Source organism: Bartonella sp. EBT8, from assembly GCF_055796165.1.
The window spans coordinates 173,015-230,685 of the sequence record NZ_JBTTDJ010000002.1 but is presented as its reverse complement, the minus strand read 5'-3'; the positions used below and the strand labels follow the sequence as shown (position 1 = coordinate 230,685).

General features: G+C 37.9%; 48 protein-coding genes and 2 pseudogenes (2 of these 50 running past the window's edge). 10 read left to right on the top strand and 40 right to left on the bottom strand.

Annotation, left to right across the window (positions count from 1 at the left end):
* The 5 genes from clpP to AC0QT4_RS02840 form a co-directional block, all read right to left on the bottom strand.
* Positions 1-615 carry the 5' portion of an ATP-dependent Clp endopeptidase proteolytic subunit ClpP gene (gene clpP, locus AC0QT4_RS02860; RefSeq protein WP_473200215.1) on the bottom strand. Its footprint begins 9 nt before the window's first position, so only the first 615 of its 624 coding nucleotides appear in the window; the start codon lies at positions 613-615; its stop codon lies beyond the left edge, outside the window.
* A gap of 144 nt (positions 616-759) precedes the next feature.
* The gene (locus AC0QT4_RS02855; RefSeq protein WP_473200214.1) at positions 760-1,566 is read right to left on the bottom strand and encodes a glycosyltransferase family 32 protein; all 807 of its coding nucleotides are present in this window, start codon (positions 1,564-1,566) and stop codon (positions 760-762) included.
* A gap of 10 nt (positions 1,567-1,576) precedes the next feature.
* Positions 1,577-2,953 carry a Trk system potassium transporter TrkA gene (gene trkA, locus AC0QT4_RS02850; RefSeq protein ID WP_473200213.1) on the bottom strand — a complete coding sequence of 459 codons (1,377 nt, stop codon included), beginning with the start codon at positions 2,951-2,953 and terminating at the stop codon, positions 1,577-1,579.
* 4 nt (positions 2,954-2,957) lie between these two features.
* A complete protein-coding gene (ntrX, locus tag AC0QT4_RS02845) occupies positions 2,958-4,316 on the bottom strand; it encodes a nitrogen assimilation response regulator NtrX (RefSeq protein ID WP_473200212.1) in 1,359 nt (452 codons plus the stop codon).
* A 1-nt stretch (position 4,317) separates the two neighbouring features.
* Positions 4,318-6,582 (bottom strand): sensor histidine kinase NtrY-like, encoded by a 2,265-nt coding sequence (locus tag AC0QT4_RS02840; RefSeq protein ID WP_473200237.1) that lies wholly within the window; start codon positions 6,580-6,582, stop codon positions 4,318-4,320.
* 176 nt (positions 6,583-6,758) lie between these two features.
* Between AC0QT4_RS02840 and rirA the strand changes: the two genes are divergently transcribed.
* Genes rirA through AC0QT4_RS02825 form a run of 3 tightly spaced genes read left to right on the top strand, consistent with a single transcriptional unit; the run spans position 6,759 to position 8,906 of the window.
* Positions 6,759-7,205 (top strand): iron-responsive transcriptional regulator RirA, encoded by a 447-nt coding sequence (gene rirA, locus AC0QT4_RS02835; protein ID WP_473200211.1) that lies wholly within the window; start codon positions 6,759-6,761, stop codon positions 7,203-7,205.
* Positions 7,180-8,421 (top strand): bifunctional 2-C-methyl-D-erythritol 4-phosphate cytidylyltransferase/2-C-methyl-D-erythritol 2,4-cyclodiphosphate synthase, encoded by a 1,242-nt coding sequence (locus AC0QT4_RS02830; protein WP_473200210.1) that lies wholly within the window; start codon positions 7,180-7,182, stop codon positions 8,419-8,421. Before rirA ends, AC0QT4_RS02830 begins: the two co-directional genes overlap by 26 nt.
* Entirely contained in the window at positions 8,418-8,906 is a 489-nt protein-coding gene (locus AC0QT4_RS02825) for a CinA family protein (protein WP_473200209.1), read from the top strand. Before AC0QT4_RS02830 ends, AC0QT4_RS02825 begins: the two co-directional genes overlap by 4 nt.
* An 88-nt stretch (positions 8,907-8,994) precedes the next feature.
* Here the strand turns inward: AC0QT4_RS02825 and AC0QT4_RS02820 are convergent, their stop codons facing one another.
* The 15 genes and pseudogenes from AC0QT4_RS02820 to tpiA all read right to left on the bottom strand — a co-directional run bounded on the left by AC0QT4_RS02820 (position 8,995) and on the right by tpiA (position 23,128).
* Positions 8,995-9,456, bottom strand: coding sequence for a type II toxin-antitoxin system RatA family toxin (locus tag AC0QT4_RS02820; protein WP_473200208.1), 462 nt, complete (start codon positions 9,454-9,456; stop codon positions 8,995-8,997).
* 2 nt (positions 9,457-9,458) lie between these two features.
* The gene (gene lipA, locus AC0QT4_RS02815) at positions 9,459-10,421 is read right to left on the bottom strand and encodes a lipoyl synthase (RefSeq protein ID WP_473200207.1); all 963 of its coding nucleotides are present in this window, start codon (positions 10,419-10,421) and stop codon (positions 9,459-9,461) included.
* Positions 10,422-10,493: 72 nt separating this feature from the next.
* Positions 10,494-11,954 (bottom strand): dihydrolipoyl dehydrogenase, encoded by a 1,461-nt coding sequence (gene lpdA, locus AC0QT4_RS02810; RefSeq protein ID WP_473200206.1) that lies wholly within the window; start codon positions 11,952-11,954, stop codon positions 10,494-10,496.
* A gap of 216 nt (positions 11,955-12,170) precedes the next feature.
* Entirely contained in the window at positions 12,171-13,499 is a 1,329-nt protein-coding gene (locus AC0QT4_RS02805) for a pyruvate dehydrogenase complex dihydrolipoamide acetyltransferase (RefSeq protein WP_473200205.1), read from the bottom strand.
* 14 nt (positions 13,500-13,513) lie between these two features.
* On the bottom strand, positions 13,514-14,887 hold the full coding sequence (locus AC0QT4_RS02800) for a pyruvate dehydrogenase complex E1 component subunit beta (protein ID WP_473200204.1): 1,374 nt from the start codon (positions 14,885-14,887) through the stop codon (positions 13,514-13,516).
* A 16-nt stretch (positions 14,888-14,903) separates the two neighbouring features.
* On the bottom strand, positions 14,904-15,944 hold the full coding sequence (pdhA, locus tag AC0QT4_RS02795; RefSeq protein ID WP_473200203.1) for a pyruvate dehydrogenase (acetyl-transferring) E1 component subunit alpha: 1,041 nt from the start codon (positions 15,942-15,944) through the stop codon (positions 14,904-14,906).
* Between the two features lie 128 nt (positions 15,945-16,072).
* Complete coding sequence (locus tag AC0QT4_RS02790; RefSeq protein ID WP_473200202.1) at positions 16,073-16,402, bottom strand: FtsB family cell division protein; 330 nt, start codon at positions 16,400-16,402, stop codon at positions 16,073-16,075.
* 174 nt (positions 16,403-16,576) lie between these two features.
* Positions 16,577-16,984: a TM2 domain-containing protein gene (locus AC0QT4_RS02785; RefSeq protein ID WP_473200201.1), complete on the bottom strand. Its 408-nt coding sequence runs from the start codon at positions 16,982-16,984 to the stop codon at positions 16,577-16,579.
* 46 nt (positions 16,985-17,030) lie between these two features.
* Positions 17,031-17,132, bottom strand: a pseudogene (locus AC0QT4_RS02780) (FtsB family cell division protein); the annotation flags it as partial.
* Positions 17,133-17,360: 228 nt separating this feature from the next.
* Positions 17,361-17,768 (bottom strand): NINE protein, encoded by a 408-nt coding sequence (locus tag AC0QT4_RS02775; protein ID WP_473200200.1) that lies wholly within the window; start codon positions 17,766-17,768, stop codon positions 17,361-17,363.
* A 90-nt stretch (positions 17,769-17,858) separates the two neighbouring features.
* Entirely contained in the window at positions 17,859-19,127 is a 1,269-nt protein-coding gene (gene eno / locus AC0QT4_RS02770) for a phosphopyruvate hydratase (protein WP_473200199.1), read from the bottom strand.
* Between the two features lie 68 nt (positions 19,128-19,195).
* On the bottom strand, positions 19,196-20,032 hold the full coding sequence (kdsA, locus tag AC0QT4_RS02765) for a 3-deoxy-8-phosphooctulonate synthase (protein ID WP_473200198.1): 837 nt from the start codon (positions 20,030-20,032) through the stop codon (positions 19,196-19,198).
* 36 nt (positions 20,033-20,068) lie between these two features.
* On the bottom strand, positions 20,069-21,697 hold the full coding sequence (locus tag AC0QT4_RS02760) for a CTP synthase (RefSeq protein WP_473200197.1): 1,629 nt from the start codon (positions 21,695-21,697) through the stop codon (positions 20,069-20,071).
* Between the two features lie 129 nt (positions 21,698-21,826).
* Entirely contained in the window at positions 21,827-22,282 is a 456-nt protein-coding gene (gene secG, locus AC0QT4_RS02755; protein WP_473200196.1) for a preprotein translocase subunit SecG, read from the bottom strand.
* Between the two features lie 81 nt (positions 22,283-22,363).
* Complete coding sequence (gene tpiA / locus AC0QT4_RS02750) at positions 22,364-23,128, bottom strand: triose-phosphate isomerase (protein WP_473200195.1); 765 nt, start codon at positions 23,126-23,128, stop codon at positions 22,364-22,366.
* 154 nt (positions 23,129-23,282) lie between these two features.
* Between tpiA and AC0QT4_RS02745 the strand changes: the two genes are divergently transcribed.
* The gene (locus AC0QT4_RS02745; RefSeq protein WP_473200194.1) at positions 23,283-25,169 is read left to right on the top strand and encodes a peptidyl-prolyl cis-trans isomerase; all 1,887 of its coding nucleotides are present in this window, start codon (positions 23,283-23,285) and stop codon (positions 25,167-25,169) included.
* Between the two features lie 665 nt (positions 25,170-25,834).
* Here AC0QT4_RS02745 and AC0QT4_RS02740 read toward each other — a convergent pair.
* The 10 genes and pseudogenes from AC0QT4_RS02740 to AC0QT4_RS02695 form a co-directional block, all read right to left on the bottom strand.
* The gene (locus AC0QT4_RS02740) at positions 25,835-26,695 is read right to left on the bottom strand and encodes a phytoene/squalene synthase family protein (protein WP_473200193.1); all 861 of its coding nucleotides are present in this window, start codon (positions 26,693-26,695) and stop codon (positions 25,835-25,837) included.
* A 932-nt stretch (positions 26,696-27,627) separates the two neighbouring features.
* Positions 27,628-27,962 (bottom strand): annotated as a pseudogene (locus tag AC0QT4_RS02735) (ShlB/FhaC/HecB family hemolysin secretion/activation protein).
* Positions 27,963-28,384: 422 nt separating this feature from the next.
* Entirely contained in the window at positions 28,385-28,879 is a 495-nt protein-coding gene (locus AC0QT4_RS02730; RefSeq protein WP_473200192.1) for a F0F1 ATP synthase subunit B, read from the bottom strand.
* Positions 28,880-28,890: 11 nt separating this feature from the next.
* A complete protein-coding gene (locus AC0QT4_RS02725) occupies positions 28,891-29,457 on the bottom strand; it encodes a F0F1 ATP synthase subunit B (protein ID WP_473200191.1) in 567 nt (188 codons plus the stop codon).
* Positions 29,458-29,587: 130 nt separating this feature from the next.
* Positions 29,588-29,818, bottom strand: a complete 231-nt coding sequence (locus AC0QT4_RS02720) for a F0F1 ATP synthase subunit C (RefSeq protein WP_006589457.1) — start codon at positions 29,816-29,818, stop codon at positions 29,588-29,590.
* Between the two features lie 60 nt (positions 29,819-29,878).
* Positions 29,879-30,637 carry a F0F1 ATP synthase subunit A gene (locus AC0QT4_RS02715; protein WP_473200190.1) on the bottom strand — a complete coding sequence of 253 codons (759 nt, stop codon included), beginning with the start codon at positions 30,635-30,637 and terminating at the stop codon, positions 29,879-29,881.
* A gap of 7 nt (positions 30,638-30,644) precedes the next feature.
* Entirely contained in the window at positions 30,645-31,070 is a 426-nt protein-coding gene (locus AC0QT4_RS02710) for an AtpZ/AtpI family protein (protein ID WP_473200189.1), read from the bottom strand.
* A gap of 991 nt (positions 31,071-32,061) precedes the next feature.
* Positions 32,062-33,492 (bottom strand): ribosome biogenesis GTPase Der, encoded by a 1,431-nt coding sequence (gene der, locus AC0QT4_RS02705; protein ID WP_473200188.1) that lies wholly within the window; start codon positions 33,490-33,492, stop codon positions 32,062-32,064.
* A 4-nt stretch (positions 33,493-33,496) separates the two neighbouring features.
* Entirely contained in the window at positions 33,497-34,168 is a 672-nt protein-coding gene (locus AC0QT4_RS02700; RefSeq protein WP_473200187.1) for a DUF2659 family protein, read from the bottom strand.
* A gap of 611 nt (positions 34,169-34,779) precedes the next feature.
* A complete protein-coding gene (locus AC0QT4_RS02695; RefSeq protein WP_473200186.1) occupies positions 34,780-36,552 on the bottom strand; it encodes an SLC13 family permease in 1,773 nt (590 codons plus the stop codon).
* A gap of 379 nt (positions 36,553-36,931) precedes the next feature.
* Here AC0QT4_RS02695 and AC0QT4_RS02690 point away from each other — a divergent pair, with 379 nt between their 5' ends.
* Positions 36,932-38,623 carry a hypothetical protein gene (locus AC0QT4_RS02690; RefSeq protein WP_473200236.1) on the top strand — a complete coding sequence of 564 codons (1,692 nt, stop codon included), beginning with the start codon at positions 36,932-36,934 and terminating at the stop codon, positions 38,621-38,623.
* 156 nt (positions 38,624-38,779) lie between these two features.
* A complete protein-coding gene (nhaA, locus tag AC0QT4_RS02685) occupies positions 38,780-40,138 on the top strand; it encodes a Na+/H+ antiporter NhaA (RefSeq protein ID WP_473200185.1) in 1,359 nt (452 codons plus the stop codon).
* A gap of 894 nt (positions 40,139-41,032) precedes the next feature.
* Here the strand turns inward: nhaA and AC0QT4_RS02680 are convergent.
* Positions 41,033-42,289 (bottom strand): aspartate kinase, encoded by a 1,257-nt coding sequence (locus tag AC0QT4_RS02680; RefSeq protein WP_473200184.1) that lies wholly within the window; start codon positions 42,287-42,289, stop codon positions 41,033-41,035.
* 196 nt (positions 42,290-42,485) lie between these two features.
* On the opposite strand from AC0QT4_RS02680, the gene ubiG reads away from it, so the two are divergent.
* Positions 42,486-43,229 carry a bifunctional 2-polyprenyl-6-hydroxyphenol methylase/3-demethylubiquinol 3-O-methyltransferase UbiG gene (ubiG, locus tag AC0QT4_RS02675; protein ID WP_473200183.1) on the top strand — a complete coding sequence of 248 codons (744 nt, stop codon included), beginning with the start codon at positions 42,486-42,488 and terminating at the stop codon, positions 43,227-43,229.
* An 11-nt stretch (positions 43,230-43,240) separates the two neighbouring features.
* Here ubiG and grxC read toward each other — a convergent pair whose 3' ends face one another.
* Positions 43,241-43,504, bottom strand: coding sequence for a glutaredoxin 3 (grxC, locus tag AC0QT4_RS02670; RefSeq protein WP_473200182.1), 264 nt, complete (start codon positions 43,502-43,504; stop codon positions 43,241-43,243).
* Positions 43,505-43,548: 44 nt separating this feature from the next.
* Entirely contained in the window at positions 43,549-44,334 is a 786-nt protein-coding gene (locus AC0QT4_RS02665; RefSeq protein ID WP_473200181.1) for a ComF family protein, read from the bottom strand.
* Between the two features lie 184 nt (positions 44,335-44,518).
* On the opposite strand from AC0QT4_RS02665, the gene AC0QT4_RS02660 reads away from it, so the two are divergent.
* Positions 44,519-45,403, top strand: a complete 885-nt coding sequence (locus tag AC0QT4_RS02660; RefSeq protein ID WP_473200235.1) for a methyltransferase domain-containing protein — start codon at positions 44,519-44,521, stop codon at positions 45,401-45,403.
* A gap of 14 nt (positions 45,404-45,417) precedes the next feature.
* On the opposite strand, the gene AC0QT4_RS02655 is transcribed toward AC0QT4_RS02660, so the two are convergent.
* The 3 genes from AC0QT4_RS02655 to AC0QT4_RS02645 all read right to left on the bottom strand — a co-directional run bounded on the left by AC0QT4_RS02655 (position 45,418) and on the right by AC0QT4_RS02645 (position 50,627).
* Complete coding sequence (locus AC0QT4_RS02655; RefSeq protein ID WP_473200180.1) at positions 45,418-46,773, bottom strand: L-cystine transporter; 1,356 nt, start codon at positions 46,771-46,773, stop codon at positions 45,418-45,420.
* A 1,670-nt stretch (positions 46,774-48,443) separates the two neighbouring features.
* Positions 48,444-49,817, bottom strand: coding sequence for a glutamate--cysteine ligase (locus AC0QT4_RS02650; protein WP_473200179.1), 1,374 nt, complete (start codon positions 49,815-49,817; stop codon positions 48,444-48,446).
* Positions 49,818-49,883: 66 nt separating this feature from the next.
* On the bottom strand, positions 49,884-50,627 hold the full coding sequence (locus AC0QT4_RS02645; protein WP_473200178.1) for a 16S rRNA (uracil(1498)-N(3))-methyltransferase: 744 nt from the start codon (positions 50,625-50,627) through the stop codon (positions 49,884-49,886).
* 226 nt (positions 50,628-50,853) lie between these two features.
* On the opposite strand from AC0QT4_RS02645, the gene AC0QT4_RS02640 reads away from it, so the two are divergent.
* Positions 50,854-50,997, top strand: a complete 144-nt coding sequence (locus tag AC0QT4_RS02640) for a hypothetical protein (protein WP_473200177.1) — start codon at positions 50,854-50,856, stop codon at positions 50,995-50,997.
* Between the two features lie 93 nt (positions 50,998-51,090).
* Here the strand turns inward: AC0QT4_RS02640 and AC0QT4_RS02635 are convergent, their stop codons facing one another.
* A complete protein-coding gene (locus AC0QT4_RS02635) occupies positions 51,091-52,971 on the bottom strand; it encodes an AsmA family protein (RefSeq protein ID WP_473200176.1) in 1,881 nt (626 codons plus the stop codon).
* A 323-nt stretch (positions 52,972-53,294) separates the two neighbouring features.
* On the opposite strand from AC0QT4_RS02635, the gene folD reads away from it, so the two are divergent.
* A complete protein-coding gene (folD, locus tag AC0QT4_RS02630; protein ID WP_473200175.1) occupies positions 53,295-54,194 on the top strand; it encodes a bifunctional methylenetetrahydrofolate dehydrogenase/methenyltetrahydrofolate cyclohydrolase FolD in 900 nt (299 codons plus the stop codon).
* A 40-nt stretch (positions 54,195-54,234) separates the two neighbouring features.
* On the opposite strand, the gene edd is transcribed toward folD, so the two are convergent.
* From edd to zwf, 3 genes are all read right to left on the bottom strand, one after another.
* Positions 54,235-56,058, bottom strand: coding sequence for a phosphogluconate dehydratase (edd, locus tag AC0QT4_RS02625; protein ID WP_473200174.1), 1,824 nt, complete (start codon positions 56,056-56,058; stop codon positions 54,235-54,237).
* Between the two features lie 66 nt (positions 56,059-56,124).
* Positions 56,125-56,862 (bottom strand): 6-phosphogluconolactonase, encoded by a 738-nt coding sequence (pgl, locus tag AC0QT4_RS02620; RefSeq protein ID WP_473200173.1) that lies wholly within the window; start codon positions 56,860-56,862, stop codon positions 56,125-56,127.
* A gap of 10 nt (positions 56,863-56,872) precedes the next feature.
* Positions 56,873-57,671, bottom strand: partial view of a glucose-6-phosphate dehydrogenase gene (gene zwf, locus AC0QT4_RS02615; protein ID WP_473200172.1) — the 3' portion only. Its footprint extends 677 nt past the window's final position; 799 of the gene's 1,476 nt are visible here — the last part of the coding sequence; the start codon falls outside the window, past its right edge — the gene reads right to left on this strand; it ends in the stop codon at positions 56,873-56,875.

The following is a 57,671-nucleotide window of genomic DNA, read 5'->3' as shown; positions in this document are numbered from 1 at the left end:
TTCAGTTTCTTCTCGATATTGTATAACATCATCAACTAAGCCAAATTGCTTGGCTTCTTCCGCTGTCATAAAATGATCACGATCAAGCGTTCTTTCAATAATCTCATAGTCTTGACCTGTATGTTGAACGTAAATTTCATTGAGACGCCGTTTCATCTTTATAATATCTTGTGCATGGCGTTCAATATCTGAAGCCTGACCTTGAAAACCTCCAGATGGCTGATGCACCATAATACGTGCATTGGGCAATGTAAAACGATGCCCCTTCGCTCCAGCCGTTAGAAGTAATGACCCCATAGATGCAGCCTGCCCCATGCAAAGCGTAGAAACAGGGGGGCGAATAAACTGCATCGTATCATAAATCGCCATACCAGATGTCACAACACCGCCAGGCGAATTAATATAAAGGCTAATTTCTTTCTTAGGATTTTCCGCTTCCAAAAAAAGCAATTGTGCACAAACAAGCATCGCCATACCATCTTCAACGGGACCATTAATAAAAATAATCCGCTCTTTTAAAAGACGGGAAAAAATATCATAGGCCCGCTCACCACGATTAGTCTGTTCAATAACCATAGGAACAAGGCTTAATGCTGTTTTCATTGGATCACTCATCTTTTTACTTTCTGTTCATATAACAATCGCTCTTTACGCATTCAATGCTTCCTTCCATAAGCCAACACTCCTCCCTGACGCAAGCTACAATAACGCTCTTTAAGTAAAATTAAAATCCAATTAGTTAAAATAGAAATAATAACCCTACATAAATAAATTATGTGCATCAGGAATGCGAGACACTGCCCAATGGTAGAAGCTTCCTTCCTGAGGTCTCTGAGTGGTCTTTGCCTTTCTATGAATATGAAATCCTATTAAACGCGGATCCGCAAGCAGCTTAACGCCAAAAGCTGGATCAAAGATGCGTTCAGTTTTTCTCCCCGTCCAATAATAAAAAGTTTCCTTTTCTTTTGCTTCATGAAAAAACCCATATCGTTTGGCTAATCGCGAAATACCATCATTACCAAATATCGTAACTCCAAGACTTCTCGGTAAAATCGGCATTTTTTTCCTTTTTAACCAGAATGGTTTCCAAACACGACGCTTAAATCCAAGCCAATCAGGAATCATTTCTGTGCCTGCCCAATAATCTTCAAACACCTTTATAATAGGGTTGTTGGGTGGAAAATAAAGTGCAGAAACTCCCACTCTTAACGTATTTTCTCTTGCAAGCCAAACCTTATTTGTATCTGGGTGAAACTGTTTAACCAGATAAACGTCTGTATCTAACCAAACACCTTGCTGATATTTCATCAGCATAATACGAAAAAAATCTGAAAACTGAACAATTGTACATCCTAGTTTTTCTTGAGAAAAGTTGGGGTCGAGGCGATAAATAGCTGAATGTGGTAAAATTGATTCGGCTTCATGCAATTCAACACCAACGGGTAAATTTTCTACTTTATCATAGCTAAAAAGTTTAACCCGTTGACCAGTTTTAACCATTGAGGACAAACAAAGCCTATCAACTAATCTTAATGGCCCCTTATACCAAAAAGTGCAAATATCCATAAGCAATATCTCAAAAATATTCTAAACTGACACGAAAGAGCTGCTCAACATCACGCACATACTCAGAAAGGGCAAAAATTACTATCCGATCACCAGATAAAATACGCGTATCTGCTGAAAGCTGTATGATTGTTTTATTGCGATAAATTGCACCAATTCTCAAACCATCTGATAAACCTAGCTCTGACAATGATTTCCCAACCAATGAAGATGTTTGCATCACTTCAGCCTCAATAATTTCTGCCTGCCCATTAAAAACAGAATGAACAGCACGAATACGTCCACGACGCATTTGTTGCAAAATTCTCGATATCGTAACACTATGTGGATTAAGATATGCATCTACTCCAACGGCACGGCTAAACTCTTGATAAGCAACATTGTTGATCAATACCATATTGGCTTTGCATCCCAATCTTTTAGCAATAATAGCACTTAAGAGATTGACTTGATCCTGATTGGTCAATGTAATCATTAAATCAGCTTGATTAATTCCAGCATCTTGGAGGATCACTGGATCTAACACGTTACCATATAAAACAGTCGTTTTTTCGAGTTGATCAGCAATTGTTAACGCTCTTTCTCTCTGCGATTCTATAATCTTCAATTTTAATTTATGAAGGCGCTTTTCAATAGCCTGAGCGACATAAAGACCAATGTGACCACCTCCTGCAATAATCATGCGATGCGCATCTTGTTCTTTATGACCGAAAAGCCCAACTGCCCGACGCATCTGATCACGAGCAACAACAAGATAGGTCACATCACCAACGCGTAACTGCGTCTGTGAATGTGCCACTAATAATTCTGAGCCACGTTTAATAGCGGTAACTGTCGTACAAAGATCGGGAAAAAGCTCTGTTAATTGACGCAAAGGTGTATTAATAACCGGACAATCTTCCATACATTCCAAAGCTAACGCCACAACATCATCATTACAAAAATAAAGAACATCTATTGCACCAGGTAAAGCAATACGACGCAGAACCATTTCCCCAACTTCAACTTCTGGCGAAATAACCACATCAATGGGAATATTCTCTCTAGAAAAAAGTGTTTTATAGCGTGGTTCTAAATAAGATTGTGAACGAATACGTGCTATTTTTGTTGGAACATTAAATAATGAATGTGCTACTTGGCAAGCAACCATATTGACTTCATCAAATAAAGTGACCGCAATCAACATATCAGCTTTATCTGCATCGGCAGCTAAGAGAACTTCAGGACGTGAACCATGACCAACAAAACCTCTCACATCCAATGTATCACGAATTTTTTCAATCAATCTTGTTTCAATATCAATGACAGTGACATCATGATTTTCAGCAGCAAGACGCTCTGCTATCCCATAACCAACCTGTCCTGCTCCACAAATAATAACACGCATGATCTTAAGAAACTCCAAGTGCTTTAAGCTTACGGTGCAAAGCTGAACGCTCCATACCTATAAATTCGGCTGTCCGTGATATATTTCCGCCCAAGCGCCCAATTTGTGCCTCTAAATACCTCTTTTCAAATAATTCCCGTGCTTCACGCAATGGTAAATCCATTATACTCTCCTCTGTATCCATTTGAATGCGCGGCAAAGAATCACTCACTTCGCTAGGAAGAAACTCTGCTGTTATTGGACCATCGCCATCACGCACAAGAATGAGAAGGCGCTCAATATTATTGCGTAATTGCCGGACATTACCCGGCCAAGCATGTGTCTGTAAAATAGCGATAACATCATCACTGATTTCACGAGGTTTAATACCAACCTGCTGCGATATTGTTTTAACAAAATGCCGCACGAGTTCTGGAATATCTTCACGACGTGCAGATAAGGGTGGAACAGTAATCGGAACAACCGAAAGGCGATGAAAAAGATCTTCTCTAAAGCGCCCATCAGAAATGAGATTTTCAAGATTTTGTGCGGTTGAGGAAATGATACGCACATCAACCTTAACACGTTTTGTCCCACCTACCCTTTCAAAGGTCTGCCCCGTCAATACTCGAAGAATTTTACCTTGAGTCTCCCGTGGCATATCAGCAATTTCATCAAGATATAATATTCCACCATGGGCTTCTTCTAAGGCACCGATCTTACGCTCTCCCCCCTCCATTTCGCTGCCAAACAATTCTATTTCCATTCTTTCCGGAGTAATCGTTGCGGCATTTATTGTAACAAATGGTCCATTTGAGCGCGTGGAAAGAGCATGAATAGCACGTGCAACCATCTCTTTTCCCGCTCCTGACGGACCCGTAATCATGACGCGACTATTGGTTGGTGCCACTTTTTCTATGATTTGCTGTAAATGTTTTATCGCCGTCGATTTTCCTAGCAACTCCAATGTTTCACTCGAGCGTTTTCGCAATTCTAAAAGCTCACGTTTTAAATTTGAGTTTTCAAGTGTCCGTTCAGCAACCAAGACAAGCCGATCAGCTTTAAAAGGTTTTTCAATAAAATCATAAGCCCCTCGTTTTATAGCAGAAACAGCCGTCTCAATATTACCATGACCAGAAATCATAACGACTGGAAGAGCGGGATAACGCGTTTTAATTTCATCAAGGAGAGCCAAACCATCAAGACGGCTTCCTTGTAACCAAATATCTAAAAAAATAAGCTTTGGAATACGCTCACTAATTTGTGCTAAAGCTTCGTCAGAGTTACAAGCAACACGTGTTTCATAACCTTCATCATCTAAAATACCAGCAACAATCTCACGAATATCTGCTTCATCATCAACAATTAAGATATCTGATACCATTCTATTCCCCTATCTTACGCCTTGTCACTTGTGTAACATTTTCCTGCTTAACCCCATCTGCTGGAAATATCAAACGGATCATCGCACCTTTCCCTTCATAAAAACCCTTCGGCGCATCATGCAACTCCATGGAACCGCCATGATCTTCTATAACTTTACGCACGATCGCTAATCCGAGCCCTGTTCCTTTTTCTCGCGTTGTTATATAAGGTTCTAATATTTTTTGTCTTTGCTCTTTAGGAAGTCCCTTACCGTTATCAATAACATCCACAACCACGCATCCTTCTTGACTATAAGAACGTACAAGAATATGACCATGGACACTTTCCTCTCGCATGACCGAATCTATAGATTCGCTTGCATTTTTGATAACATTGCAAAAAGCTTGCACGATGAGACGATTATCAAATGCACCCATAAGAGGTACACTTCCTAAATCTTGCTCAAAATGAATATCATGTCGCGTAACTTCTATCAAAAAACATGCTTCACGCAACAATCCGCGTATATCTAAAACATTCATTTGTGGTTTGGGCATACGGGCAAAAGAAGAAAATTCATCAACCATACGCCCAATATCTCCAACCTGTCGAATAATCGTATCAACACATCGCTCAAAAACCTCCCGATCCTGTGTGATAACGTTATTATAACGTTTGCGAATACGTTCAGCTGACAATTGAATAGGTGTAAGCGGATTTTTGATTTCGTGGGCTATACGGCGTGCAATATCTGCCCATGCCGATGTCCGTTGCGCCGCAACAAGATCTGTAATATCATCAATCGTTAGAACCCAAGACTGCCCCTGTCCATCATCTTCTTCCATTGTAATTTGTACATTACAAACGCGTTCTTGCCCTGCCACGCTTAGAGTGACCTGTTCACGATGGTTCTTACGATCTAATGAACGCGCAAACTGAAAAACCTGCCAAATTTCATCACTTAACGATAAAAGGCTGTGCCCAATAACTTGTTTAGAGCGAAGACTAAACATTGTTTCCATAGAACGATTTATAATTGTAATATCACCATTATCATCAATGCCCGCCACTCCTGCTGTTACACCAGATAAAACAGCTTCAGAAAAGCGCCGTCTCTCATCAATTTGATCGCGAACGGCAATCAGCTCATTGCGTCGACTTTTTAGTTCACTGACCATATAATTAAAAGTTTTTGATAATTGTCCAATATCCCCATCTTTCGCGCGTACAGGCACAAAAACTTCCATATTCCCTAAAGCTACATCATCAGCAGCACTAATGAGACGGCGAATAGGACGTACCAAACGATCAGCAACAGCAATACCAGCCCAAATAGCCGATAAGAATAAACTAAAAAAAAGACAGAGATAAAGCATACCAAATGCTATCTGTGTTAGCAGACGATTTTCATTTAAATCGCGATAACGATCTGTATTAACTTCTGTCAAACGCAAAGCAGAGAGAACTTCTTTATCAACATCACGCACCAAATATAAAAATGTGTTTGGAATATTAGTAAATTTTAAAACAATGCCAAAATAATCATGAACCCCCGGTTGAAAAGAAAAAGGCCTCGCACTGGTCGCCCGCTCAATGAGATGAGAAGGAGGTATCGGTAGCTTATCTTCATCACCAAGATCGCTTGATATAAAAACAGTTCCGCTAGAACTTAGCAAAAATGCACCACGTAAATTGCGCCCTATAGCATGACGCGTCAATTGCATTCTATACTCAGCGGGATTGCGCTCTAAAAGCCTTTTATTATCAAGTGCAAATGCCATAGCGTAAGATAAATTTTTCAAATTTTGTAGCATTTCATCTGCATAAGCATTCGCTAAATCGATAGAAGAACCTACTATTTGCCGTGTTGTTGTATCAAACCATCGATCAAGTCCTAAATTTAGGGCAGGCCCTGATACAAGAGCGACAGCAACAGCCGGCATTGTTGCGACAAGTGCAAACAATGAAATAAGGCGCACATGAAGACGAGAACCCGCACGCCTTGAACGCCACGCACGAATGATGGGGATCATCTCATAAAAAACAATGATCACAAGTCCTAAAACCCAAACACTATTAACCCCTATAAGTATAAGAGTTACAGCTCTACTAGGAACAACAGGAGTCAATCCAATAAGAATGATAAATGAAACAGATGCTGTTAGCAAAGCCAACACAATAATTGTAATCCCTAAAAAGATATACATCTTACTTAAGCGATACAACTCATCGCTAGAGGTATTTTGATCTATATCTTGGAGCTTCGTTATAGATGTTGTCTTCATCATGAGCTTACATACCCTTATCCCATTGTTTCATATAACCTCTTGCGACAAAAGTTGACAATACCAATACCACATTTAAAATAGAGCCAATCTAACAAATAAAGAAAGAACTTCTACATTTGACAAATTATCTTTAAAATAAAACGTCTACGGTGATAGTTTATAAAGGAGATGAGATGCGGTTAACCAAACAGACAAATTATGCACTTCGAATGCTCATGTACTGTGCAGATAATCAAGGATCTCTCAGTCGCATTCCAGAAATAGCCAAGGCATATGCCGTATCCGAGCTTTTTTTATTTAAAATTCTTCAACCACTTGTTGAAGCAGGCTTTATACAAACAGTCCGTGGACGCAATGGAGGCGTTAAATTGGCTAAACCCGCAACCGAAATTTCGGTAGCCGATGTTGTGAAAGTAACAGAAGATAACTTTTATATGGCAGAATGTTTCGATGTTGCTGAATCGAACTGTCCATTAATAGATTTTTGTGGTTTAAATGCCGCCCTTCAAAAAGCATTAAATGCTTTTTTTGATGTTTTATCAGTGATATCTCTTGCTGATCTAAAACGGAAAAACTTTCAAAATCAATTGAAATTTGACGGTCATAAAACAATCAACTAAGCAATATAAAAGGAGAGAAAATATTTCTATTGCAGCGATAATATTAGCCGCTGGACGCGGTGAAAGAGCAGGATCTCCACAAAAAACTCCCAAACAATACCGACTTCTAGGAAAAGAACCGGTTATTTATCATACTGTGCGCTGTTTTGTACAGCATCCAGCCATTACAACGATTGTTCTTGTTATTCATCCAGAAGACCATCAAATTTGTGAACAAGCTATTGCTGATTTTAAAGAACATCTTATTATCGTTGAAGGAGGGAATACACGTCAAATATCCACCTTAAATGGACTGCATGCACTTAAAAATTTTAAGCCTCAATATGTGCATATTCACGATGGTGCACGTCCCTTTATCGAAAATCAATTCCTCGAGAAAATTCATACCACCATCAACCAAAAAGAAGGTGTTCTTCCTGTCCTTGCTGTCTCTGACACCCTTAAACGTGTAAATGACGCACATTATGTTTTAGAAACAATTGCCCGCACCCATCTCTATAGTGCGCAAACTCCACAGTGCTTTCCCTTTGAAAACATCTTAGCTGCTCATGAAAAAGCAAGGCAAGCTTGTAAACAAGAATTTACTGATGATTCTGCAATTGCCGAATGGTTTGGAATTCCTATGCGCACAATTCCTGGGGATCCTAACAACATAAAAATTACATGGCACGAAGATTTTAAGACTGCACATTTATATCTCCAGAAAAAAATGCAAATGTTTCCTGATATCCGTACTGGCAATGGTTATGATGTTCACTCTTTCGAAGAAGGATCTTCTCTTACATTATGCGGCGTAAAAATCCCTTTTCATAAAAAATTAAATGGACACTCTGATGCTGATGTCGCTTTTCATGCATTAACAGATGCCCTGCTCGCTACACAAGGAGCAGGAGATATAGGCACGCATTTTCCTCCCTCTGATCCTCAATGGAAAAATGCATCTTCAGAAATTTTTCTCCGTTATGCTCTTGATATTGTTAAACAAGCAGGAGGACGTATTGCCAATGTTGATATTACACTGATCGCCGAAGCCCCGAAAATTAGCCCCTATCGTCATAAAATGGTAGAAAATCTTATGGATGTGCTCACAATTTCAACCGATCGGATTTCTATCAAAGCAACAACAAACGAAAAGCTCGGATTTATTGGTCGTGGGGAAGGCATTGCGGCTTTTGCAACAGCTAACGTTCTTTATCCAGGAGAAATTCCAAAATGACAGATTCTTGTGAAAAACAAGCACATAACGTGCTGACAGCTTGTCGCCAAAAAAGCTTACTCTTAACAACTGTCGAGTCTTGTACAGGAGGCCTCATTGCTGCTAATCTCACTAATATTGCAGGATCATCAGATGTTCTCGATTGTGGATTCGTTGTTTATTCAAATGAAGCTAAAACGCGTCTTATTGGCGTATGTGCTGAGCTTATAAAAACGCACGGTGCTGTTTCAAAAGAAGTTGCTCTTGCAATGGCTGAGGGCGGATTAAAATACTCACACGCCGGAATTGCAGTTTCTGTAACAGGAATTGCTGGACCAGGAGGAGCAAGTCTCAATAAACCTGTAGGACTTGTACATTTTGCAGTTGCTTACAAAAATCATAGAACTCTGCACAAAGAAATGCATTTTGGTAACCTTGATCGCAACACTATCCGCGATGCAGCCGTTAAAAATGCTTTGAAAATGGTCTTGCAATCTCTCCAATGAAGTCTAAAATTCAATTCTCAAATTTTATGCTACCACAAGGACAACCGGTGAAATTCGATACATATCGTGTAAATATCAACTGAATAAATTATGTTGCCGGATGTCCATAAATTTGATGTGCGCGCATTTCAAAAGCATCGGTAAACTTACGAACTGCAATGTCAAACATTGATCCCATCACTAATCCAAGCATTTTGCTTTTAAATTCATAATTAATAAAAAACTCTACCTTACATGCATTAATATTTTCAATATCTTGAAAATCCCAACGATTTTCAAGATATCTGAATGGACCATCAATATATTTGACCTCTATAAGATTTTCCTTTGGCTGAAGAAATACCTGAGTGGTAAAAATTTCTCGGATAAGCTTATAACCAATGATCATATCAGCAAGAATTAATGTTTTTCCCTCATATTCCTTACGAGAACGTACTATTAACCCTTCACACATTGGTAAAAACTCAGGATAATGCTCAATATCTGAAACAAGATCAAACATTTCACGGGCACTATGGGCAATCTGCCGATGTGTTGTAAAAGTCGGCATAATTATCTCTGTAAGGTAAATTTCTCAGCACGTGCTTTTTGTAAAATCGCGAAATCATCGCCAGCATGATGAGATGAACGCGTCAAAGGATTGGAAGCCATATGTAAAAAACCTTTCACTTTACCAATTTTGGCAAAAGACTCAAATTCTTCAGGAGGCACAAAACGAATAACTGGATGATGCTTGCGCGTAGGCTGCAAATATTGCCCTATTGTCATAAAGTCAACATCAGCAGAACGCAAATCATCCATTAATTGAAGAATTTCATTTCGCTCTTCTCCAAGACCAACCATAATTCCTGATTTTGTAAAGATCGTTGGATCAAGTTCTTTAACGCGTTGCAAAAGCCGAACTGAATGAAAATAACGTGCTCCTGGACGAACTTTTAAATATTTAGAAGGAACGGTTTCTAAATTATGATTAAAAACATCAGGCTTAGCAGCAACAACAACTTCTAAAGCGCCATCCTTATGGCGAAAATCAGGTGTAAGAACTTCAATTGTCGTCTTGGGAGTTTTTCGACGAATCGCATCAATAACTTTTGCAAAATGCTCAGCACCACCATCAGCAAGATCATCACGATCAACTGATGTAATGACAACATGTTTTAGAGCCATCTGTGCTACAGCATCCGCCACACGTTCTGGCTCATTATCATCAACAGCAAGCGGAATACCTGTCGCAACATTGCAAAATGCACAAGCCCGCGTACATATTTCGCCTAAAATCATAAAGCTGGCATGCCGCTGGCTCCAGCATTCGCCAACATTGGGACAACCGGCTTCTTCACATACGGTCACTAATTTATGAGTGCGCACAATACCATGCGTTTCTTTATAGACCTGTGATGTCGGTGCTTTTACCCGAATCCAATCTGGTTTTTTTTGAATGCTTGTATCCGGACGGTGTGCTTTTTCAGGATGACGCAAACGTCTATTCGTAACTCTATCAACAACCGTAACCATTTAAGCCTTTGCCCTATCAATATAGAATGACAATGAAAAATTAAATATAAAATCTTTCATACAATCTAGCCATCAAGCATTTAAAACTTGACCATAAGCATCCAATACACTTTCTTTCATCATTTCCGATAATGTCGGGTGTGGAAAGACAGTATGCATCAATTCTTGCTCGGTTGTTTCAAGATTCATGGCAATAACAAAACCTTGAATCAATTCTGTTACCTCTGCTCCTACCATATGTGCACCAAGAAGCTGCCCCGTTTTTTTATCAAAAATAGTTTTCACTAATCCTTGGTCTTCACCCAAAGCAATCGCTTTGCCATTCGCTGAAAAGGTATAACGACCAACACGGATATCATAACCTGCTTCTTTTGCAGCAGCTTCTGAAAGCCCTACAGATGCAACTTGCGGTGTACAATATGTACATCCTGGAATTTTCCTCTTATCAAGCGGATGAACATTTTCCAAGCCTGCAAGATGTTCAATGCATATCACGCCCTCTTCTTCTGCTTTATGTGCCAACATAGGAGGACCAGCAACATCACCAATAGCATAGATACCCTCGACACCTGTCCAACTCCATTCGTCGGTTACAATACACCCGCGATCCGTTTTTATACCCAATGCTTCTAATCCTAGATTCTCAATATTACCTTGAATTCCAACAGCTGAAATCATCCGATCAGCTGTAATTATTTCTGTCTTACCCTTCACATCAATATGTGCTGTAACAAAATCAGAAGCTTTTTCAACTTTGGTTACTTTTGCCTGTGTGAGAATGCGTATACCTTTTTTTTCTAACTGTTTACGAGCAAAGGTTGAAATTTCAATATCTTCAGCAGGCATGATATAAGGCATCATTTCAACAACAGTAACCTTAGCTCCCATATCATGATAGAAAGAGGCAAATTCAATACCAATTGCTCCAGACCCCATTATCAAAAGTGACTTCGGCATTGCCTGTGGAATCATCGCTTCAAAATAAGTCCAAATGAGCTTTCCGTCTGGCTCAATACCCAGAAGAGAGCGAGGACGTGCACCAGTTGCAATAATAACGTGCTTTGCTTGATAAATCCCCTCTCCTAATGTCCCTTTAGGGACTGGACTTTGCGGTTGCATAATCGGTTTAGACGATGAAGAAACCATAATTTCCGCAGGTTGGTTTCCTTTAGTTCCCTTAATAAGCTTTGCTTCACCCCAAATAATGTCGATTTTGTTTTTTTTCATTAAAAAACCGACACCAGCATTTAAACGCGCTGAAACTCCACGCGAACGTGCCACAACATCTTTAATGTTTGCTTCAATCTTACCATTAAGCTTTAAACCATAATCCTTCGCATGTTCAGCAAAATGCTTTATTTCTGCTGAACGCAAAAGCGCTTTGGTTGGAATACAACCCCAATTTAAGCAAATTCCACCAAGATGTTCACGTTCAACAATTGCAGTCTTAAAACCACATTGCGCCGCACGAATTGCAGTTACATATCCACCAGGACCTGATCCAATCACAATTACATCATAAAGATTCGCCACAGTAATCCCTCCATGGATATAGACAAAACAGATATGAACTCTTTAAGCTTAAAATAAAAAACATTATGACAAAATTTTCTTGTGTCTTTCAATTCAAAGCTTCACATAAAAGACCTTCGCTCACTTAAAAATTGCTCTTAAAATTTTTTTTAATCACTTTTACCATTCTAACATATTATACTCACACATAATTTACATGAAGTATTTTTAAACAGCTCAAATAAGCATTGCTAATGGATTTTCAATTATCTTCTTAAAAGTCTGCGCAAGCTCTGCTGCTAAAGCACCATCAACAGCACGATGATCAGCAGAAAGTGTAACTGACATGACTGTCGCAACACCTAATGCGCCATTTTTAACAACAGCACGTTGTTCCCCTACACCAATCGCAAAAATTGTCGCATGTGGTGGGTTAAGAATAGCAGAAAAACTTTTCACACCATACATTCCCATATTTGATACAGCTGTCGTTCCTCCCTGATATTCTTCCATTTTTAACTTGCGCTCACGTGCACGCTTGACAAAATCTTTCATCTCATGAGAAATAATGGATAAAGATTTTTCCTCTGCATGGCGAACAATGGGGGTAATTAACCCATCCGGAACAGAAACTGCCACACCTACATCACAATGTTTGTGATGGAGTATTCCATCTTCAAGCCAAGAGACATTAGCATCAGGAACCGCCTTTAAAGAAAGCGCTACAGCTTTAATAACCATATCATTCACAGAAAGCTTATAAGCGGGCTTAATCCCTTCTTGCGTCTTAATCATTGGTGCAGCAGCATTCAATTGCGTACGAAGGACCAATAACGCATCGAGTTCACAATCGAGCGTCACATAGAAATGTGGTACCGTCTGCTTTGATTCAACCAAACGCTTAGCGATTGTTTTACGCATATTATTATGGGGAGTGAATGTATATTCATCTTCTTTGAACAGCTTCAATACCTGTTCGTCAGACGCACCTGTTCTTATGGATTGTCTAATTTGTGATGAATCAGAATCTTCAAGAGTACCACTCCTCAAGGCTTTTTCTACATCGCGTTTAATAATACGCCCATGAGGACCGCTTCCAGAAATAAGTGATAAATTAAAACCAAACTGAGCTGCCAATCGCCGCGCTAAGGGAGAGGAAAAAAGACGCATATCCTTTTTATCTCGCTGTACGACTTGTTGAACTGATGATCCATCAGATATCTGGATTGTCTTTAGATCTGTTTGTTTTATCTCCTCTGTTTCTTTGACCGAAAAACAGGAAGGTGTTTCTTGTGCAACCTTTGCCGCCTCAGCTAAATCTTCACCCTCTTCTGCTAAAACAACAATCAAACTATTTACTTTAACGCCTTGCGTACCAGCAGGAACAACGATCTTAGCAACTGTCCCTTCATCAATGGCCTCTACTTCCATTGTTGCTTTATCTGTCTCAATTTCAGCAATAACATCACCAGTGGAAACCTTATCCCCAACCTTAACATTCCATTTTGATAAATGCCCTTCTTCCATCGTTGGGGAAAGCGCAGGCATTGTAATTTTAATGGGCATAGTGCTTTCCTCCGTTACATTCTATAAGTCACAGCCTTAACAGCGTCAACAATCTCAGCAATGCTGGGCAAAGCCAATTTTTCAAGATTAGCAGCATAAGGCATCGGAACATCTTTACCAGAAATTGTAGCAACTGGTGCATCAAGATAATCAAAAGCTTGCTGCATAACACGTGTTGCTATTTCAGTTCCAACAGATGACTGAGGATACCCCTCTTCAATTGTTACCAAACGACCTGTTTTTTTAACTGAAGAAACAATTGTTGGAAGATCCATTGGACGTATGGTCCGTAAATCAATTAATTCAACGTCAATACCAAGTTTTTCAATTTCTGACAACGCTTGAACGGCATAATGCATCCCAATCCCACAAGCAACAATCGTGACATCTTGTCCAGATTTATGAATACGCGCCTTACCAATAGGTAAAACAAAATCATCTATTTGAGGAACCTCAAATTGATGACCATATAAAATTTCGTTTTCAAGAAAAATAACAGGGTTGTCATCACGAATCGCAGCCTTTAGCAAACCTTTTGCATCTGCAGCACTATAAGGCATGACAACCTTAAGCCCTGGCACATGACTGTACCATGCCGCATAACACTGAGAATGCTGGGCACCAACACGCGCCGCCGCACCATTTGGACCACGAAAAACCATCGGAGCAGTCATTTGCCCACCAGACATATAACGGGTTTTCGCCGCAGAGTTGATAATTTGATCAATCGCCTGCATAGCAAAATTAAATGTCATAAACTCAACAATAGGACGCAACCCCCCAAAAGCAGCACCAACAGCCAATCCTGCAAACCCATGTTCTGTAATGGGTGTATCAATAACGCGGCGTGCACCAAATTCTTCTAATAAACCTTGGCTTACTTTATAAGCACCTTGATATTGTGCTACTTCTTCTCCCAATAAGAAAACCATCTCATCACGCCGCATCTCTTCCGCCATAGCCTGATTAAGTGCTTCACGCACTGTCATGGTAACCATCGAAGTCCCCACTGGAATATCGAAATCAGAACTATGCTCAGAAGCAGAAGATGCTTGCACCACCGCAGAAAGAGACGAAGATTCCTCTTTGGATTTTTGTTGCAAATCTAAAAAATTAGCAGTTTGTGAAAGATCCTCAACACTCTCACCTTCTTCTAATAATACCGCAATAACAGTATTAACCTTTACACCTTCAGAACCTTCAGAAACACAAATCTTCCCAAGAGTGCCTTCATCAACGGCTTCTACTTCCATCATTGCTTTATCAGTTTCAATTTCGGCAATCACATCACCAGAGCTAATTTTATCACCTTCTTTCTTGAGCCACTTAGACAATTTACCTTCTTCCATCGTTGGTGAAAGCGCAGGCATCAAAATATCAATAGACATACTCGCTTCCCTCGCATCAAACTAAAACATCAGTATAGAGCTCAGAAACATCTGGCTCTTGATCACTTTGCGCAAAATCTGCCGCATCCGCAACAATCGCACGTACCTCTTTATCAATAGACTTTAAATCGTCTTCACTCGCCCAACTTTGTTTAAGAATCCGATCTTTCACCTGATCAATTGGATCGTGTTCTTCTTTTATTTTTTGAACCTCTTCCTTGGTACGATATTTTGCTGGATCAGACATCGAATGACCACGATAGCGATAAGTCTGCATATCGAGAATGATTGGCCCTTTACCCGAACGCGCCCAAGAGATTGCTTCATCAGCAGCTCCTTTTACTGCTCGAACATCCATACCATCAACAACAATACCTGGAATTTCAAAAGAAAGACCACGACGAGAAAAATCAGTCTCTGCCGAAGCACGCGCAACTGATGTTCCCATAGCATATTGATTATTTTCAATAATATAAATAACAGGAAGCTTCCAAAGCGAAGCCATATTAAAACTTTCGTAAACCTGCCCCTGATTAGCAGCTCCATCACCAAAATACACTAAGGTCACATTATCTTTGCCAAGATACTGATTCGAAAATGCTAAACCGGAGCCAATCGGAACCTGTGCACCAACAATACCATGTCCACCATAAAAATTCTTTTCTTTAGAAAACATATGCATTGAGCCCCCTTTCCCCTTGGAAAACCCACCTTGACGCCCCGTTAATTCTGCCATGACACCATGCGGACTCATACCAACCGCCAACATATGTCCATGATCACGATAAGATGTGATAACCTGATCGCCTTCTTTTGCTGCTTTTAGTGTTCCAATAACAACAGCTTCCTGCCCAATGTAGAGATGACAAAACCCACCAATAAGCCCCATACCATAAAGTTGGCCTGCTTTCTCTTCAAAACGGCGAATTAAAAGCATCTCACGATAAGCATCAATCTCTTCCTCTTTTGTAAAAGTGGCTCTTGGTGCTTTTTTTGTAGTGTTTGATAATGCAGTGTGCACCACCGACGCAGAACCTTTTTTAGACCTTTCTGCCATATTAAACTCCCTTTTATGATTATTTAGGAATAACCTTTACGAACAAAAGTTACAAGCATTATCAATCAGCTTAGATGACATCACAGATGATCTGTGTTAAAGTATTTCTGAAATCAAACCCTGTCTCATTAACTTTTCATATCATTGAAAGGGGTGAGTATTGTTAATTCATTTGGCTTAGAAAAATTTAAATTCTTCCGGATATACTCATCCAACATATCTCTTTCAATATGCCCATTGCGTAAAAGAAAAATACGCTTCTCAATAGATATTCTTTCGGATTCCACTTTATGAAGTTCCTCTTCTAATTCGACAATCTGTTGATTAACTTCAGTGCGCGAATACAGCCCATACTCACCATGGTAAATATGATAACTAAAATAGCTTAAAACTCCCATAGTCATAAGGGGGAGCACAAAGCGTACTTTGATTGATCGGCGTTTTTGCTTTGTCCACATAAAATAGCACAGTCTTTATAGCACAATCTTCTTAATATTTTGCCCAACTGTACATAATTTTAATTAATAGCCCATTACCATCCCCCCACTCATAAAAAATTGTTATTATATTCTGAATACCTCCCTATAAGGAAATTATGTGATCTCCTTTTATATTACAATTCTTGGCGTTTGCTAATTTGTAACTCTATATCCATTTTTGTCAGTAAATTTCCCCGTTACAATGAATATAAAATCAATAGTTCTCCAAATCAAAGTCACAATCAATCCAATCACCGTTAAAGACAGAACAAGCATTAAAATGCCCGTTCCAACTTTACCAACTATAAAGCGATGAATTCCTAATAAACCGAAGAACCAACAAACAACCCCAGCCACCACTTGTGAGTGTTCTGACACTTGTTGCACCAAAAGAGGAACAACAGATTTAATGGTATCCCCTTCACACACAAAATCAACAGCATCACCCACCTGCGGTGGATTCTTTCCTAACCAATCCCAATTCGAGAATTGATAGCGCTTACCATCATCACCCAAAACGAGATAAATTTGTTGATCCTGACTAATAATTCTACCTCTCATCTTTACCACCTATAAAATTGTTACTCACATGTTCTTATAAAGGAATTTCTTCTATTTTGATAATATGCCAATTAACATCACTGCGTGAATACAATCCGTACTCACCGTAATAAATGCGATATCTTAAATAGATTAAAATCCCCCCAATATTCTAAAATTCTCTATCGCCATAAGTGCCTGAGACAAATCATACTTTAACTGTATTGTCTCTTTATTGTGACGATAGAGAATAATACTGTCTTTTTCAATACTTTTAATCAACTATGCGTAATTTCACTATCAAAAATAGATAGAAGCAACTGATTGTTGCATATTTAATACAACAAAATAAGTAATAATACCTGCTTTTACACTCTTATATTACAACATACAGCTTCTACCAACGTGTAATTTGCTTTCCATCTTTGTCAGTAAACTTCCCAGAGGCAATAACTATAAAGTCAACAATTGCCCAAATCCCTGTAAGCATCAGCCCAGCAATTGTCAAAGATAGAATAAGCATTAAAGCACCTGTTCTCACTTTACCAACCATAAAACGGTGAACACCAAATACACCAGCAAACCAACAAATGAGTGCTAACATTGGTTTTGAAGGTTCTGAATCTTGTTGCGATAATGGGAAAACAGAATTTACAGTCTCACCTACACATAAAAAATCAACAGCATCACCTACTCTGGGAGGATTCTTCCCTAACCAATCCCAAGTTGCAAACTGATAACGCTTACCATCATCACCAGAAACGAGATAAGTCCCTTGATCTTGACTAATAATTATACCTCTCATCTTTAGCACCTATAAAATGTTGAATACATATCTTACAGTTAAATCTTATCATCTGAATGAGGTTACAATTTAAAATCTTAAGCTCATAACTCAACGCTGCACATTACCCGCATAACATGCCTGTTCCCCTAACATTTCTTCAATACGAATGAGCTGATTATATTTTGCTAATCTATCTGAACGTGCAAGCGAACCGGTTTTAATCTGCCCACAATTTGTTGCAACAGCGAGATCTGCAATAAAAGAATCTTCCGTTTCGCCAGAACGGTGAGATATAATGGCATGATAGCCTGCTTTATGTGCTGTTTCTACAGCATCAAGCGTCTCGCTCAAAGTCCCAATCTGATTCACTTTAATAAGAATAGAGTTGGCAGCACCCATTTTGATACCATCACGCAAACGCGTCGAATTTGTTACAAACAAATCATCGCCAACAAGCTGACATTTTTTACCAACCGAATTCGTAAGTAACTTCCAACCTTCCCAATCATCTTCAGCCATTCCATCCTCAATTGAAATAATGGGATAATTTTCAACAAGGTGTGTCAAATAATCTACTTGTTCCTGAATACAACGACACTTACCCTCACCTTTATAAAAATATGATCCGTCTTTATACAATTCTGTTGAAGCGCAATCTAAACCAAGCGCAATTTGTTCACCTGGTTTATATCCACACGCTATTATAGATTCTATAATAAAATCAATTGCCTGCTCCGCGCTTTTAAATTGGGGTGCAAAACCACCTTCATCACCAACATTAGTATTATGTCCTGCATCCTTCAAACGTTTTTTCAATGTATGAAAAACCTCCGCACCGTAGCGGACTGCTTCTTTTAGTGTCGATGCACCAATAGGAATAATCATAAATTCTTGAAAATCAATTGGGTTATCAGCGTGAACTCCACCATTAATAATATTCATCATTGGTGTCGGAAGAACATGCGCCTGTATACCACCAATATAACGATATAAAGGCAAACTTAATGATTCTGCCGCTGCCTTTGCAACAGCTAATGAAACCCCGAGAATGGCATTAGCACCAAGACGTGCTTTGTTGGGTGTCCCATCTAAGGCGATCATTGCTTGATCAATGGCCATTTGATTTCTTGCATCTCTCCCACCAAGTTCCTCAAGAATTTCACCATTGACTGCGGCAACTGCTTTCTCAACGCCTTTTCCTTGATAGCGCACACCACCATCACGAAGCTCTACAGCTTCATGGGCCCCTGTCGATGCCCCTGAAGGGACAAGAGCGCGACCAAAAGCTCCGTTTTCCAAATGAACATCAACTTCTACTGTTGGATTCCCTCGGCTATCAAGCACCTCACGTCCAATGATATCAACAATTATAGTCATGCGTGTGTCCTTATCCAGCAAAAGTTTTGATTCATTTTAAACGCCATAATGAAAAATACCCTCTCTCTTCAATGTAACTTTTTTGATAAATAATCAAATTCCATTAAAGTCTCAAGAAGTCTTTGTAAATGATCAATTTTAACCATATTAGGTCCATCAGAAGGCGCGTTATCTGGATCTTGATGCGTTTCTAAAAAAACACCTGCGACCCCAACAGAAACAGCTGCACGCGCCAAAACTTCGACAAATTGACGCTGTCCACCAGATGAAACACCTTGACCACCGGGTTCTTGAACAGAATGCGTTGCATCAAAAATAACAGGAGCACCAAATGAACGTAAAATAGGCAATGAACGCATATCAGAAATAAGCCGGTTATAACCAAATGAAGTCCCTCGTTCACAAAGCATAACATTCGGATTCCCGCTTTGTGTAACTTTTTTTAAAACATTCTCCATATCCCACGGCGCTAAAAATTGACCTTTTTTAATATTGATAATGCGCCCCGTTTTGGCAGCCGCTATCAAAAGATCTGTTTGACGACATAAAAACGCAGGGATTTGCAAAATATCTACTGTAGAAGCAACAATCGTGCATTGCTCTTCTGTATGGACATCAGTTAATACTGGACAACCAAATTCCTTCTTCAAATCAGAAAAAATAGCCATTGCTTTTTCAAGACCGATGCCCCGTACCGCACCCAAAGATGTTCGGTTGGCTTTATCATAACTCGATTTATAAACAAATCCAATGCCAACTTGATCTGCAATTGCCTTAATCCGACCAGCCATTTCAAAGGCATGATCTCGGCTCTCCATTTGACATGGCCCCGCAATTAATGAAAAAGAAGCTTTATTTGAAAAAACAACATTTCCAACTTTCACAATGGTATTTGGTTTAGACATTCTATTCCTCAAAAAGTAAACAATCTCATTGATGTACTAAACCAATCGACTTTGTTCTATAGCTGCTTCAATAAAAGAAGAAAAAAGTGGATGTGGATCAAATGGACGTGATTTCAGTTCCGGATGGTATTGGACACCAATGAACCAAGGATGATCTGCATATTCTATTGCTTCTGGCAAAATACCATCGGGAGACATACCAGAAAAAATTAAACCACACTGTTCTAGTTTGTCTTTATAATCGATATTGACCTCATAACGATGACGATGTCGCTCATTAATCCTTGTTATCCCGTAAATCTTGGCAATATGGCTATTTTCTTTTAATTCAGCGGGAAAAGCACCAAGACGCATTGACCCTCCAAGATTACTACAGTGTGTACGTTGCTCAAGAACCTCCCCTTTGAACCATTCTGTCATCAAACCCACAATCGGATTTTTTGTTTGGCAAAATTCACTTGATGAAGCTTCCTCAATCTTTGCAATATTGCGTGCAGCTTCTATACAAGCCAATTGCATTCCAAAACAAATCCCTAAAAAGGGAACTTTACGTTCCCGTGCAAATTGAATGGCTCGCATTTTTCCTTCTGCACCACGTGCCCCAAAAGCACCAGGTACCAGAACTCCATGAACCTTTTGTAAAGTAGATGTTGGATCTTCTCTTTCAAAAATCTCTGCATCAATCCATTCAATATTAACCTTCACTTTATTGGCTAAACCACCATGGGCAATCGCTTCGGTAAGAGATTTATAAGCATCCTTCAATCCGATATATTTTCCAACAACAGCAATTGTTACTTCCCCTTCAGGATGGTGAATCCAATGTGTAATATCTTCCCAATGATCCATCTTAGGCTTAGGTGCTGGATTCATTCCAAAAGTAGCCAGAACTTCTGAATCTAACCCCTCTTTATGGTAAGCTATGGGAACATCATAAATTGTTGGCATATCCAATGCCTGAATAACTGCACTTGAACGAACATTACAAAAAAGTGATAATTTGCTTCGCTCTGTTTCCGGAATAGAACGATCTGCACGCACTAACAAAATATCGGGCGCTATACCAATCGATTGTAATTCTTTGACGGAATGTTGCGTTGGTTTGGTTTTTAATTCACCAGACGAAGGAATATAAGGCATTAATGTAAGATGGACATAAATAACACTGTTCCTTGGTAATTCATTGTGAAGCTGACGAATCGCTTCTAGAAAAGGCATTGCTTCAATATCACCAACCGTTCCACCTATTTCACACAAAACAAAGTCAAATTCCTCATTCCCCGTCGTAATAAATCCCTTAATTTCGTCGGTAACATGAGGTACAACTTGAACGGTTGCCCCCAAATAATCACCGCGTCGTTCTCGTTCAATGATATTTTGATAAATACGCCCTGTTGTAATATTATCTTGGCTATTTGCAGAACGCCCCGTAAAACGCTCATAATGGCCAAGATCAAGATCAGTTTCTGCACCATCATCGGTCACAAACACCTCACCATGTTGATAAGGTGACATTGTCCCTGGATCAACATTCAAATAAGGATCAAGTTTGCGAAGCCGTACACGATACCCACGAGCCTGTAACAGTGCAGCTAACGCCGCCGCAGCAATACCTTTCCCAAGAGAGGAAACCACACCACCAGTAATAAAAACATAACGTGTCATGGGCTTATGGTGATAAGCAGTTTATACAAATTTTTCCAGCAAAAAATGCAAAAAAAAATAATTTTTCCTCTATAAAACAAAAAAGGTGAAAAAATCACCTTTCTTAAAATCTATAATTTCTTAAAAAGACTATTTTTTACCATTATCCGGAACTGGATTTTCAAGAACCGGCGGAACGGGGTTTTCAATTTCAGGATTTATAGGCTCTTTTTGTTCCTGAGATGGAGCAGAAGTTCCTCCTAGCTGTTCAAGAATAGAAGGCTGAGAATTACCATCTGATGATGGGGTCACTTCCGGAATCCCTTTATTTTTAGAGTTCTTTTCTGAGTTAACCGGAATACGCTTGAGAATATCAGAACTCGAATTCGATATACTCCCCACAACGGTAAGTCCAATGGACACTGCAAAAAAACAACATGCCAAAATAGCAGTCAAACGTGTTAACGGATTTTTGGACCCGCGTGTTCTCATCAACCCAGAACCATTACTCGCACCAAACCCGCCACCTTCCGAAGGTTGAATTAAGATAACACCAACCAAAGTAATAACAACCAAAAAATGAATAACTATAAATACTGTTTGCATAAACCCTGCTCTTTAAATAACTTTTCACGGCTCTTTACACAAAAATAGCACATAATCCAAGGGAAAACCAAGATTCCTTTGTTATAATTTACGATAGACATCGCAAATGGTTAAAAAGTCAATCGCTTTCAAGCTTGCTCCACCTATCAGAGCACCATTAACATGCTCGGTGCTCAAAAGCTCAAATGCATTAGATGGTTTTACTGACCCACCATAAAGCAAACGTATCTTGTTTCCTTCATGACCAAAACGAGCGCACATCTCATTACGAATAAAACTATGCACTTCTGCTACATCTGCTGAAGTAGCCGTATTGCCTGTCCCTATAGCCCATACTGGTTCATAAGCAATGATGACATTCCCTGCTGTTGCACCATCTGGCAAAGATCCCTCAAGCTGTTGCTTGAGAATGTCTAGCACCTTATTACTTTTACGTTCCTCTAATGTTTCACCAATACAAACAAGAGCAACAAGACCTGTTCGCCATGCCGCTTGCACTTTAGTACAAACAATTGCATTATTTTCTTGATAAACCGTGCGACGTTCTGAATGCCCAATAATGACATGGGTTGCCCCTGCTTCTTTAAGCATAAAAGCTGAAACATCCCCAGTATAAGGGCCATGATCATCACAGTGACAATCTTGTCCCCCTAAAAGAAGATTTGTACCACCCAACGTATCAGAAGCCCGCGATAAAAGTGTTGCTGGAACACAAATAAGCGCCTCAAGAAAATAGCCTAAATCAGTGCTAACACCAGCAGCAATGGCACGCAACTCTCCAAGCGATTCACCGGTTCCATTCATTTTCCAATTTCCAGCAACAAAAGGCCGAATATTTGGAGACATATTTTCACCTCAGAAATTATCACAACATATCCTTCATCCCTTAGGTATCAAATTATAAAGCGAAAGCAAGTCTTTAAGCTTGCATCTTTCGCATCTTTATTGCAAATTCCGTTACTGCTTTGATAATAACGCATGCTAAAAATGGAATTGAACAATGCTTGACACCATGAGAAGTGCTGCAAATTCTTGGATTGCCAAGATTCTCCTTGCTATTTTGCTCTTATGCTTCATCCTTTTATGGGGAATACCACAGTTACATACAAAAGGTGAAAGGGACCTTATTACTTCTGGAAAGTCTACAATAACTGTCGATGGTTACCGTCTTGCACTTGCCGATCAAAGCACACGTTTAGCATTCGCATCTCATCTCGGGCGAATGTTCACACCAAACGAAATGCAGCAATACAAAATTCCCGCTTTTGTTTTCAATCAATTACAAGAAAATGTCCTGTTTGATGAACAGGCACGTAAAATGAAAATTAGTCTTTCAAAAGATACAATAGCGCGTATTCTTGGCGCTGATAATATGTTTCAAATGAATGGGACCTTTGATCAAAATTTGTTTCGTAACTATCTTAAGCATTTAGGTATCAGCGAAAATAATTTTCTTGATTATTACACCCAAAAGGAGAAACGTAACCAGCTTCTTGCTGCTACGATGTCAGGGATGAAGGCACCAGATCTTTTTTATAAGTCCCTCGCTGTGTATCAAAGAGAGACCCGAATCGCTGATTATCTTGTTATTGATCTCAACGAGAAAACAATTGTTGCCCCCAACCAAGAAACGTTACGAAAATGGTTTGAAACTCATAAAAATAGATTTCGTACTCCAGAATACCGCACTGTTTCTTTATTATCTATAACATCGGATCAGATTATAAAACCCGAAGATATTTCAAAAGACGAAGCAAGAGTTTATTATACACAAAATACTTCGCTTTTTATGACCCCTGAAAAACGCACAATTGAAGAGCTCCGATTCTCTACCCGTGAAGCTGCTGATAATGCGGCAAAAAAAATAGCCGATGGATTGAGTTTTGATGAGCTGGTTAAAGCTGAAAACAAAACACTCAATGACATAAAAAAAGGGCCTCTAACAGAAAATGAGCTTCCTAGTCATCTAGCATCTGAGGTCTTTGAACTCAAACAAGGGCAAGTTAGTGCTGTAATCAATAGTATACAAGGTCCTGTTATCATTCGCGTAACACATATTGAGCCTTCAGGATCACTTCCTTTTGAAAGGGTGGAAGAAAATATTCGTCAAAAACTCACTCAAAATCGTGCTGTGGATGTTTTACGTAATCATTATACAGCAATCGAAAATGCCCGTTTTGAAGGAGCCTCTCTTAAAGAACTTGCTGATCAATATAAATTACCTTTGCGTACAATCACGATTGATAAAACAGGAAAAACAATTGACGACACAATACTGACGGATTTACCGCAAAAAGACATTTTACTGAACGCCATCTATCAATCAAATGAAGGGGTCGATCTTGATCCTCTCACTCTTCAAAAAGGTGGATATCTCTGGTATAAGGTGGATAAGATTATCCCTGCACGCGATAGAACACTTGAAGAAGCCAAGGAAGATGTGCTTTCCCAATGGAAAAGTGAAGAAGCTCAAAGACTTCTTGATGAAAAAGCTCAAAATGTTCTTAAACAGATCACTGAAGGAAAAAGTCTTGTTTCTCTTGCTCATACACTTGGTGTTAAAAAACAAACAACACAAGCCCTACACCGCCACGATTCATCTGAAATTTTTGGAATTGAAGGCGTTAGAGCATTATTTTCCGGTCCAAAAGATCATTATGGTGTGGTAAAAGGCCCAGTTGCAACAAGCCGTATTGTTTATCAAATAAAGGCCGTAACCATACCTAAAGATCTCACCCCTCATACCCTTTCACCTGATATTCGTAACAATATAGACACCACAATAAGAGAAGATCTGAAGCTAGAAATGCTACAAGTTGCCAATAAAGAACACCCTTTGGAAATTAATAGCTCTCTTTATCAGAAAATCTTCAATACTCGTCAGTAAAAAATCTGGCAAATGATTTTTGATATTTAAGTGATAAGATTTCAATCAGAACTCTCTTCTACAATTGAAAAAGTAAGATGGACTTCTTTTCTGTTAGTATGAGGATTAATAGAGTCCATAAAAATAATAAGAATCTCTGCAAACTCATGAGTTTGCAGGGAAACCGTAAATGCGATTCGGAAGATTAATTTTTTAAAGCAATAAAGAATGTAACTCATTCAGACAATTCTATGAATGTTCTTAATAACAAACGCTTATCACGTATAATCGTCTATACGCGCAACACTTTCTCAACCTATCGATTTATCTGTAACCATTAGAGATCATTTTCTCTTATTCAAAGATAAATTACCTTTCATTAACAAAGGTTAGACCACTCATCCATTCAAGAATCTCAAGATCATTACAAACCCAACCTCTGTAATTTTAAAGCTTGATCTTATGTTTTCTAATTTATTGACCATTGTACAGCACTAAACAAAAGAGACTATACAATACCTTCATCTCACCAAATCCAATTTTTAGCCACTCTAAGATTATCTTATCTCTTATCAATGCATTAGCAGTATTTTCGAAAAGAATTTTTCTTCATAATATTATATTGTGCAGTGATCTCCAACAAATTTCCTTGATTTCTTCTGTTCCTTTATAGCACTCTTTTATCCTTATAAAATCCTTGGAAAATTACTTCTTATTGCCGCTTTTGTTATTAACCAATAACGACGAAGCAATGGTAAAGTTGCACTTTCTTGAAAAACCCTAGCTCCCAACTGTGTGGATTTTTGAAGAGATGCTGGTATAATTGCTAATGGAAGAAATGCTGGTTTAAGTATTCTAGGCAAAGTATGAGAATATTCATAAAACTTGGCATAATGCCCTCGCGTTACCGCTACCATAGCTTCAATAATGCAGCACTTTTGTTCGTCATTGACACGATTACCCTCTAAATCCTTCCTATCCACTCCCACAGCCTTTAGTATATCAGCAGGTAAATAGTATTGATATCGTGATTGCATGAATGATATAAGGCGTAACATACCACTTAAACCTTGGGCAATCCCGCCACATTCACAGACATCTGTAAAATCTTGGGCCGCCTCAGGATCTAATATCTGACAAGAAAGCTGTAAAATGATATTCGCTGTTTCGCAACAATAGGATTCAAGATCATGAAGAGTTTCCATTGGATTGTGGTAAAGATCTAAAATCTGCGCATCACAGTAACGCAAAAAAGCTGTCTTGGGTAAATTAAAAAGAGTTATTGCTGCAAATAACTCATTGAGAATCGGATTATTTTTATTCTCTTGCATTTCACCATTAGCAATAGAATCATACCACCAGCGCAATCGTATCTCACCTATAAGCGGGTCGTGCACAGTTTCGCGAATACGAACAACTTCTACATTAAAAGCGTAAAGAGCAGCCAATGCTCTGCGCTTTTTTTTAGGTGCAAATAAAACCGATATATAGCGGTCACGATCAGTAGCACGCAAAATATCAAAACAATAAGGAAGAGAATCTATCATTTTATGACGCCTCTTAACCTCCTTTTTTAGTAATTAAAATTCTATTTTTATGCATATTTAAAATTTAATAGATGAAAAAACACAGCTACGAAAATAAGATTTGCCAATATGTCTTTACAATGTATTATGAATTAAGATCGCTTTTCTAAGCATTTTTTTAACGAAACAAAACACTCACAATATTTTTACTTCTAAAAAATTGGCTTGCTGTTATAATCTACCACTGAGAGTAAAAATTAATAAAGAGAGAAAGTCGCAAAAAAGCTTCGCGTTTAAGCTAGCATTTTTTCTAAAATAGCAGGTAATAATCACTCTACAACATATAGGCTTAATTGCATCAGACCTCATTTGTATAAAATTTTTGTGTCAATAAGAAAAGCTGTTTGCCTCTTAATATCTAAGGAGATCGAATAGCGTCACGTGTAAAGTTAAAAAGGAACGAAATGAGGACAAAGGAATATTTGACCATATTACAGATTAATGTATCATTTTAAGGATAACGCTACAGATTTTTTGGCATAAATCAGCCCGTTATTTCTGACTTCCCTCACCACATTCAATACTACTTCATCATCATTGGAACCAAGCTCACCAGTATTGTCTCATTGTCCTGCTGAAAAAAACAAAACACCTCATTCTTGGGGACCGTTTCAAAGGTATTCTCAAAAAAGCTTTTTGAGAAAGAAATGTGTTGCGGATCAGCTTTCTCTGATGCACTGATCACCAGATGAAAAACATCGTTAACCCTAGATGAGCACTTCACTCCCCTCCAAGCACTGGTGCATATGATCAAGCTCAAAGGCCGAAATAGTCATTTTACGGCTCGATCCATCAACCCTACTATCCAGAATAAAATTATCAGCATATTTTTATGTCAACCGTCCCGTAAACTATGTCTTTTCCTATTGATCACGGTTAATAACCCGCAAAATTCAAGAAGTAAACGATAAAGATTTGCCTGATGTCGAAATGGCGGAAAATATTCCTTTAACACTCGAATGATATTGGCTCCACGTATCATCAAAACCCGTTGCCCAATAACCATAGGGAATGAAAAATAAACGTGATCGTATCGCTTATTGGGACGCTTATCTGTAAAGAGATACATTCCGCTATCCATGGAGCGCTGATAACTGAGCAACCATTGATCATTGGAACCAAAAGAGCATTTAAAGAAAGACCTTAAGCGTGTTCGATAGAGCCCTGTTGCCTGAACACCAAGATTATTACAGGAAACTGTAAAGGACCAGAGCTCCTGTTTGACTATATGAAATTAAAAGATCAAATATTCAGAATAATCTCTTACCGCAAACTCTCTTATTAATTACATCTAACAAAAATCATCTGCTTACACATTACAAAAAGGAGTAACGTAGGGATTAAAAACTATTGAAGAAAAGAATAAACATATTAATGAAGTGTCTCATGTAATGTAAGAGCAGTTGTAATATTTTGAGCTGATAACATAGCGGTTTGTTTCTTTATAAACGTAAAGATCACATCATCCTATGAATCTTCCGTTTATTCTTTACAGACGGTAAGAAAAGATGCATCTGAAAGCTTTTAAGATAACTCTCCAAATTACACACGTGAATGAGTCGTGCAAGATGAAAATGAAACAGGAAAAAAAATCCACCTTGCCCAGAACCATTACCCTAAAGAATAAGCGCTTTGAACACTTTAGTTATCTTAATTCATATATGATTTCATTTTAGTAAGAGTTTCCTCACAAAGAGACTCCTTAACAAGTTCATCGGCTTTATGAGAATCTAATTCTTTCGCAATAAGCATACGAGCAGTGGAAACTGCCAAATCGATAGCAGATGAGGAAACCATACGTATTGCATCAGCTTCTGCTTGAGCAATTTTCTGCTCTGCCAATTTATTACGATTCCTTACATATTCTTCTGTTTTTGTACGAGCTTCTGCGATAACAGCTGCAACTTCATGCTTCGCCGCCGCGATAATCTCTTGCGCATCCTTTTCTGCTTCCGCATGTTTACGCTGATATTCAGCTAGCACCTCTTGCGCCTCTTCGCGAAGACGAAGAGCTTCATCAAGTTCATCTTTTATCCGCTTTGCTCGCGCATCAAGATGACGTACAGCCATCTGCGGAATTTTGAAATAGACCAAAAGAGCAAGAAAAAGAATTAATCCTACAAAAGCCCAAAAAGTATCAGTCATCCTTGTATCCTTCAGTAATCCGCAACTTTAATAACTGAACGAACAGCCTCTTTACTGATATTAACATCTGTCAATTTTTTTACAATTTCAAGAGTCACTTCCTCAGCGATAGAACCAACATTTTGCATAGCCTTATCTCGAATTCTCATTATCTGTTTTTCAGCATCTGCTAGTTTTTTTTCTAAGTTTTCTTCAACTTCCTTTCGCTCAAGCTCAACCTTTCCTTTTAATTCCTCACTAGCCGCTTGCGCTATAACATGAGCCTGCAAACGTGCTTCTGCCAATTTCCGCTCATAAGTTTCAACTACAGTATCGGCTTCCTGCTTCATACGCATTGCCTGATCCAAATCAGAAGCAATACGATCTCGACGTGTTTCAATAACACTGCCAATACGAGGCACAATTACACGAGAAATAAAGAGATAAAAAAGTCCAAAAGAAATCGCTAACCAAAAAAAGTGCGAACCAAAATGCACGAAATCAAAAGGTGGAAACACACGATCTGCATGCCCTGTTACACTTCTGATATGCTCTATCGGCTTTTCAGTGGTTTGTGCATAAGCGCTGGCAATAAACATCTTATTCATCCTTCAACAACTTACTCCCCTTGTAACCGATGACAACTAATATTCTTTTATTCTTTACTTTAATAGATAAAAGGGCACACCAACCTCTTCTGAGAAAATAGGCACACCCTCTTTATAGTGATTAAACTGCAAAAAGTAGCAACAAAGCAATAAGCAATGAAAAAATACCCAAAGCCTCTGTCACAGCAAAACCAAAGACGAGACGACCAAATTGACTATCTGCTGCTGATGGATTGCGTAATGCACCAGAAAGATAGCTACCAAAAATATTTCCAAGGCCCAAAGCTGTCCCCGCCATACCAAAGCAAGCAAGCCCAGCGCCAATATATTTTGCTGCAAGCACTAATTCCATATTATTCTCCTTTAAATTTAAAGCGAAATTGCACCATTTGACGGAAAACCGCCAGTTCTATTAATGTCCTGGATGAACTGCATCATTAAGATACATACATGTTAAAACTGTAAAAACATAAGCTTGAAGAAACGCTACCAAAAATTCAAGAGCAGTAATCGCTACAGTCATGATAAGTGGTAAAATAGAACCACCAACACCTACGATTCCTACCCCAATCATTGAGACAATGAAACCAGAAAATACTTTGAGAGTAATATGACCAGCAAGCATATTCGCAAAAAGACGCAATGAAAGACTGATAGGACGAGACAGAAAAGAAATAACCTCAATCATGGTAACTAAGGGCAAAACCACAACCGGCACACCACTGGGAACAAACAGTCTCAAAAAACTGATCCCATGCTTATAAAAACCATAACCTATCACCGTTAAAATAACAACCATAGCCAATGAAAAGGTAATCATAATCTGAGAGGTAATCGTATAAAAATAAGGGAAAAGACCAATAAAATTAGCAACCAAAATAAAAGTAAATAGGGAAAAAACTAAAGGAAAAAATCGCATTCCCTGTACACCAGATGATTCCCGCAAAGTTGACGCTACAAATTCATACGCCATTTCTGAAAGAGATTGCATTCGTGTTGGAACTAACCCACGACTTGATGATGAAAAAAAGAGAAAAACCGAAGTCACAAAAACTGTAGCGACTATAAAAAGCGATACATTCGTAAAAGACAAATCCATATTTCCTATGGAAATTTTAATAAGCCGTGAAATCTCAAATTGATGAATCGGATCTGGAGCGTGCGATGTCACTTCAACCTCATTTATCAGACCTTTTATCGGCCCCTTTATCTTGGCGCGATGCGCCCTTTTGCCCTAATTGACTGGAGGCAACATACCCCACAGACCGAAGAATACTCAATACACCAGCTGCAAATCCAAGAAAAAGAAAAAACACCAATCCCCATGGCAATGAACCTGCTAATTTATCAAAACCCAACCCCAAAACAGCACCTACAACAACACTCGCTAAAAACTCACTGGAAAGTTTAACCGCACGTGCCACCCCTCTTTGTGACTCTCCACTCTCCCTGTCACCTTTTCGCTCTTTTAATGCGCTCTTACGCATTAAAGCGCTCTCTAAGCTTTTCTTACGACATTCCAAATCCTCTGAACGAAAGCACTCTCTATAAACTTCTTCTTCGGACTCCTGCAGCGGCACACTTGGTTCACTGCTTTTCGCCATAATTGGCTCCTTAATCAAAGAAAACTATGATTGTCTTACAAAACCGTGCGCATCATATTGTGCTCGAATTTATTCGTCAAGATGCTAAAAGAAATCTATCACAATTTATCACATAAATAACGCATTTTCTAATTTTATGGGTTCAGTCATTCACGCACCTCTAAATAGTAGTAACCATAACCTACAGACACTGCATTGCTATATCATCTTTAGTCAACACTATCGCTCTTTATGACATAACTATTAGAAATATATTGGGAAAATACCCTTTACAAGAATTTAAATATTGCACATTTTTTCATCATTAATAAATAAAAAATGGCATCAATTAAGACTTCGGTATCCTTTAATACATAAGAGAGTTTGGAATGTAAGATACGTTATGTAATAGATTTACATAAACACAATTTTAAGATGCGTACTACAACATTTCGTAAAATTGTAATAAATTTTTTCAGTCTTTCTCTCGACATTTAAAGGTTGATCGTTTTGGAAAAGTTTTTCGTTTTTATTGAAAGAGATCAACGTAAAATTAGCAGATCTGCCAAATAATTATAGAGACTAAAAACTTCCTTTCCACAAGCCAGTGCCATAATCATTTCTTCTAGATTGTTTCTTCTAGACCTCAGTTATTGCACCGGCTGCGTATTAAGATAATTTCCTTAAATAGAGTGTATTTTTTTCAAATAATTTTGATTTACCCGCTGCTCCGTTTTACAGCGTGTAAGAATAAAAGTTTTCTTTTTTGGATTAAGGAAAATTAGAATACAAAAGCGTTACTGTCTTATAATTATTTATTGACTCTAACAACAAATTGCCTTTTTATAAATAAATACACTCCTTAATCAAAGAAATATAATTTATTTATCAAAGATAACGGCATTATTTGTCGATAATGAGCAAATTATTTTCGATAGTTAAACATTGTTATTTATAAAAAGACTTAATTTTTTAAACGCAGATTTCATTCACTTAAAAAACAGAGCAGAAATTATTTCTTTTTGGAACGTGATGCAAAAGGATTATCCGATGCCCGTAACGATATGCGAATTGGAACACCAGGCATATCAAATGTATCTCGCAATCCATTAGAAAGGTAACGTAAATATGATTGAGGCATTACCTTTGGCCGTGAACAAGAAATCACAAATCCAGGAGGACGTGTTTTAACTTGTGTGATATATTTAACCTTAAGACGGCGCCCCGAAATTGCAGGTGGTGGATGATGCGCCACAACAGTTTCAAGCCATCTATTCAATTTTCCCGTAGAAATACGACGATTCCACACACGATGCATCATCGTAATATTTTCCATGAGTTTATCAATCCCTTGACTGTATTGTCCCGATAAAGGGACAGCTCTCAAACCACGAACCTGCGGAAGAAGACGACTACATTTCTCATGTAAATCAATCAATGTTATTTGACGATTTTCAATAAGATCCCATTTGTTAAAAGCAATAAGTGGAACACGCCCTTCTCGAATCACAAGATCAGCAATTTGCAAATCCTGTTTTTCAAAAGGTGCAGTTGCATCAAAAACGATTACTACCACCTCTGCAAAACGAATTGCACGTAAAGTATCCGCAACGGAAAGTTTTTCTAACTTTTCTTGGATTTTTGATTTTCGACGCAAACCTGCAGTATCAAAAAGTTTAATATGACGACCACGCCATTCCCAATCTACAGAAATGGAATCACGTGTAAGCCCTGCTTCAGGACCTGTTAACAATCGATCTTGTTTCAACATACTATTGATGAGGGTTGATTTTCCTGTATTTGGACGCCCCGCAATTGCGATACGAATGGATTTACTTTCATCGTAAACAAATCCACCCTTCTCTAAATCATCATCTATATCATCGCCAACAGATACAGCTTGTACAGCAACATATGCTTCTTCGTTGTTGCTTTCAAAAGCACGCTTTTTCCCAACAGCTTCTATAATTGCATCACGAAGACCCGTAAGCCCCAAACCATGCTCAGCAGATATTGGACAAGGCTCACCCAAACCTAAGGACCAAGCTTCGTATTCTCCCCCCGTAGCTGCCTTAGACTCAGACTTATTAGCAACAAGCACAATTGGTTTTCCTGATTTACGAACCAGTGAAGCAAAATTTAAATCACTCGGCGTTATTCCGCTCTTCGCATCAAACACAAATAAAATAAGATCTGCTTCATCAATAGCTGCTTTTGTATGAGAACGCATACGACCTTCAAGTGTATGATCACCTGATTCTTCTAGACCCGCCGTATCAATCACATCAAAACGTAAATCTTGCAGTTTTGCCGCATGAATACGCCGATCACGTGTAACGCCTGGCTTATCATCAACCAAAGCCAATTTTTGCCCAACCAAACGATTAAAGAGCGTTGACTTCCCAACATTGGGGCGACCAACTATAGCAATGGTAAGGCTCATAAATTTATTCCTTATTTGCCTTGCCCTCAGCTTGTATAAGCTCAAGCATAATTCGAGCCCGATCTTTTATTTTTAATCCTAGAGCACCGTCTTCAGAAACTTTTCGAAAATAAGCAACTGCCTCATCCATTTTATTTGCTTTATAGGCTGCTAAGCCCAAAGCCTCTCTTGCAGACATACACATAGGATCAATATCATTCGCCATATCTTTAACACGCTTCTTGACATCATCGAAGGTCCCTGTATCAACCAAAATATAAGCTGCTCGAATTTTTGCAACTTTTCGCAAAATTTGTGGCGCGGTTTCATCCGCTGCAACAGAATCAAAGACCTCCACCGATTTAACAGCATTACCTTGTTCCATAAGTAAAGAAGCCTCACGTAAACGAGCAAGAAAAGGATACCCTCCAAAATTAGAGGCTTTAACATTTTCCAATTGCTTTATCGCCTCATCAAAATGGCGCGTATCCGCAAACTCAAGGCTTTTTAAAAATGTATCACCAATATGACCGGCTTTTTTTATTTGCTCATGATGATAAATTTGATAGGTAACGACCATCAGTATAAAAAGAATGATTGCCCCAATAATTGAAAAACCATAACGTCTCCAAAAAGCAAGAGCCTTTTCCTGACGAAATTCTGCATTAACTTCAGCAATAAAACTATCATACGACATAGAGCATACCTTGAAAAAAAATACTTTTCTATGCTTTTAAGCATAAATGAACAAAGATGGTAGTCCTAATTAACTAAAAAACTTAAAATTCCTCACTTATTGGGCTTAAATCAATGTGTATCCGAATTGATTGGACTTTTATAACCGCTTCAATAAAAAACGATGTAACTCCCTTTTGGTTCATATTATAGTTTTTATATCTTTTTTTTATAAAAAATTTCCCACTACCTTCATATCTATCATATATGCTTGCCCATAATCGCGAAAGCTATTTTGAATCTACTCATCATCACATATAGGAAAATGCCTTTAAAATCGTTATGTACAATGATTGTATTGTATTTTCTACAGATCCGCTGTAGAATTACAGTGGTAAAGCAACACATTTAAAAAGTATTTATTAAAGAGATATCGTTTAATTTTCATAATTGAAAATATCTATCACAAAATAAACAGTTTTTATTGTGAAGATAAAAGAAATTCCAGCGCTTTATGATAAAATACGATCAAAATCCAAACTTTCGGCAAAACCCTTTGCATAAAATATATCTCTTTAAATTTATCTTATTTGCGACCTTTCATGATTCAGACTGAACAACTTCTAAAATACTTTATTGTAATGGCCAAATCCACATGAGCATTGGAACAGCAACAAGGACGATCAACACTGCCAATGGAGATCCAAAACGTGGATAATCACTAAAACGATATCCCCCCGGAGCCATCACAAGCATATTACTTTGATGTCCAATAGGAGTAAGAAACTCACACCCTGCACCAATTGCAACAGCCATCAGAAAAGCCTCCGGTTTATAATTGAGGGAATGGGCAAAACTTGAAGCAATTGGTGCTACCATCATAACTGTCGCGGCATTATTCAAAAATGGTGTTACCAACATGGCTGTTACCAACATAAGTGCTAATGCACCAGACGGTGGAAAAAATACCGCTAATTGGCTAAGCCACTGACCTATAAGATCCGTACATCCTGTCTTCTCTAGTGCTTCACTCACCGGAATAAGAGCTGCTAGTAAGACTAATATTTGTCCATCTAATGCTTGATACAAATCACGCGCTGGCAAAACACGAAATATAACCATTGCAGCGGCAGCAGAAAAAAAAGAAAAGGCTACTGGAATAATATGAAAAGCGGTACAAATGATTGCTATAAAGAGAATAGCTAAAGAGACGAAACCATGTCGTAAATTACCAAATACAATATTACGCTTGGCTAAGGGCAAACATTTCAATTCTCGTAATAATTTTGGAATAACCGCATCTTGTCCCTGTAAGACAATCACATCTCCAAGATGGAAGGCAATATCACCAAGCCTCTCCCGCACCCTTTCATGTTGACGACTTAACGCAAGTAAATTCACATCATAGCGATCAAACAGTGCGAAGTCTTTTGCACTAATGCCAATAAGGGGTGAATTATGTGTAACAACTGCCTCAATAATGTCAACATCGCTGTCCTTATCTCCCGTGGGAAGGGTCCGGCCAGAAAAAAATTCCAAACGAGCAGAATTCATCACACTCTCTAGCCCTGTATGTGAACCTTCCAGTAAAACAATATCATTTTCAGATAAAATAAAATCTGGCAATGGTGAAATGGACACTTTGTTTCTAATGACTTGAATCACCATAACATCACCACCTGATGGTTTAACGAGATCAACAATCGTTTTTCCTACAATCGGTGAATTTGTTGGAATATATGCTTCTGAAATATAGTTTCGAATATCAATAGCATCATCAAACGATACACCTGAACGTACACGTACAGGTAAGCGCCAAGAGAAAAAGACCAAATATAATACACCAGCAGTAGCAACAGCTGCACCAACGGGCGTAAAATCAAACATGGTAAAAGGGGCCCCTGTTAACCGTTCTTGCATAGCCGAAATAACAACGTTAGGAGACGTTCCTATCTGTGTCATAAGACCACCCAACAAAGAACCAAATGCCATGGGCATTAAAAAGACAGAAGGCGAAACCTGAGAACGACGAGCAAATTGAAAAGCAATAGGAAGCATGATAGCCAAAGCACCAATGTTTTTCACAAACATTGACAACAGTACGACAGAAATAACCAAAAAAGCTAATTGAAGGCGCACTGATTTCACATCTGGCCATATCCGTTGGATAATAAACTCCATTATACCAGAACGCGATACAGCCGTACTAACAACAAACACACTCCCTACAATAATAACAATATCATTGCTAAAACCGCTAAAAGCCTCCTTCGGACTGACAAGGCCAACGATGCAAGAAACCAATAATGTACAAATAGCGACAAGATCATAACGAAATCGATCCCAAATAAAAACAACCATCATGAAACCAATGATAGAAAACGCCATTATTTGATTTTCTGTCATGAGACCCATCTCTCCCCAGATTATAATGAACACAGATATGTTTTAACTATTCTTATAAACACCAGCAAGATAAAAGCAGCTATGGATACATTTTAAAGCGGTTTAAATCGATAAAAATTATAATTAATATATAATTCCCTCTCCCCATCGTATAAGTATTTTCTTATAAAATACTGCAAACGCAAACAAAGAAAACTGATAAGAGTTAATAAAAGCGTATTGCAAAAAATATAAAAATGATTCACTATATCAAAGAGTGAGTAAAAGTAGATAACTGTTGAAACTGATATACGCTATATCTTAACATTTATCATTCCTTAAAAAATCTATCTCCCCTCCTATGACTATGAGAGTGTGATACAAAGCGAAAGAAGAAATGATGACCAATCTTAATAGCGGGTATAAAGGGAATCTAAGATACTGGTTAACTTGTATTATTGGATTTTTTTCTATCTTAGCAATTATAGTCGTCGGGGGCTTTTATATAGCAAAGCCCTACCTTGACAGTTTTGTAAGACGAGAAATAGCCCGTCGTTCTATAAAGGCAGAGACATCTGAAGTCAGCATCCTTGGAAAAATCAATTTGACAAATGTTACGCTGCCGCTCCCTGCTGGCGCATCACTTAAAATTGGTGCTATTTCTGCTCGTCCCCCTATTTCCTTTATTCCTGGGGCTTTCACACTTTACAATGTTGATTTAAAGCATCATGATATTCACGTACAAATTCCCCAGATTTCTCTTAACAGTGTCTCATTAAAAGAAAAAGATACTGCGATTACATCACGTCTTTTGCAATCAATTATGCGTATTGAACTTTCTTCAATTATTGCACCGAACATACTGCTTTCTATAGAAAATGAGAACAAACTAACCGAAAAAATTGAAGTAAAGAATTTTCAGCTTTCTGATTTTAAAAATGGCCATATTGGTTCTGTCAGCTTCAAAAATATGGACCTTAATATGACAGCTAAAAATGCTGAAAAGCAAATGCATATTATCACCAAAAGTGATGCAATAGAAGCACGCGATATTGATATAAGCTTTGCTGATTTGTTTATTTTAGGAAGAAGTAATTCTATCAATCAAGTCAAAAACATTACCGGTCCTCTTTCTATAAAAAATCTAATAGTTAATACTTTTGAAGGAGAAGGAGAGAATATCTCTTTCTCTCTTGGTCAATTTAAAACATCTGGTCTAAAGATGAAACCGCTTGAACAGACAGTTAAAAAATTGATCAAAGATCACTTAAACGAAAAAAAATTAAATAACAAGAAAACTGAAAAAAGAATACGGCGTGATCTTCTCATAGATAACTTGTTCACCGTTACCTTAGCTGATGCAGAAGTGAATAACTTCAAAATTGATACACCACAGTTTAAAGAAACACTCGAGTCACTCCGATTCACACAAGGCTTATGGAAGCAGCCTATACCCAAAAAGCTTTTTATTTCTTTTAAGAACTTTTCAATTTTACCTAAAAAAATGAAAGAAGAAAACTTAGAGCTTTTCAAAAAAATAGGTATCGAACACTTTGATTTTTCAGAAAAAATTGATATTTCTTATGATGAAACAAAGCAGACGCTTTCTCTCAATGCAATGTCTTTCAACATAAAAAATGTTGGATCTGGAAAAGTATCAGCGAAGCTTGTTAATGTTGATGAAAAATTTTTTTCTGCTCAAAAAGATTTAATGATTGCTGCTTCTCAAAACCTTGGCATCACTGATATTGATATTAGCTATACAGATGATGGTTTCATTGATAAGCTTTTTTCTTATCTTGCACGAAATCTCGGTGATACAAAACATGATCTCAAAAAAGAACTCTATGACAATTTTTATCTGATGATGACGCAAACCCCAAAAATATTGCTCAAAGATCATAAAGAAGCTGAAAATATTTCAAATTCTCTTGGAGACTTTGCTAAAAATCCTCAAACATTGACCATTAAAATAAAAGCAAAAGACAACAAAGCTCTCACAATAACCGATCTTGAAAATGCACTACAAAATGATTTGTCCTCAGCTTTGGATAAAGTGCATCTCACTATCAAGAATAAAGCATCACCTTAAAAAAAGAGTGTTCCGCTTCGAATATAAATATTCTTGTCTATAAGTTTAAGAGCTTTATTCCTCTTTTTTCTTTTCTATGATAGAAGAAAGTATCGTACAGAGTAGTTTACACAAAAAGATATATACTGGTAAAATTGTCGATACTTGGAGTTGTTCATGTCTGATTTATCTTCAAATCGCTTGCCTAATCGTGCTTCTCGTGTCACAAATCAAGCACTTTCTGCTATTGAGCGTTTCCTTCATATTGAAGCTCTCAGCGGAATTGTTCTCTTATTAGCTGCTGCTGCTGCACTCATTCTTGCCAATTCTGATTATGCTTCTCTCTATGAATCCTTCTGGCATACACCTTTTGGCTTTAACTTTGGCCATTTCACCCTCTCATGGGATTTGCATTTCTGGGTTAATGATGCTCTCATGACTATTTTCTTTCTCGTCGCGGGAATGGAAATTCGGCGTGAGATTCATGAAGGAGCTCTTGCTGATTTTAAACAAGCAATTTTGCCAATTATTGCAGCAGTCGGTGGAGTTTGCCTCCCTGCAATTATCTATTTCAGCTTCAATTTTAATGGGGGACATACAAATGGTTGGGCTGTGCCAACGGCAACAGATATTGCTTTTGCACTAGGTATTCTTGCTCTTCTTGGGAAAAAAATTCCTTCTAATCTTCATATCATTCTCTTATCCTTGGCAATTATTGATGATATCATCGCTGTTCTTATTATTGCTTTCTTCTACTCCACAAACATTGATCCTAGTGGTTTAATCATCGCCTCAGCGGGTATTGCCTTAGTGTTATTCTTTCAATGGATTGGTCTCGCTTCAGCATGGCTCTACATTCTACCTGGTGCAATTATTTGGTGGGGATTAATGGCAACAGGTGTTCACCCATCACTTGCTGGTGTGATTTTAGGTATGATGACCCCTGTTTTTCCTACCCGAACGTTAGTTGCGCCGCTCACCATGTTAAGCAATGCGATGCAAATTCTTCAAGAAAAAAATGTAAAAACAGACCTGCATCATATCTCCACTGCATTGAAAAAAATGCGCAAAGGACAACGTGATATGATTGCACCAGTAATACGTGTCCAGAAAGCATTGCATCCATGGGTCGCATACGGCGTGATGCCGATTTTTGCTTTTGCAAATGCTGGGGTTAGTTTTGCAAATTTTGACCTTTCTTCTCATGAATCATTCTTAATTATACTTGGTGTTGTTATTGGTCTCTTTGTTGGTAAGCCTATGGGTATCATTATTGCAAGTTATTTAGCAGTAAAATCAGGGCTATGTCGTCTGCCTCCTCAAATGACTTGGACAGGTGTTTTGCTCATTGGATTGTTAGCAGGAATTGGCTTTACAATGTCTATCTTTGTTTCAATGCTTGCTTTTAAGGATATCATCTTACTTGATTCTGCAAAAATTGGTGTCCTTTGTGGATCTGGTTTATCTGCTCTTGTCGGCCTTGGTTATGGGTTCATTTACATTAAGCGTAATAAAAAAATTTCTCATAATTCTTAGCAATTCAAAGAATAATGCTCTTTATAATACTTCTTAAAAAAACGGTTTGGTCCATTTTTTGAACTGTAATTTAGAGTAATCATAGAAACGAAGAAAGGGAAATTTCTCCCTTAATTTATTTCTTTACCATGAAATAAAAGAAAAAGATTATCCTCTTTAAAAATTATTTCACTTTACTGATAAACTCTGTCAAAAATATTTAATCAAAAATAAGGCGTGATTTGCATAAAATAATGCATCTCTTATTAAAACATTGAAAGCTTAATTAAAGTAAAGAAATAGTGTCTCTCAAAATAATTAACAAACAAGAAATACAAAACAAATTGTTCATTGCAAGCATTTGTACCAAAATAGATGACAATTTCGAATATCTCAACTCATTATTACTATAATTGTGCAAGATTGGGGTTTCATAGCAAAGCGCATGTCATTTGATGTATTGAGAACTATGAAAAAGATTTTATTATGTTTGATGTAAATGAACCCATAACAAAAGCTAAAAAAGCTTTAGTGCCTTTGTTAAATTGAAGATATTTCTTTACGAGTCATTATTGCACAAATCTTTATTTTAGATTTTTATTCACGTTCATGGAGAAGAATAAACTAAATCCACGAGATTCACATAAAATTTTTAAAACCCCTGTAAGAAAAGCAAACTGTTAATGAAAAATATCTCATCAATTCCATTTTGCGTAATTTCATAAATAATCTAAAATCAAACCTGATGAATTCTATAATTTTGCTGAGCATTCATAAAGCTTTCTACCTAACAGGCATATTTGAACAAGTCGCAAACTTTTCCTCTCCTGCTAAACGTTTAGTAGAAAGTCTGGAGTTTCCTACAGATATGAATGCTTCATATTATCTAGAAATCTTTTTCAAGATAAAAAGTTTTTAACCCTTATCAAGCCCATAAACAGCATGTAATGTTCTAACTGCAAGCTCAGTATAAGCGCTGTCAATCAAAATAGAAATTTTAATCTCGGAAGTTGTGATTGCTTGAATATTAATACCTTTCTCAGCCAAAGCTTGAAATGCTGTAGCCGCAACACCTGCATGGCTGCGCATTCCAATACCAATAACAGATACCTTGGCAAGATCTCTTTCAAATTGGATAACATCAAATCCAATTTCTTTACGATTTTTCTTAAGAAGGGCAACCGCTTTATCTACATCCGTTGATGGTACAGTAAAAGTCATATCGGTTTTTGAACCATCTTCAGAAATATTTTGTACAATCATATCAACATTAATTCGCGCTTCAGACAAAGGTCCAAAAATTGCTGCAGAGATCCCTGGGCGATCTGCTAATCGACGGAGAGAAATTTGTGCTTCATCCTTAGCAAAAGCAATACCAGTAACATTTTGTTGTTCCACAATTTCCTCCTCATCGCAAATAAGTGTTCCAGAAGAATTCATTGAATCATCCATGCCTAATGCATCGGGATCCTCAAAACTTGAGCGCACGAAAGTACGAACTTTATGAACCATTGCCAATTCAACAGAACGAACCTGTAAAACTTTTGCTCCAAGAGAAGCCATTTCTAGCATTTCTTCAAAAGCAACTTTTGGTAAACGACGTGCCTTAGGTTCTATACGCGGATCCGTTGTATAAACGCCATCCACATCTGTATAAATATCACAGCGATCAGCCTGTATAGCTGCCGCTATAGCAACAGCACTCGTATCTGATCCACCACGCCCTAAAGTAGAAACCCGATTATCCGGAGCCAATCCCTGAAAACCAGCAATAACAGCTACCTGACCTTCTTGAAAACGCTCTATTAAAAAAGAACCATCAATATCTGTAATCCGTGCACTGCTATGTGCGCTATCCGTATGAATAGGAATTTGCCAACCAAGCCATGAACGTGCATTTATTCCCATTGCTTGAAGTGTAAGAGCCAACAAACCTGCCGTTACCTGCTCACCAGAAGCAACAACGACATCATATTCATAAGCATCTTTATTTATTGGCGAAGCATCACATGTCCACTGAACAAGCTCATTAGTTTTCCCAGCCATCGCGGATACGACAACTGCAACTTCATTTCCTGCGTCTACCTCTCTTTTAACATGCCGTGCAACATTATGAATACGTTCAATATCTGCTACAGACGTTCCACCAAATTTCATGACAATCCGTGCCATCAATAACACTCTTACCTTTATATTTCTTATCTCAAACAACCGTAAAAATAAGAACTCACTCTCGTATCAACAAATCACTTTTTCACATATAGAATATCTACCATTTGTGCAAGTTCAGTTATGTTTATATTAATTTCTCTTGACTTTATAATAAAATCTACCTGACTTGATCATAAAAAAGTAAAAGGAGAGCAACATGATAAATAAAATGCGTACCACCATCGATCAAAATGAAATTGATCATTTTTCACGTATTTCTGCCGAATGGTGGGATCCTCAAGGAAAATTTCGTCCACTTCATCAATTCAATCCCACTCGTCTTGCTTATATCAGAGAAAAAATCTGTTTAGAATTTAATCGCGATCCTGTTTCACTCATGCCCTTCAAAAATTTGAGAATTCTTGATATTGGCTGTGGTGGTGGTTTGTTGTGCGAACCAATGGCACGTCTTGGTGCTACGGTTGTGGGAGCTGATGCGGCACAGACCAATATTGAAGTCGCAAAAATCCACGCAGCCCAAAGTGATCTTTCCATTGATTACCGTACAACTACTGCAGAAACATTAGCCAATGAAGGAGAGCACTTTGATATCATTCTCAATATGGAGGTTGTTGAACATGTATCTGATGTTAACCTTTTCATGGCTGCCACAGCAAAAATGCTTAAACCACAAGGGTTGATGTTTGTCTCAACACTCAATCGTACGTGGAAAGCATGGGGATTAGCTATTATAGGTGCTGAATATATTTTACATTGGCTTCCGAAAGGAACTCATGACTATAAAAAGTTCCTAAAACCCCAGGAACTTAAGAATCTCTTATCAAAAAACACTTTAGCTGTCATCGATCAGATCGGTATTACTTACAATCCATTAAATGACAGCTGGAATCGCTCAAAAGATATGAATGTTAACTATATGCTTCTTGCAAAAAAGCCTTAGGAAAAGATAATCTACAAGTCCTCTATGTCTTGCAACAAAGAATTGAGCTTCCCTTCATCTTCTAGAGCATAAAGATCATCACAACCGCCAACATGATAATCACCTATAAAGATTTGTGGAAATGTGTTGCGCCCATTTGCTCGCTGCACCATTTCTTCGCGAAGAGTTGTTGATGCATCAATATCTTTATATTTCACTCCTTTTTTATCAAGCAAATCACGTGCCCTCGTGCAATAAGGACAGTTAGGGCGTGTATAAAGTACTATCTGTTTCATAATTATTCTCCCATGTTTTTTAATAAGTCAATTTTAAGATCTTCTCAAGAATTAGGAACCAGAGAGGTCTCTTTTAAGACACGTGAAAATGTTAACACATCAACCTGTCGTGCACCTGCACGTTTTAATGTTGCAGCTGCTGCTGTAACGGTCGCACCTGTTGTAAAAACATCATCAATCAGCAAAATAGAACGTCCCTTTAGATGTTTTTTAACTTTGTGTGGCACCTCAAAGGCATTTAATACATTTAGCTTCCGCTCTCTCGCTGATAAATTCACCTGCGGACGGGTATGTCGACTCCGCACAAGCCAACCCGGTTTAAAATTTTTTTTCTGCGCTCCTGCAATATAACGAGCAAGCTCTGCAGATTGATTGTAACGTCTTTTCAAAAAACGACGAAAATGCAAGGGAACGGAGATAATAACATCACACTCATTAATAATCTCGCGCCCAGCAGATATCATCCAATTGGCCATAAAAGATGCTAATTCTATATGATCACTATATTTCAATCGCGTTACCAAAGCTTGCGCTATCCCCTTATGAACAATAGCCGAACGAACACGCGAAAAAGGAAAAGAACTTTTAAGAGCTTCACCACTGAGAAAACCTTCCCCCATATCACAAACAAAAGGAATTCCCATAACAGGACAATAAGGTTTTGTGATAAACTGAAGACCTTTCCAACATTCGGAGCAAATCGTACCATAAGCGGAAACGCTTTGCTTGCATCCAAGACAAATTGGCGGATACAAAATTGTTAGCAAGCGCTCAATCAACTTGCTTAATATATTTCCGCTAGTTAAAGCTATTTCTTGAAAGCACAACATTAATTTAGGCTTTTACAGCTTCCCTGCACAAAAAAATCTTTTATACTTTTTAATTTTAATTCCTTTAAAAACTCTTACCTTTTATAAATTTGTTTTTCTTTCACATCATGAGCTTGATAGAGCTGGCATAAAATGAACCTTTGTAAAATATTCTTTGAATCATAGATCGAAAGTCATGAACGATATGCCACATCCTTTAATTTTTGATCATGATCGTATTGAGCAATTTCGCAAACGTGCTTTCAAAAAAGCAAAAGAAGGATATGATTTTTTATTGTCCTACATGGCGGAGGATCTGTATAAACGTCTCTGTACTATTAATCGTTTCTTTACATTAGCTCTCGATTTACACAGCCATACAGATCTTGCAGCGCAAGCTTTATTGAAATCTGGAAAAGTCCATTCCATAGAACGCGTTGAAACTGACATACTTTATCAAAGCCATGACAAAAAATTTCATTTGCGTCCTCGAGAATTTCTTGACTTTCCTCAAAATTATTGTGATCTCATCGTTTCACTTCTTTCATTACAATTGACTAATGATACCCCTGGTATCCTTAGTCAGATAAAAAATATTCTGAAACCAGATGGATTATTCCTAGCTGTTATGGCTGGAGCTGGCACACTTATGGAGTTACGTGAATCTCTCCTACAAGCTGAAGTTGAAATCTATGGCGGAGCAAGTCCTAGAATCTATCCTTTTGCCGACATTCGTGAGATAGGAGCCCTTTTACAGCGTGTTGGTTTTGCTCTACCTGTCGCAGATATTGAAGATGTCACAATACGCTATAATACAATGTTTGATCTTATAAATGACCTTAAAACTATGGGAATGCAAAATGCACTCATCAATCGCTCACGGCGCCCTGTATCTAAGCGCTTTTTTCTCCGAGCCGCTGAAATCTATGCACAAAAATTTAGCGATCCTGATGGACGGATCCGTGCACATTTTTCTTTTATTTGGCTTTCTGGTTGGACTCCTCATCCAAATCAACAAAAACCGATAAAGCCAGGCTCAGCGCAAATATCTCTCGCAAGTGTTTTAAGGAAAGAACACAAAAAACTATAAACTCCACATGAGAATTACTTTTCAAAGGTGTTTTTATCCGTTACCCCTAACATTTGACTGGTTATAGTTCCAGCCAACATTGAATCGCTTACATTGAGAGCTGTACGCCCCATATCAATTAAGGGTTCGATAGACATGAGAACAGCAACCAAAGAAACAGGTAATCCCATTATTGGCAATACAATCAATGCTGCAAAAATAGCACCACCACCAACACCAGCTACACCAATAGAACTCAACGTTACAACACCAACAAGAGTAGCAATCCAAGTAGGATCAAAGGGATTAATACCCATAGAGGGTGCTATCATGGTTGCAAGCATCGCTGGATAAATACCGGCACAACCATTTTGGCCAATTGTTGCTCCAAAAGAGGCTGCAAAACTCGCTATTGACTGTGGTACACCAATCCATTGCGTTTGAGCCTCAATATTCAAAGGAATACTTGCAGCACTTGAACGGCTACTAAAAGCAAATGTCAAAACAGGCAAAACCTTTTTGAAAAAACGAAACGGATTAATTCCTGATATGCCAAGCAACACACCATGAATTCCAAACATAAAGATAATGCTAATGTAGGAAGCGATGCTAAAAACCAATAAATCTAAAATATCCGCAACACGTGAGGTTGCTCCTACCTTCGTCATAAGGGCAAAAATACCATAGGGTGTCAAAGCAATCACAATACGGACTAACCGCGTAATCCAAGCTTGTGCCACTTGAATGAATAAAAGCGCTTTTTCTCCCTGTTCGGAATCATCTTTCTTTAAAAGAAGAGCTGCTGCTCCTAAAAAGGATGCAAAAATAACAACACCTATAATTGATGTACGTTTGACTCCACTTAATTCAGCAAATGGATTTTTAGGAATCAAGGATAAAATCATCTTTGGAATATTCATGTCTCCAAGTTGAGAAATACGATCATCGAGAAGAGTAGAAACATTTTGCCCTTCATGCACCAAACCATTCGCTGTTAATCCGAAAAAATTAACTACAAAAATGCCGACCAATGCTGAAAGAGCCGTTGTAAAAAGCAATATTGAAATGGTCATTATGCTCATTTTACCAACAGCATAAACAGAATGCAAATGAGCAACTGCTGAGACGATAGAGACAAAAACCAATGGCATAACAATCATTTGGAGTAATAAGATATAGCCATTACCAACAATGTTAAACCATTCAACAGATTTCAATAACGTGGCTTCACCTTCTCCATAAATAATCTGTAAAACACTTCCAAAAAGTATGCCAAGGATAAGCCCTAACATAACACGTAGTGAAAGACTCCATTTCATCCTGTTACTTTGAGTAAGCAAGAATAAGAAAATAACAAATAAAAATAAATTGATGAAAAAATTAAATGCCATTGTTTATGCCCACTCTTGTTATGCTTGATAGTGAATATTATGCATAGCCTAAAATCAATGCATAATATTCAAAAATAAAATACAAAGTTTACAACACTTTTACAAAATCACTATTTTTAAAGTTATCGGTTAGAAGAGAATTTTTTGCCTATTAATAGCTCTTGGAAGGAAATAAAAAATCAAATGAGTTCATTTTCCGATTATTTATAAAATTTTACTCTTAAGAGAAAGACTTCTAATAAAGAATCAAAATATCAACATCTTCTATTCCATTTCAATAATAAAAGAACGCTTTTAATACGCCTTAAGATTTGAATGACGCCATTATTCTTTCTTACGATTTGAAGGAAGCAAATCCTTCCCAAAATAATAAAGATACCGCCAACAATCCCATGACTTGTTTTTCTAAAAATACAATAACAAACTAAGCTATCTTTCTATGCCAATTTTATTACCGACATCCTCACCCATTTTGGTCACCGTCCTTTTTTAATGTCTCATCTTATTCAAACGGTCTTTACAAAATCTTATTTGGTTCTTGGTGGAATTCTCTTTACTTATTAGTTGCCATAAAACAGTTCTTCTAAACCACTAAAATTATAAATGCTAAAATTTTTGAATTTATAATAGAATGCTGAAATGCAAAACACTACGTGCATAATAATCGAAGCTTTATTTCCCCTATGGTTATTCTTTAGATACACTCAAATAAAAAATCTAAATCCGTAAAATAAGCTTTATTATATATATCTAAAAATTAAAGTGCTAAAAAAAGATAGAATTAGATGAGGAATAACTTAAAAACTCTTAAAGAGAAAAATAAACCCTGTCCTTTCTACAGAATATGGTACCAAGTAGTTTTGGTAATATTTAATAGAGTTGCAAATTTATCATTCCAATTTAGCTATTTTAATCCTTTATTCTTGATATAAAATTATTTTTTATGAAAGATTTGCCGATTTATAGCAAAAAATAAAAAAATATCCGTGCTCTATCTCATAAATAAAAAAACAAAAATTAAGTCTTTTCAAGTTAATATCATAAAATACGATACTATTTAGAATAATTTAAAAAGAATTTTTTTCCTAATAAAAACTTGAAAAAAATTGTCAGAATCCAATGTTTAAATGCACAAAAACTTAGATCCTTCACTTAGCGTTAGCCAAAATAAGTAAATTGAGTGAAAAAGAAATGATAATATGTAATTCTATAACGTATCTTTAAATACAGCCACTGTTTGCACCCTTGCATAGAAATATACCATATAGATACGAAAGAAGAGATAAGATCACCAATATTACCATTAAAAAATGAAAGAAGTATAATATATGTCTCTAGCAAATAACAAAAACCGTTTGTGTGGACACCTCTAACGTAATTAACCTATGGGCAAAAAAATTTGAAAAAACAAATATACCTCTTACTGAATCGTCTTAATGCAAGATGAATGGAACTTGAGGTTGTAAAGATCGTGATGTTACTGAACTGCTGCTTTGCAGAAGTAAAGATAATTGTGCCGACAAATCTTGCACTATCTCCTTCATAAAAAACATCAAGAGATGAGGATTGCAAGTAAAATGAAATAGGCTTCTAAAGGAAATCTGTCAATGAGAAGTAATAATCATATACACTTATTTGGAAATGAAAGATGAAGCTTTTTACTTCAAAATCTAATAGGCACACTCTAAAAATACAGGTTCTACAGCCCCATTCCAAATAGAATGATAAAGAGACAATAACCGATCAGCATCTGTTTGTCCCAACGCGATTACCTCTTCTAAAGGAACTAAAAAATTTGTCTCATCTAAACCATCAGCATTGCACTGTCTGCGATTTTTTAACCCCTTGCGTGAAATAGCAACAACTTGACGAGCTATTTCTAAAATTATGGTGTGACGAAAAGGTGTTCTTAACCCTTCTTTAGGAACACGGTTGCGCATATCCAAAACTTCTTCAAAACACCAATCTTTTGTTAAAGCTTCTGCTTCATTGAGCGCTTCACTGTCATACAGAATCCCAACCCAAAAAGCCGACAATGCACAAATGCGTCTCCAAGAACCACAGTCAGCACCTCTCATTTCTAAAAATCGTTTTAAGCGGACTTCGGGAAACAAAGTGGATAGATGATTAATCCAATCTCCCATATTGGGTATTGAATTTGCAACCTGCCCTTTTAATGCTCCCTTCATAAATTGACGAAAAGTTATATGAGTACAATCATAATAACGGCCATCGCGCACGACAAAATACATTGGTACATCAAGTGCCCATTCAACATAATCGGCAAAACCAAAACGCTCAGAAAACACAAAGGGGAGAACTCCAGATCTCTGATTATCAGTATCGCACCAAATTTCAGAGCGCCAAGATAAAAAGCCATTCGGGCTTCCCTCTGTAAAAGGTGAACTAGCAAATAATGCTGTTGCAATCGATTGTAACTTCATTGATACTTGCATTTTTCGCCGCATATCCGTTTCAGAGGAAAAATCAAGATTAACCTGAATGGTCGATGTTCGATACATCATGTCAAGACCACTTGTGCCAACTTTTGGCATATAATCGGTCATAATTTGATAACGAGACTTGGGCATTCGCGGAGTTTCAGCCAATGTCCACTTTGGGCTAGCCCCCATACCGAGAAAACCAATCCCCAGTGGCTCTGAAATTTTCTTGAGAAGAGTTAAATGTTCCATCACCTCGCAATAAGTATGACCAATTGTTTCTAGCGGTGCACCAGATAATTCAAATTGCCCTCCAGGTTCCAAAGAAATAGCACCTTGATCAGCCGATCCTACGAGTCCAATAATATTTCCCTCATCTAAAATGGGACTCCATCCTAAAACCTCTTGCATTCCTTCCAAAAGTGCACGAATCCCCCTCGTGCCATTATACGGAACAGGACGGAAACCATCTCTATAGAATGGAAATTTTTCATGTTCTGTACCAATACGCCAATCATTTTCTGCTTTACACCCCTCCTGAAAATAGCTAACCAGGCAATCTAAGTTATAAATTTCACTCTCATCTGTTATATCAAGCGCCATAACTTATTTTATCCTATCATTAGTTCTATCATTTTAAATGAACCATTTAGAATGATTTTATACACTTCAATCAATTGACCAATCTCCTACACTAGCATTAAGAAGAGCTAAAGCAGCAACAGCAGCAGTGTCAGCGCGCAAAATACGTGGTCCCAAAGACATTGGAATCACGAAAGGATGTTTTTTTAAAAAGTTTCGCTCTTCTTCACTAAACCCACCTTCTGGTCCAATGAGGACACCCAATGCTGTGATTTCGTGCTTTTTTAAAAAAGGCAATACGTTATGGGATTTGTGTGCTTCATCACAAAAGAATAAAGGACGTGTCTCATCCCAATGTGCTAAAAGCTCTACTAACGAAAGAGGAGAAGAACATTCAGGTAAAGATAAAATGCCACACTGTTCAGAAGCTTCAATAACATTAGCCTCCATACGCGCTCTATTGATACGCGTAACCTGTGTGTGATGTGTTATAACAGGCTGCAAAACCGATACCCCCATTTCAACAGCTTTCTGCACCATATAATCCAAACGCGCATTTTTGAGTGGAGCAAAACAGTAAATGAGATTCGAATGCGTCGTTTGCAATCTTTCCTGCTGGATAAGCTGAACCACAACAATTTTTTTCTTAATGGCGATCAGTTTAGCAAGCCATTCACCATCCTGTCCATTAAAAAGTAAAATTTTGGCCCCTTCTTTTAGCCGTAAAACACGTATAAGATAAGATGCTTGCGCCCCCTCTATCTTTATTTCTTCATTTAAAATAAGAGGTTGATGGATAAACAATCTTTTCAGTTTATAATTTATACGCATAAAAAATCGTACCAAAGCTAACTATAATTATCGAAAAAACGTATAACAAAAAGAAGAAGATAGATCTATAGGACTATAATTTATAAAGAATTATAGAGTTTTTTAGCTTTATGAGATAAAAATGGGAACAAATAGAATACTAAGTGATTCTGCTCTTAACATAAATTCACAATAACAGATTATTTACCATTGCATTTTTTGATTTATTGCATAATTGGAGAAAAATATGTCTGCAAAAAAAGCTACAGTTATTACTATCACCACTCTCCTAGCTTTTATTCTGATTACGGTAGGAATTGGCTCCGTTGGAGCAGATGGAAAACACACAATCGCTGAAGATGGCTATGGTATTTCTGCTGAACTTAAATAAGCACCGGCTAGCTTACTCTTAAAATTTTATAGAAAGACGACATTTTTTAGCGGTTTTCCAAAGTTTTTGCCAATACAGCCTTAAAAAGGCCCATCAATCTGTATCAGCATCTTTTTTAACCAAGAAATTACCGTATTCCAGTCCTTTAGAACTAAGAGAAAAGGTAAAAGGCTGCATAAGACTGTTCGCAAGGCACTGGACATCTTTACAAAGAGTTCCTGAGCTATGACTTTTTCGCACTTGGGCTTGTAATATAAATTCGTCCTTTCGATCTTGCATGATAGCAGAAGAAATGATTCCCCACATGGATAAGCTCCAGTCTGCTGTATCCATCAGTGATTCTGTTATCTTTATCGTACCATTTGAAAAACTTGTTTGAATATTCCAGAGATCAAAAGTTGTTGAAAGGACATCACTCTTCATTAAAAGAAATTGTTCCTTTTCTGAAAGCGTTTTCTGTAAACTATTCAAATCATATCCTAACAATCGACCAGAAGACAGATTCAGTGTTAATTCACCCTGCATTTTCGCAAAAATTTCTGACCAAGAATTGGCAAGCGTTCGTACCATCATCGTCAAGTTTGCTTTGCTTTGTACAAATGGGATAATTCCTAGAGCCTCTGAAAAAGCCTGCGTATCCATGGAAACAACTGAAGCACGTCCTTCAATACGCACATTCTTATCAACTGGTGCAATTTCAATATTGCTTTGAAGAGATCCACCAAAAACATTCGCATCCCCAAGATCAAAAATGATATGTCCATTTTTTATTTGTATCGCAGCAGCTAAATTTGTGAGCGCAATATTTCCTACTTTTGCTTGTGGCGAAGAAAGTCGTACATCCACCCCGATACGATTTAAAATTGCCGTATCAGGAAATGAATTCTGCTCTTTAACGAAAGAAAGCATTGATTCAAAAATGTTAAAATCTAGGTTATCAAATGCTAAAGATCCAATAACAATTGGTACATAGTTCTGAAAATCAACTTCTAAAGCACCACGCGCATTTGATGTCCCCATTGTAAATGTAATATTATCCATTTGAATATGCATTGGCTGCGCTAAAAAATGAGACTCCCATACAATAGGTGCTTTTAATCTCTGTCCCCAAAATTGTGTGCCTCCAATCCAATACAATGTCTGATTCCACCCTGGAGAACGCATTGATACCTTCCCATCAAAAATGTAATATTCAGATAATCGTGCCTGCCCTATAAAGGTTATACCACCACGTACAGAATTGAGACTCGCCTTAACTTGACTTTTCCCTCCTGCTAAAAGCGATAACACTTGATCAGCGTCAATCGATAACGTTGTCAACTCTCCGCGCCAACGAGCATCTGCACGAAATCGCACTTTTTGCGTTGGTTCAGGCCAATCTAAAGTTGCATTTAATCCTGTTATTTTTTCTGGCATACCAGAAATACTATCATGATAAACGAGTGTACCATTTTCAATAACAATTCGCCCAAAAGGTTGGTTTAAGAGACGCTTTATGTCCGGCTGATCAGGATTATGATTAATTATTTCACGAGCATTCCTTATCGCGAATCCTAATGCACTTTGCGACCGCGAAAATCTATCAAAAAAATCCGCTACTGTTTTTACCGGTTTTTCCATAACAAATTGGGGACGCACAATTCGTGTTTCCGAAAAGGAAACATGCCCCCAAAGAAGATCGAGCAAAGAAAGATCAACTTCTATCGATTCAGCTTCCAATAACGGTACAACATTATTCAGTTTTGAGGTTAGAGTAATGCCAGAAAGAAATGCTTTAGGATAAGGAAAAAGATTCAATCGCGGTGGATCACGTAATTGCACATTATAACCCGTCCACGCACTTAAATCTTGAGCCAAACGTATACGAATCATATCTGTTGACACAAGATAAGGTAAAATAAGAATACCCACTCCAAACCAAAAAATAATTGCAATAAAAACCCCGCTCAAAAATTTTATTATTCTGGCGCGCACAATATTCCTCTATATTTCCGCCGCTATAACAGATTAAAAGCAAACTTAAATAATCGTAAAAAAAATTCTTATAATTCTAAAATCCGTTATATCTCATTTAATAATTTAATTATTCTTATTTTTATCCAAAGTTTATTGGAACGACAATATTGCTGCTTCCAAACAAAACAGTTATCTTAAAACCTTTCAAAAATTATAAAATACATAATATTATCGAATCATTTTTACCATTCTCATATGAATATTGCTATTAAATGCTTTTGGATTGTCAGCAAACACTTTACAAAAGGATAAACAGCCCTCTATCGAAAGGATCTCTCTCAATGAATAATATTATCGATGGAAAAAAGCTTGCTGAAGAGATTATTGTGAAAGTGAAGGCTGAAACAGCAAAACTCCGCAATAATTATAATATACAACCTGGTATCGCTGTTATTATTGTCGGAGACGACCCCGCAAGTCAGGTATATGTCGCATCAAAAAGTAAAAAAGCCGAAGAATGTGGTTTTTTTTCAATCAAACAGATGATTCCCAAAGAAACACAAGAACAAGAACTCCTCCAACATATTGCAGCATTAAATTCTGACCCTAAAATCCACGGCATTTTAGTACAGCTCCCCTTACCACCCCATATTAATACAAACCGCATAACACAAGCTATTGCTTTCCAAAAAGATGTTGATGGCTTTCATTATATCAATGTAGGAAAACTTGCTGCTAATGACCTTGAAGACGCTATTATTCCCTGTACACCAGCTGGTGCCATGATGATGATTGAACAACAATGTGGACGAGATTTATCTGGTCTTGATGCCGTTGTCATTGGCCGCTCTAATATTGTCGGAAAGCCTATGGCAGCCCTTTTAACAGCAGCCAATGCCACTGTCACAATCGCCCACAGCCGTACCCGTGACCTTGATGATGTCTGTCGTAGTGCCGATATTTTAGTAGCAGCTGTAGGCCACCCACAAATGATTAAAAAAGACTGGGTTAAAAATGGTGCTATTATTATTGATGTTGGTATTAATCGCATTACAACTCCAGAGAAAGAGGGAAGCAAGACGCGTCTTGTCGGGGATGTCGATTTTGAAGAAATAAAAGGGAAAGCTGCCGCAATCACTCCTGTTCCAGGAGGGGTTGGACCTATGACTATTGCCATGCTCATGGTTAATACGCTTAAAGCCGCCGCTCGAGCACACAATCTTCCTGTACCCAAATTCTAAGAAGTTTGGTATACCTTCATTGCAATAAATATTACTTTATTCATGCCATAAGAACAGATGCCCCTTGATCTGCACGATTAACGGATTGGCGAAAAAGACGAAAAAGTTCACGTCCAACACCGTATTCATTTTTTGAAAGGTCGGGGTGAGTGATCGTTCGTGCATTAAATTCTGACAAATCTTCCAAAATAATTAATTTACCCACATGAGCATCAAGACAGACGATATCACCATCTTGCAAACGCGCAATGGGACCATTGTCCAAAGCTTCTGGTGTTACATGAATTGCAGCAGGAATTTTTCCTGATGCACCTGACATACGTCCATCCGTTACCAATGCTATCTTTTGACCTCGATCTTGTAAAATGCCTAAAATTGTTGTTAATTTATGAAGCTCTGGCATACCATTTGCTTTTGGCCCTTGATAACGAATAACAGCGATAAAGTCTTTATTATTTAATACCCCAGATTTAAAAGCCTCTTGTAGTGCCTCTTGATCATTAAAGACAAAAACTGGAGCTTCAATTCGCCAACGATCAGATTTAACAGATGAAACTTTAATAATAGCTGTGCCTAAATCACCCGACAAAACGCGAATACCACCATCAGCTTGAAACGGCTTTCTCCACCCTACCAATATCTTATGATCACCACTTTCATTGAGAGCGGGCTCACGCACCACACTACCATCAGAACCAAGTTTTGCTTCAATTACATACGCATTGAGATCTTTGCCAAAAACTGTACAGACATTTTCATGTACTAACCCTGCCTCAATGAGCTCTCGAATAACAAAACCCATTCCACCAGCAGCATGAAAATGATTTATATCAGCCAAACCATTAGGATAAATTCGCACTAAAAGAGGGACCACTGACGAAATTTCTGCTATATCATGCCATGTCAATTGAATACCACAGGCAGCAGCCATGGCAATTAAATGAATCGTATGGTTGGTAGATCCTCCTGTCGCATTTAATCCTACAATAGCATTTACGAAAGAACGCTCATCAACTATCATACCAAGTGGTCTATAATCATCGCCCAGTGCTGTCATTGCAAGTACACGCTGGGTGGCTTCCCGTGTTAACGCATCACGCAACGGTGTATTTGCATTGATAAAAGAGCTTCCCGGCATATGTATCCCCATCATCTCTAGGATCACCTGATTTGAGTTAGCAGTCCCATAAAATGTACATGTTCCAGGCCCATGATAAGAGCGGGATTCTGATTCCAGCAATGTTTGACGATCTATTTTATTTTCTGCATAAAGCTGGCGTATCTTCGCTTTTTCATCATTGCCTTGACCACTTGTCATGGGACCAGCTGGAATAAAAATTCCTGGTAAATGACCAAATGTCAGCGCTCCAATCACTAAACCAGGTACAATCTTATCGCACACGCCAAGATACAGTGCAGCATCAAACATATCGTGTGATAAGCTTATAGCCGTCGCCATTGCAATTACATCACGCGAAAAAAGAGAAAGCTCCATCCCCACATTTCCTTGTGTTACACCATCACACATCGCAGGAACACCACCTGCTACTTGTGCAACACCACCAAACATACGGGCAGCCTCTTTAATTAAGTGAGGAAAATATTCAAAAGGTTGATGTGCTGAAAGAACATCATTATACGCAGTAATAATACCAATATTGCCGACAATATTATGCTTCAAATGCTCTTTGTCTCTTTGACCACAAGCAGCAAAACCATGAGCCTGATTGGAACATCCCAAAAAACTTCTCTTGGGACGCTTTTCTTGCGCCTTAGCAATACGATCTAAATAAATTTCTCGCGTTGGAAGAGAACGTTCATAAATCCTTCGTGTAACCGTAGCAATTGTCTTGGAAAGTGCCATGTCCATACCCCCTTTCATTTACGCTTTCTACTATTAAAAAGAGATTGCGCGTCATCTACATCTGTATCATGTTTCCGCTTCACTTATTTCATTCTTATCTGGAGACCAATAAACCTGAACAAGGTGATGAGCATTGCGTAAAACCGCCCGAACAGGCATTTCCATTTCAGATCCCTCCTGACAAACCACTTCAAAACACTCGCGTTTCTGAAAACCTTCAAAATGGAGAAGTATGCAACGAGATTGTATTATAACTGGCAAAGTCAGTGTCAGTCTTGGCTCAAGAGCACTTTTTGCATGAAGTGGTAAAACAAGTGCCTGTGTTTGAAGATCAAGTGCTTGCTTTAAACGATGCGCATCAGGAAAAAAGGAAGCAGTATGTCCATCAATCCCCATTCCTAAAACAATAACATCAAAGGGTCTAGGCAAAGTATTGACACGACTAGCAGCCGTAAAAGCAGCAAGTTCAACAGTAATTGCTTTATGATAAAGTCCTACAAAATGTGCTTGAGCCGCAAAATTTTGTAACAAATGACGGCGTACCAGATGTTCATTTGAACGTTCATGATGAGCTGGTACAAAGCGTTCATCGACTAACGTGATGATAATATTTTGCCAATCAATATCAGCTTTTGATAAATAATGAAAAAACAATTCCGGTGTGTTACCACCAGAAACTGCTAGAATCGCCCGTTTTCGCTCAAGAACAGCCACACTAAGCTCTGCTGCAACGCGATCAGCCAATGCTAACGCTAAATCTGTAGGTGTTTCAAAATTCAAACGGTCAATATTTATTCCATGCATACTTATTGCTCTAAACTAAATTGTTCCATACCCGCCCATCACGTTCCATCAAAAGTGTCGAAGCAGAGGGCCCCCATGAACCAGCTCTATATCCATGAACTGGCTGCTTTATTGCTTGCCATCCCTCAAGAATAGGATCAATCCAACGCCAAGCAGCCTCAACTTCGTCACGACGCATAAACAGTGTTTGATCTCCACGAATAACATCCATTAATAGCCGTTCATAAGCATCAGGATTACGCTGCGAAAATGCAGACGCAAAACTCATGTCTAATGGAATATGACGAAATCGCATACCACCAGGACCTGGATCTTTAATCATCAACCACTGTTTTACACCTTCATCAGGCTGGAGACGAATAACAAGTCTGTTAGAAAAAACCTCATCTGAATTCTCATCAAAAATATTATGAGGGATGGGTTTAAAAACTATAACAATTTCAGACATCCGCGTGGACAGACGCTTACCAGTTCGTAAATAAAAAGGTGTATCCGCCCAACGCCAATTATTAATCTTAACCTTAAGCGCTACAAATGTTTCGCTCTCACTGACTTTTTTCCCCAAATCATCAAAATAAGATCTTACAGAGATACCATTCAAGACACCAGCCAGATATTGCCCACGCACAGTATTTTGCTCTACATTATGAACATCAAGGGGTGTCAAAGAATGCAAAACTTTCAATTTTTCATCACGTACCGCATTTGCTCTATTGGTAAATGGTATTTCCATAGCAACCAAACAGAGCAATTGCAGCATATGGTTTTGTACCATATCGCGTAGCGCACCTGCACTCTCATAATATTCT

Excerpts from the sequence above, each read along its gene's own strand:
- rirA (WP_473200211.1), top strand. The coding sequence starts at position 6,759 with ATGCGGTTAACCAAACAGACAAATTATGCACTTCGAATGCTCATGTAC.
- AC0QT4_RS02645 (WP_473200178.1), bottom strand. The coding sequence starts at position 50,627 with ATGCGTATAAATTATAAACTGAAAAGATTGTTTATCCATCAACCTCTT.
- AC0QT4_RS02665 (WP_473200181.1), bottom strand. The coding sequence starts at position 44,334 with ATGTTGTGCTTTCAAGAAATAGCTTTAACTAGCGGAAATATATTAAGC.
- eno (WP_473200199.1), bottom strand. The coding sequence starts at position 19,127 with ATGACTATAATTGTTGATATCATTGGACGTGAGGTGCTTGATAGCCGA.
- pgl (WP_473200173.1), bottom strand. The coding sequence starts at position 56,862 with ATGCATGGAATAAATATTGACCGTTTGAATTTTGAAACACCTACAGAT.
- der (WP_473200188.1), bottom strand. The coding sequence starts at position 33,492 with ATGAGCCTTACCATTGCTATAGTTGGTCGCCCCAATGTTGGGAAGTCA.
- AC0QT4_RS02820 (WP_473200208.1), bottom strand. The coding sequence starts at position 9,456 with ATGCCGACTTTTACAACACATCGGCAGATTGCCCATAGTGCCCGTGAA.
- AC0QT4_RS02805 (WP_473200205.1), bottom strand. The coding sequence starts at position 13,499 with ATGCCCATTAAAATTACAATGCCTGCGCTTTCCCCAACGATGGAAGAA.
- secG (WP_473200196.1), bottom strand. The coding sequence starts at position 22,282 with ATGCAAACAGTATTTATAGTTATTCATTTTTTGGTTGTTATTACTTTG.
- AC0QT4_RS02660 (WP_473200235.1), top strand. The coding sequence starts at position 44,519 with ATGCCACATCCTTTAATTTTTGATCATGATCGTATTGAGCAATTTCGC.
- AC0QT4_RS02745 (WP_473200194.1), top strand. The coding sequence starts at position 23,283 with ATGCTTGACACCATGAGAAGTGCTGCAAATTCTTGGATTGCCAAGATT.
- grxC (WP_473200182.1), bottom strand. The coding sequence starts at position 43,504 with ATGAAACAGATAGTACTTTATACACGCCCTAACTGTCCTTATTGCACG.
- AC0QT4_RS02825 (WP_473200209.1), top strand. The coding sequence starts at position 8,418 with ATGACAGATTCTTGTGAAAAACAAGCACATAACGTGCTGACAGCTTGT.
- AC0QT4_RS02785 (WP_473200201.1), bottom strand. The coding sequence starts at position 16,984 with ATGAGAGGTAGAATTATTAGTCAGGATCAACAAATTTATCTCGTTTTG.
- AC0QT4_RS02775 (WP_473200200.1), bottom strand. The coding sequence starts at position 17,768 with ATGAGAGGTATAATTATTAGTCAAGATCAAGGGACTTATCTCGTTTCT.
- AC0QT4_RS02640 (WP_473200177.1), top strand. The coding sequence starts at position 50,854 with ATGTCTGCAAAAAAAGCTACAGTTATTACTATCACCACTCTCCTAGCT.
- folD (WP_473200175.1), top strand. The coding sequence starts at position 53,295 with ATGAATAATATTATCGATGGAAAAAAGCTTGCTGAAGAGATTATTGTG.
- AC0QT4_RS02725 (WP_473200191.1), bottom strand. The coding sequence starts at position 29,457 with ATGTTTATTGCCAGCGCTTATGCACAAACCACTGAAAAGCCGATAGAG.
- AC0QT4_RS02740 (WP_473200193.1), bottom strand. The coding sequence starts at position 26,695 with ATGATAGATTCTCTTCCTTATTGTTTTGATATTTTGCGTGCTACTGAT.
- nhaA (WP_473200185.1), top strand. The coding sequence starts at position 38,780 with ATGTCTGATTTATCTTCAAATCGCTTGCCTAATCGTGCTTCTCGTGTC.
- AC0QT4_RS02840 (WP_473200237.1), bottom strand. The coding sequence starts at position 6,582 with ATGAAGACAACATCTATAACGAAGCTCCAAGATATAGATCAAAATACC.
- trkA (WP_473200213.1), bottom strand. The coding sequence starts at position 2,953 with ATGCGTGTTATTATTTGTGGAGCAGGACAGGTTGGTTATGGGATAGCA.
- AC0QT4_RS02855 (WP_473200214.1), bottom strand. The coding sequence starts at position 1,566 with ATGGATATTTGCACTTTTTGGTATAAGGGGCCATTAAGATTAGTTGAT.
- AC0QT4_RS02800 (WP_473200204.1), bottom strand. The coding sequence starts at position 14,887 with ATGTCTATTGATATTTTGATGCCTGCGCTTTCACCAACGATGGAAGAA.
- edd (WP_473200174.1), bottom strand. The coding sequence starts at position 56,058 with ATGGCACTTTCCAAGACAATTGCTACGGTTACACGAAGGATTTATGAA.
- AC0QT4_RS02700 (WP_473200187.1), bottom strand. The coding sequence starts at position 34,168 with ATGTCGTATGATAGTTTTATTGCTGAAGTTAATGCAGAATTTCGTCAG.
- ubiG (WP_473200183.1), top strand. The coding sequence starts at position 42,486 with ATGATAAATAAAATGCGTACCACCATCGATCAAAATGAAATTGATCAT.
- kdsA (WP_473200198.1), bottom strand. The coding sequence starts at position 20,032 with ATGTCTAAACCAAATACCATTGTGAAAGTTGGAAATGTTGTTTTTTCA.
- AC0QT4_RS02730 (WP_473200192.1), bottom strand. The coding sequence starts at position 28,879 with ATGACTGATACTTTTTGGGCTTTTGTAGGATTAATTCTTTTTCTTGCT.
- AC0QT4_RS02695 (WP_473200186.1), bottom strand. The coding sequence starts at position 36,552 with ATGACAGAAAATCAAATAATGGCGTTTTCTATCATTGGTTTCATGATG.
- tpiA (WP_473200195.1), bottom strand. The coding sequence starts at position 23,128 with ATGTCTCCAAATATTCGGCCTTTTGTTGCTGGAAATTGGAAAATGAAT.
- AC0QT4_RS02710 (WP_473200189.1), bottom strand. The coding sequence starts at position 31,070 with ATGGCGAAAAGCAGTGAACCAAGTGTGCCGCTGCAGGAGTCCGAAGAA.
- AC0QT4_RS02650 (WP_473200179.1), bottom strand. The coding sequence starts at position 49,817 with ATGGCGCTTGATATAACAGATGAGAGTGAAATTTATAACTTAGATTGC.
- AC0QT4_RS02790 (WP_473200202.1), bottom strand. The coding sequence starts at position 16,402 with ATGTGGACAAAGCAAAAACGCCGATCAATCAAAGTACGCTTTGTGCTC.
- pdhA (WP_473200203.1), bottom strand. The coding sequence starts at position 15,944 with ATGGCAGAAAGGTCTAAAAAAGGTTCTGCGTCGGTGGTGCACACTGCA.
- AC0QT4_RS02655 (WP_473200180.1), bottom strand. The coding sequence starts at position 46,773 with ATGGCATTTAATTTTTTCATCAATTTATTTTTATTTGTTATTTTCTTA.
- AC0QT4_RS02720 (WP_006589457.1), bottom strand. The coding sequence starts at position 29,818 with ATGGAATTAGTGCTTGCAGCAAAATATATTGGCGCTGGGCTTGCTTGC.
- ntrX (WP_473200212.1), bottom strand. The coding sequence starts at position 4,316 with ATGGTATCAGATATCTTAATTGTTGATGATGAAGCAGATATTCGTGAG.
- lipA (WP_473200207.1), bottom strand. The coding sequence starts at position 10,421 with ATGGTTACGGTTGTTGATAGAGTTACGAATAGACGTTTGCGTCATCCT.
- AC0QT4_RS02680 (WP_473200184.1), bottom strand. The coding sequence starts at position 42,289 with ATGGCACGGATTGTCATGAAATTTGGTGGAACGTCTGTAGCAGATATT.
- AC0QT4_RS02690 (WP_473200236.1), top strand. The coding sequence starts at position 36,932 with ATGACCAATCTTAATAGCGGGTATAAAGGGAATCTAAGATACTGGTTA.
- AC0QT4_RS02760 (WP_473200197.1), bottom strand. The coding sequence starts at position 21,697 with ATGACACGTTATGTTTTTATTACTGGTGGTGTGGTTTCCTCTCTTGGG.